The sequence below is a fragment of the Wolbachia endosymbiont (group B) of Hofmannophila pseudospretella genome (genome assembly GCF_964028515.1).
Taxonomy (GTDB): Bacteria; Pseudomonadota; Alphaproteobacteria; order Rickettsiales; family Anaplasmataceae; genus Wolbachia.
The window spans coordinates 1,557,132-1,614,802 of record NZ_OZ034788.1; the positions used below are offsets into that span (position 1 = coordinate 1,557,132).

The 57,671-nt window shown below is 34.2% G+C and carries 43 protein-coding genes and 7 pseudogenes (1 of these 50 only partly in view); 33 read left to right on the forward strand and 17 right to left on the reverse strand.

All coding sequences use genetic code 11. The annotated features are described in order from the left end of the window. The 4 genes and pseudogenes from ABWU24_RS07545 to ABWU24_RS07560 form a co-directional block, all read right to left on the reverse strand. A protein-coding gene (locus tag ABWU24_RS07545; protein ID WP_353274223.1) for a latrotoxin-related protein crosses the window boundary here: on the reverse strand, window positions 1-5,097 show its 5' portion. The gene continues 1,749 nt to the left of window position 1, outside the view; 5,097 of the gene's 6,846 nt are visible here — the first part of the coding sequence; the start codon lies at window positions 5,095-5,097; the stop codon falls past the left edge of the window. An 8-nt stretch (window positions 5,098-5,105) separates the two neighbouring features. Further along, on the reverse strand, window positions 5,106-6,626 hold the full coding sequence (locus tag ABWU24_RS07550; protein WP_149168922.1) for a hypothetical protein: 1,521 nt from the start codon (window positions 6,624-6,626) through the stop codon (window positions 5,106-5,108). 214 nt (window positions 6,627-6,840) lie between these two features. Continuing rightward, a pseudogene (locus ABWU24_RS07555) lies at window positions 6,841-7,388 on the reverse strand (IS630 family transposase); the annotation flags it as partial. Window positions 7,389-7,543: 155 nt separating this feature from the next. Beyond that, window positions 7,544-7,645: pseudogene (locus tag ABWU24_RS07560) on the reverse strand (hypothetical protein); the annotation flags it as partial. Between the two features lie 213 nt (window positions 7,646-7,858). On the opposite strand from ABWU24_RS07560, the gene ABWU24_RS07565 reads away from it, so the two are divergent. Then, a complete protein-coding gene (locus ABWU24_RS07565; protein ID WP_341810987.1) occupies window positions 7,859-9,247 on the forward strand; it encodes a hypothetical protein in 1,389 nt (462 codons plus the stop codon). 443 nt (window positions 9,248-9,690) lie between these two features. Then, window positions 9,691-10,314: an IS5 family transposase gene (locus tag ABWU24_RS07570; protein WP_264330994.1), complete on the forward strand. Its 624-nt coding sequence runs from the start codon at window positions 9,691-9,693 to the stop codon at window positions 10,312-10,314. Here the strand turns inward: ABWU24_RS07570 and ABWU24_RS07575 are convergent. From ABWU24_RS07575 to ABWU24_RS07585, 3 genes and pseudogenes are all read right to left on the reverse strand, one after another. Beyond that, the gene (locus ABWU24_RS07575) at window positions 10,280-10,507 is read right to left on the reverse strand and encodes an ankyrin repeat domain-containing protein (RefSeq protein ID WP_353274768.1); all 228 of its coding nucleotides are present in this window, start codon (window positions 10,505-10,507) and stop codon (window positions 10,280-10,282) included. The two genes, ABWU24_RS07570 and ABWU24_RS07575, sit on opposite strands and share 35 nt — an antisense overlap. Next, entirely contained in the window at window positions 10,504-10,629 is a 126-nt protein-coding gene (locus ABWU24_RS07580) for a hypothetical protein (protein ID WP_353274225.1), read from the reverse strand. The genes ABWU24_RS07575 and ABWU24_RS07580 overlap by 4 nt, the downstream gene beginning before the upstream one ends. Window positions 10,630-10,768: 139 nt before the next feature. Further along, a pseudogene (locus tag ABWU24_RS07585) lies at window positions 10,769-11,594 on the reverse strand (transposase family protein). Window positions 11,595-12,188: 594 nt separating this feature from the next. On the opposite strand from ABWU24_RS07585, the pseudogene ABWU24_RS07590 reads away from it, so the two are divergent. Then, window positions 12,189-12,467, forward strand: a pseudogene (locus ABWU24_RS07590) (DnaJ domain-containing protein); the annotation flags it as partial. A gap of 114 nt (window positions 12,468-12,581) precedes the next feature. Beyond that, the gene (locus ABWU24_RS07595; RefSeq protein WP_353274770.1) at window positions 12,582-14,306 is read left to right on the forward strand and encodes an ankyrin repeat domain-containing protein; all 1,725 of its coding nucleotides are present in this window, start codon (window positions 12,582-12,584) and stop codon (window positions 14,304-14,306) included. Between the two features lie 209 nt (window positions 14,307-14,515). On the opposite strand, the pseudogene ABWU24_RS07600 reads toward ABWU24_RS07595, so the two are convergent. The 3 genes and pseudogenes from ABWU24_RS07600 to ABWU24_RS07610 form a co-directional block, all read right to left on the reverse strand. After that, window positions 14,516-14,626: pseudogene (locus ABWU24_RS07600) on the reverse strand (recombinase); the annotation flags it as partial. A 14-nt stretch (window positions 14,627-14,640) separates the two neighbouring features. After that, window positions 14,641-15,646, reverse strand: a protein-coding gene (locus ABWU24_RS07605) for an IS630 family transposase (protein ID WP_353274215.1) whose coding sequence is annotated in 2 segments (ribosomal slippage) — window positions 14,641-15,135 and window positions 15,137-15,646 — 1,005 coding nt in all. Because the reading frame shifts where the segments join, the coding sequence is not laid out codon by codon here. 845 nt (window positions 15,647-16,491) lie between these two features. Beyond that, entirely contained in the window at window positions 16,492-18,606 is a 2,115-nt protein-coding gene (locus tag ABWU24_RS07610; protein ID WP_353274766.1) for an AAA family ATPase, read from the reverse strand. Window positions 18,607-19,256: 650 nt separating this feature from the next. Here ABWU24_RS07610 and ABWU24_RS07615 point away from each other — a divergent pair. The 6 genes from ABWU24_RS07615 (at window position 19,257) to ABWU24_RS07640 (ending at window position 24,914) form a co-directional block, all read left to right on the forward strand. Continuing rightward, window positions 19,257-19,457, forward strand: coding sequence for a hypothetical protein (locus tag ABWU24_RS07615; protein WP_012481961.1), 201 nt, complete (start codon window positions 19,257-19,259; stop codon window positions 19,455-19,457). Window positions 19,458-19,893: 436 nt separating this feature from the next. Further along, a complete protein-coding gene (gene ltrA, locus ABWU24_RS07620; protein ID WP_264330863.1) occupies window positions 19,894-21,441 on the forward strand; it encodes a group II intron reverse transcriptase/maturase in 1,548 nt (515 codons plus the stop codon). Beyond that, window positions 21,438-21,575, forward strand: a complete 138-nt coding sequence (locus ABWU24_RS07625) for a hypothetical protein (RefSeq protein ID WP_341816093.1) — start codon at window positions 21,438-21,440, stop codon at window positions 21,573-21,575. Before ltrA ends, ABWU24_RS07625 begins: the two co-directional genes overlap by 4 nt. Window positions 21,576-22,574: 999 nt before the next feature. Continuing rightward, window positions 22,575-23,993 (forward strand): AAA family ATPase, encoded by a 1,419-nt coding sequence (locus ABWU24_RS07630; RefSeq protein WP_341816037.1) that lies wholly within the window; start codon window positions 22,575-22,577, stop codon window positions 23,991-23,993. A gap of 69 nt (window positions 23,994-24,062) precedes the next feature. After that, entirely contained in the window at window positions 24,063-24,422 is a 360-nt protein-coding gene (locus tag ABWU24_RS07635; RefSeq protein ID WP_353274211.1) for a Bro-N domain-containing protein, read from the forward strand. A gap of 189 nt (window positions 24,423-24,611) precedes the next feature. After that, window positions 24,612-24,914 carry a hypothetical protein gene (locus tag ABWU24_RS07640; protein ID WP_353274213.1) on the forward strand — a complete coding sequence of 101 codons (303 nt, stop codon included), beginning with the start codon at window positions 24,612-24,614 and terminating at the stop codon, window positions 24,912-24,914. Window positions 24,915-24,934: 20 nt separating this feature from the next. Here ABWU24_RS07640 and ABWU24_RS07645 read toward each other — a convergent pair. Then, window positions 24,935-25,940 (reverse strand): IS630 family transposase gene (locus tag ABWU24_RS07645; RefSeq protein ID WP_353274215.1). Its coding sequence is split into 2 segments (ribosomal slippage): window positions 24,935-25,429 and window positions 25,431-25,940, totalling 1,005 coding nucleotides; the frame shifts between segments, so codons are not numbered across the junction. Here ABWU24_RS07645 and ABWU24_RS07650 point away from each other — a divergent pair. The 17 genes and pseudogenes from ABWU24_RS07650 to ABWU24_RS07730 form a co-directional block, all read left to right on the forward strand. Continuing rightward, window positions 25,934-26,056: a hypothetical protein gene (locus tag ABWU24_RS07650; RefSeq protein ID WP_353274258.1), complete on the forward strand. Its 123-nt coding sequence runs from the start codon at window positions 25,934-25,936 to the stop codon at window positions 26,054-26,056. The genes ABWU24_RS07645 and ABWU24_RS07650 overlap by 7 nt on opposite strands. Window positions 26,057-26,133: 77 nt before the next feature. Continuing rightward, on the forward strand, window positions 26,134-26,613 hold the full coding sequence (locus tag ABWU24_RS07655; protein ID WP_114517343.1) for a hypothetical protein: 480 nt from the start codon (window positions 26,134-26,136) through the stop codon (window positions 26,611-26,613). Between the two features lie 3 nt (window positions 26,614-26,616). Next, on the forward strand, window positions 26,617-28,098 hold the full coding sequence (locus ABWU24_RS07660) for an ankyrin repeat domain-containing protein (protein WP_353274256.1): 1,482 nt from the start codon (window positions 26,617-26,619) through the stop codon (window positions 28,096-28,098). Continuing rightward, the gene (locus tag ABWU24_RS07665) at window positions 28,095-29,921 is read left to right on the forward strand and encodes a phage terminase large subunit family protein (protein WP_353274254.1); all 1,827 of its coding nucleotides are present in this window, start codon (window positions 28,095-28,097) and stop codon (window positions 29,919-29,921) included. Before ABWU24_RS07660 ends, ABWU24_RS07665 begins: the two co-directional genes overlap by 4 nt. A gap of 1 nt (window position 29,922) precedes the next feature. After that, complete coding sequence (locus ABWU24_RS07670) at window positions 29,923-30,147, forward strand: gpW family head-tail joining protein (protein WP_353274252.1); 225 nt, start codon at window positions 29,923-29,925, stop codon at window positions 30,145-30,147. Further along, window positions 30,144-30,848, forward strand: a complete 705-nt coding sequence (locus ABWU24_RS07675) for a glycoside hydrolase family 25 protein (RefSeq protein ID WP_236514948.1) — start codon at window positions 30,144-30,146, stop codon at window positions 30,846-30,848. Before ABWU24_RS07670 ends, ABWU24_RS07675 begins: the two co-directional genes overlap by 4 nt. Further along, window positions 30,845-32,251 (forward strand): phage portal protein, encoded by a 1,407-nt coding sequence (locus ABWU24_RS07680; RefSeq protein WP_353274250.1) that lies wholly within the window; start codon window positions 30,845-30,847, stop codon window positions 32,249-32,251. The genes ABWU24_RS07675 and ABWU24_RS07680 overlap by 4 nt, the downstream gene beginning before the upstream one ends. Window positions 32,252-32,274: 23 nt before the next feature. Continuing rightward, window positions 32,275-33,309: a S49 family peptidase gene (locus ABWU24_RS07685; RefSeq protein WP_353274772.1), complete on the forward strand. Its 1,035-nt coding sequence runs from the start codon at window positions 32,275-32,277 to the stop codon at window positions 33,307-33,309. 77 nt (window positions 33,310-33,386) lie between these two features. Continuing rightward, window positions 33,387-33,755 (forward strand): head decoration protein, encoded by a 369-nt coding sequence (locus tag ABWU24_RS07690; protein WP_353274248.1) that lies wholly within the window; start codon window positions 33,387-33,389, stop codon window positions 33,753-33,755. Window positions 33,756-33,792: 37 nt separating this feature from the next. Continuing rightward, complete coding sequence (locus ABWU24_RS07695; protein ID WP_353274246.1) at window positions 33,793-34,797, forward strand: major capsid protein; 1,005 nt, start codon at window positions 33,793-33,795, stop codon at window positions 34,795-34,797. Between the two features lie 82 nt (window positions 34,798-34,879). Further along, entirely contained in the window at window positions 34,880-35,185 is a 306-nt protein-coding gene (locus ABWU24_RS07700; RefSeq protein WP_341810090.1) for a hypothetical protein, read from the forward strand. Between the two features lies 1 nt (window position 35,186). Beyond that, window positions 35,187-35,684, forward strand: coding sequence for a phage tail protein (locus ABWU24_RS07705; RefSeq protein WP_353274244.1), 498 nt, complete (start codon window positions 35,187-35,189; stop codon window positions 35,682-35,684). Beyond that, on the forward strand, window positions 35,681-36,163 hold the full coding sequence (locus ABWU24_RS07710) for a hypothetical protein (protein WP_353274269.1): 483 nt from the start codon (window positions 35,681-35,683) through the stop codon (window positions 36,161-36,163). Before ABWU24_RS07705 ends, ABWU24_RS07710 begins: the two co-directional genes overlap by 4 nt. Next, on the forward strand, window positions 36,150-36,614 hold the full coding sequence (locus ABWU24_RS07715) for a phage baseplate assembly protein V (RefSeq protein WP_353274267.1): 465 nt from the start codon (window positions 36,150-36,152) through the stop codon (window positions 36,612-36,614). The genes ABWU24_RS07710 and ABWU24_RS07715 overlap by 14 nt, the downstream gene beginning before the upstream one ends. Continuing rightward, window positions 36,611-36,871, forward strand: coding sequence for a PAAR domain-containing protein (locus ABWU24_RS07720; protein ID WP_265014515.1), 261 nt, complete (start codon window positions 36,611-36,613; stop codon window positions 36,869-36,871). The genes ABWU24_RS07715 and ABWU24_RS07720 overlap by 4 nt, the downstream gene beginning before the upstream one ends. Then, a complete protein-coding gene (locus ABWU24_RS07725) occupies window positions 36,868-37,203 on the forward strand; it encodes a GPW/gp25 family protein (RefSeq protein ID WP_265014514.1) in 336 nt (111 codons plus the stop codon). The genes ABWU24_RS07720 and ABWU24_RS07725 overlap by 4 nt, the downstream gene beginning before the upstream one ends. A 2-nt stretch (window positions 37,204-37,205) precedes the next feature. Continuing rightward, window positions 37,206-37,680, forward strand: a pseudogene (locus ABWU24_RS07730) (baseplate J/gp47 family protein); the annotation flags it as partial. A 12-nt stretch (window positions 37,681-37,692) separates the two neighbouring features. On the opposite strand, the gene ABWU24_RS07735 reads toward ABWU24_RS07730, so the two are convergent. After that, window positions 37,693-38,698, reverse strand: a protein-coding gene (locus tag ABWU24_RS07735; RefSeq protein WP_353274215.1) for an IS630 family transposase whose coding sequence is annotated in 2 segments (ribosomal slippage) — window positions 37,693-38,187 and window positions 38,189-38,698 — 1,005 coding nt in all. Because the reading frame shifts where the segments join, the coding sequence is not laid out codon by codon here. A gap of 135 nt (window positions 38,699-38,833) precedes the next feature. On the opposite strand from ABWU24_RS07735, the gene ABWU24_RS07740 reads away from it, so the two are divergent. The 5 genes and pseudogenes from ABWU24_RS07740 (at window position 38,834) to ABWU24_RS07760 (ending at window position 42,149) form a co-directional block, all read left to right on the forward strand. Beyond that, window positions 38,834-39,538 (forward strand): ankyrin repeat domain-containing protein, encoded by a 705-nt coding sequence (locus ABWU24_RS07740; protein WP_341810128.1) that lies wholly within the window; start codon window positions 38,834-38,836, stop codon window positions 39,536-39,538. Between the two features lie 38 nt (window positions 39,539-39,576). Further along, window positions 39,577-40,050 (forward strand): ankyrin repeat domain-containing protein, encoded by a 474-nt coding sequence (locus tag ABWU24_RS07745; RefSeq protein ID WP_138265078.1) that lies wholly within the window; start codon window positions 39,577-39,579, stop codon window positions 40,048-40,050. Between the two features lie 4 nt (window positions 40,051-40,054). After that, window positions 40,055-40,489: a DUF2924 domain-containing protein gene (locus ABWU24_RS07750; RefSeq protein WP_138265077.1), complete on the forward strand. Its 435-nt coding sequence runs from the start codon at window positions 40,055-40,057 to the stop codon at window positions 40,487-40,489. Beyond that, window positions 40,483-41,959: pseudogene (locus ABWU24_RS07755) on the forward strand (recombinase family protein). Before ABWU24_RS07750 ends, ABWU24_RS07755 begins: the two are co-directional and overlap by 7 nt. Before the next feature lie 58 nt (window positions 41,960-42,017). Then, complete coding sequence (locus ABWU24_RS07760; protein ID WP_264686477.1) at window positions 42,018-42,149, forward strand: hypothetical protein; 132 nt, start codon at window positions 42,018-42,020, stop codon at window positions 42,147-42,149. Window positions 42,150-42,167: 18 nt separating this feature from the next. Here ABWU24_RS07760 and ABWU24_RS07765 read toward each other — a convergent pair whose 3' ends face one another. The 5 genes from ABWU24_RS07765 to cifA all read right to left on the reverse strand — a co-directional run bounded on the left by ABWU24_RS07765 (window position 42,168) and on the right by cifA (window position 54,332). Beyond that, a complete protein-coding gene (locus ABWU24_RS07765; protein WP_264686476.1) occupies window positions 42,168-44,138 on the reverse strand; it encodes an ankyrin repeat domain-containing protein in 1,971 nt (656 codons plus the stop codon). A 656-nt stretch (window positions 44,139-44,794) separates the two neighbouring features. Next, on the reverse strand, window positions 44,795-47,005 hold the full coding sequence (locus tag ABWU24_RS07770; RefSeq protein WP_353274265.1) for a hypothetical protein: 2,211 nt from the start codon (window positions 47,003-47,005) through the stop codon (window positions 44,795-44,797). An 8-nt stretch (window positions 47,006-47,013) separates the two neighbouring features. Continuing rightward, the gene (locus ABWU24_RS07775) at window positions 47,014-48,378 is read right to left on the reverse strand and encodes a hypothetical protein (protein WP_341810134.1); all 1,365 of its coding nucleotides are present in this window, start codon (window positions 48,376-48,378) and stop codon (window positions 47,014-47,016) included. 953 nt (window positions 48,379-49,331) lie between these two features. Beyond that, entirely contained in the window at window positions 49,332-52,832 is a 3,501-nt protein-coding gene (gene cifB, locus ABWU24_RS07780; RefSeq protein ID WP_353274776.1) for a cytoplasmic incompatibility factor CifB, read from the reverse strand. Between the two features lie 75 nt (window positions 52,833-52,907). Further along, entirely contained in the window at window positions 52,908-54,332 is a 1,425-nt protein-coding gene (gene cifA, locus ABWU24_RS07785; RefSeq protein ID WP_155968735.1) for a cytoplasmic incompatibility factor CifA, read from the reverse strand. 290 nt (window positions 54,333-54,622) lie between these two features. Between cifA and ABWU24_RS07790 the strand changes: the two genes are divergently transcribed. Continuing rightward, window positions 54,623-57,004 (forward strand): hypothetical protein, encoded by a 2,382-nt coding sequence (locus ABWU24_RS07790; protein ID WP_353274276.1) that lies wholly within the window; start codon window positions 54,623-54,625, stop codon window positions 57,002-57,004. The last annotated feature ends 667 nt before the right edge of the window (window positions 57,005-57,671 follow it).

A 57,671-nucleotide genomic window follows, 5' to 3' on the forward strand; every position in this document is an offset into this window, starting at 1 on the left:
ATTATGATAAATCTGTAACCCTTGTTCATCTGGTTTATAATACCTGAAAGAACTAAAATCATCAGCTCTTTCTCCAAATTCTTCTGGTTCTATAATTCTATTGTTTAGTTCTATAGATAAATCCCAGTTTCTATGAACAAAAGAATAGTAATCTGATATTGATAATGCTCCTTTATCTGATAACAATAGCAAATCATTATTGAGTTTTAAAAAAAGCACCTTATCTGAATCAAATGTGAAACAATTATAATGATTTAACAGATCAGTACCATTAACGCTAAATCTTCCATCTATTTTTAAGCTATGAGAACAATAATCACGCTCTAGTTCACCATTCTGAAGTTTATAATATTTTTCCCTATCAAATGTTACCGTAACATCTTTATAATCTGGTAGCAGGGTTACATTTAGTCTACTTTTGTTAATCTTTATTTCTCCTTCATTATTCTCTGCAAATTGTATATCATTTAATGTGCTATTTAATTGACTAAAGTCTAATATACCATTTGCTTGAGCAATCGTAATATTAGCACTTTTTTCATCGAAAAGATAAAGATGGTTTATATTACTTGGAGCTTCCCAGTAAAAATTATGGTGCTCTTTATCAGGATAAAAAATATGATTACTAAAACTACCTATAGTACTACGATAATTAGTACTTGATAATTGCTTTGTAATATTAAAGTTCCGATTATCTATTGTTTGCAACTTATCTAACTCATCATCTAATATAACATCACTACCAACGCTTTTTGTTATTTGTAGACTTGCTACTGTTCCAGTATTACTCTCTACTTTCGTTGGAGTTACAAACAAACCATCTGCTGTTTTTATTAATGTCTGTTTATCTACACTTATAGAATCTCCACTTTTATTATAAATATTTGTTCTGTCGTTAACATGAGTTATTTTATCTATATCACTAAAATTTATCGGCAATAATACTAAGCCACTTCCGTGAATAGAATCACCAAAATAACCTTTTATTGTAGCAAAGTTTTTTGCTGTTATTATATCATTTCCACCCTTACCATCTACATAATCTGCATTAGAGAACTTTATATAATTAGTTCTATTACTGCCGATAATAGAATGTATGTTTATTGAATCTGTAGTAAGATTACCTTGTGTTATAACTATATTCTTTTGTCTATCTGCTCCTAAATCACAAGAGAACTTCCCTGCTATGTAAAAGAAATTTCTACCTGAGTTATACACCTTGCAACTATCTAATGACTTTTCAAAATAGTACCTATTTTCTACCTTACCTCTTCTACCTCGATCACCATTTAAAATATCCTTTTCTTGAAAAACAACATTAATATTAGCATTTTGAGCTGTTATATAGTATACGCTTCCATACCCACGGAAATTCTTATTTCTGTATATAACCGCATTATAACAGTCGCTAGGGTATTCTTGTAAAAACCACTTTTCAAATGTTCTATTTAGTAATACATTACTATGATCATATAAGTTATCACATCCTGAGCCAATTCCATTTACAACACAGTCAGTACAGGGAGGATTATCAATTTGTACTTTAATATCGCTATCGTGTGGTCCGCAAACGACACTATAACTTTCAATGTTCGTAGGAATCACTCTAGAATTAATATCACTGATATGAAATGGATATGTAACATTCGTATTGAATCCAAAATCAAACTTAGTATCAACTATTTTTGTGTTAGTACGACAATAAACTCTGAGGAGTTGTATTTCCCCATAAACACGCTTTTCCTTTGTAACCAATATATAAGGCAGCGACATAACTATTTTATCATAATTACCTTTATATTGGCTTATAAGCTTTAATACATATTGTTTATATATACTTTCTGCCTCTATATCATTTTCTATATAATCTGGTACTTTTTTACCAAGAAAGAAATCCCAATACAAATCATGCTTCTCCTGATCTGTAAGATTTATGTGCTCTTCCAATTTCTCTACCTCAAGCTCTGCTTCTACAAATTGCGATATAATAATAACAGCAACTGAAATAGCAGTACCAACTGGACCAGCAAATTCTCCCATTACTCCAGCTTCTATTCCTACGGCTGACATTGTCTCAGTAACAATCGCAGGTACATCTGCAGCTATAAAAATGGAGTTAGTTGCGATGTTTAGGTCAGCAATCTTTATATCTACAGGATTCGTTGCACTTTCCCGAGCTTTTATCGACTCTGCTAACCCTAAAAATGCTGCAAAGTTACCTATAGCAGGTCCCATAACTGGGGCAAACCCCTTTAGCATTTGAGAATCAAGTTTTTCTCCTAATCCTAATATTTTTCCAGAGATTTTCTCACCAATCTTTGGCATTACCCAGAGATTTAATGCATCATAACCTAGGCCTTCTACATCTCCATTTGCTATATGTTTACCAACTAAAAATACTGTAAAGGCAAAACCTGCACTTTCTGCTACTTTCCCTATTTTTTCTGCTACCCCATATCCTCTGAGAATATTTTTGATTTCTTCTTTATTTTCTTTCATCTCCTTTACAATATCCTTGATCTCTGGGTCTATTGAATTTAGATCTACATTTTTAACCTTTGCAATAAATGCTTCTTCAACATTTTGGTCTGTAGCTTCACCTCTAGAGATTCGTTCAGAAACTTTGAAAAGCTGATCATAAAACTCAATATTCTTTACTCTTTCCGCTACCTTGTTAGCATTAAACAACTCTTTAATACGTTGCTCTTTTTCTTCCTCTGTAATATTTTCTTCATCACGTGAGTCTATGCAGTACATGCCTATATTTCTTATTTTTCTTCTTTTAGCTTCTAAACATTCCATTTGAGGCCCAGTTTCAAGCCTTAGCCTTTTTCTTGCACCACCTCTTTCGGGAGAGCTAATCTCACCTTGAGATGTGGTATGATAGACTTCAATACTTTTTATGCTTGCTGTAATTAAATCTTTATCGGACCTACTAGATTGATTAAAAACCATGGCTAAAAACTTGGCTGTTCTCTTATCAGTAAAAGATCTAAGAATTTTATATTTGTCACTCATCTGTTTTTCTGCATGTCCTAATTTTTTCTTTACACTACTATTAGCACATTTTAATTCTATGATAATTGGTTCATCTTCCTCAATAGTAGATTCATCTCCTTGCAAATATGTAAAAGATAGCGCCAGGTCCATTTTCCCTAATGAAGATATATTAGATTCCACATACACTTTAATCTCTTTACCATCTTGCGTTTTTCCATTTATCAATAACCCTTGCATTATTGCTTGAAAGTCCACTTCTCTTTTTATTAATTCCTTAAAAGGCAATAAAGCTTCTACTAAAGGAGATAGTGGCTCTTTTAACTTATTTCCCATCATCTCTTCATCTTTACTTTCCTTAAGCAAGTCTACAACATCAATTCCACGTAATTGTTCAATTAAGCTATTTACGTCAACATTCCCTATTCTTTCAAATTTACCCTTGTATCTATTTTTAGAGTTATGAGAGACTTCTTTTATATTTATATCCTGAAAATAAGACTTATCTTTTCTTTCTCCTACTTCAAACCCACCTAGGTTATTCTTTACTCCTGTGTTTATTATCAGGTCGATTTTAACTGCAGAATCAATATCCAGTTCATCAATTGGAGGAATTTTATTACTGTCAAATCTCTTTTGCCTTCTAAGTTCTCTTAATTCACCACTACGTTCTATAATATTTAATATTACTGCTCTATCTTCCCCTTGATTGAATAGTAGAAATGTAGTAGCCTCTCTTCCTATACTTCTATCTTCATTCTGATAAGTGAAAATATTTTTATCTATACTATCCATAGCTAAAATCTGTCCGAACACTAGTTTGCTTAAATAGTTTTTATCCTTACTTGGTATCAAGTGATATAAGTTCTTTAGTTCTGCCTTTAAATTTTCCTTTGCTTCATTGCCATCAAAATCTTTAGCACCTTCTAATAATTGATGCACAAAACCTTGGGATTGAAAAATCTTAGCTTGTTCTGTCTTTACTTCAGCATAACTAATTCCCACTATAACCGCCTCTTCTGCTTTAGTTCTAATGCTGAGGTTATACAAATAACCTTTGTTCTTGATCTGTGTTATAGCTTCATCAGCAGTATGACCTTCTCCTTTAAACTCAACAACTACTGGAACAGGTTTAGGATTTATCCTACCATTTGCATCTTTTGTACGTGACATAAGTATTAAATCTGCACGTCCGTTACCTGCAGCACGTTCAACATAACAATTAAGACCATAACGATATTTAAAATTTAATGCTAAAGCTCCATAAACAAACCCATGATATGCTGCTTCTGAGTTGCCCAGTGAAAACTTTCCCTGATTACTTTTGTATATTTCGGCCAGTTCAAGAAAAATTTCTCTAATACCAACTATTACTTGATCTATACTCTTATCAGAAAGCTGTTTAAATGCACCTTCAAGACTTGTAGACCGACCTATATTGATCTCCTCAAATTCACTAGTTTGAGATGGAGAAGACACCAAATCCTTAAATTTTTCTTTTACTCTATCTCTTTGTTCTCTATATAGTTCGAATGACAGGTTGCCTAAATCTTCTTCAGTACGCATATGAAACGAATACTCATTTATATCTGTGTTATCTATGTCAGAGATCTCTAGTGTTTTTGCTATCTCTTTAAGTTCATCATCATTATAACAATATTTCCGTTTTAAATCCCCATAACCTGTAATTTGATCATTTGTAAAAGCTCTAAGAACCACTTGTTTTCTTCCACTTTTTTCAAGAAAAAAGCATAGTTTTACAATGCTAATCTCATTTTTCAATCCCTCTACTTTCAAATTAGTACGCTTAATATACACCTTATTGATGCCAAGCTTTTCTACTAGACCACTATTAGGAAGGGTTAAAATCGATCCTAATATGCTATGAATAAAAAACTCAGGACTAGATGTTGAACCAATATTTGGAGTTTCACGAAGAAATAAACTAAACTTTTCAGCAAATCCCTTAGGTGCATCGAAATTTACTGAGAGAACAGGGTTACCCTTACCGTTACCTGGATTAATTGGTTCAGTGAGTAATAATTCTATTAACTCAAGCTTGTGTTCAATATGTTTCGCTTCAGCTGTTGCTCTTGGCATTTTCTTATCTATTTCTTCATACTGTGTGTCACTTCCTCAAGTTCTATACTACGAAGTTTCTTTGCTGGACTACTTTCTTCTCCTTCTATTCCTCTCTTTTTATCATTTTCTTGAATAAGATTATCCAGTAATTGAAAAAACTTATCCCATTTATCTTTCCTCTTTGTAAATTCCTCTCTTGAACAACACCATGTTATACGTTCTTTAAATTCCTCCCTAAATTTTACCATTTCATTTTTTGATGATATACATTCTCGAATGAAGAACTCAATAAATCCCCCCCTATCACCATAAATCAAATCTTGGCAAATATCTTGCCCCCTACTACAAAAAATAAGCCTTTCTTTCTCTTTGGGAGTTGCATCTTGAAAGATCAGTTTGATATTTTCCACATCTTCAACCTTAAATAAGTCTAGTAATAATAACCCACCTGATCCGCATTTATCTATTACATGTTTTGTGTGAGTACTAGGACCTTGCTGCCAAAATATTCCAAAGAGCTTTTGATAATTGTAATCTTTATTACCATCTATCATCTTATTAACGATTACTCTCAATAAACAATCATAACCTTCTTCAGAAAGGAAAGCCCACATATGCTGCGCTGTTTCCATAAAAAAACTCTGCCATGGCCAATCCAAAAAGCACTTTAGCACTTCATAAGAGCAGCTCTTGAACACTTCCATTTGTTGTTCTCTATCCATTTCTGAAAGTAAAAAGCACAAAACATCAATATAATTCTCCCTGGAAAAATCTGTAAACTCACTAACACAGTCACAACGTCTTTTTGCCACATATTCTGCAGTTCTTACTAAGACCTTATCTTTTTCTTCAGGAGTTAACTTTTGTAGGAAATATCTGGTTGCTGCTTCATTGCCACTAACTGCTGAACGTCGAAATGCATACTCATAATGAGTAACACTATCATCTTGACAATATCTTCTTATTATATCGCCTAACTGAGCTGTTTCTTCTTCTATATGATGGGACCAGAACGATACTAGAGGTGATTCATTTATTCTTATTTTCCTAAGATCTTTTCCATAGAGTTTCCTACCACTGATTTGTTTCCATAGGGTGAGAATGTTATCTTCTAAACAATAAGTGCATGCTAATCTATAGCGCTTAGCAATATCTAAATTTTCATCTTGCACTAATATCTTTGCTGTTTTCTCTTTATCAATAGTGCCTTGTGGTGTCCAACAAAGCTTGCTTAAGCTTGCTCTAGCATCTTTGCCACCTAAAAGATTTTTATGATATTGTTTCCATATGAGTATCTGCCAACCTATTGCTTCAACAAAACTTGATAGTTCCTTTTTTAACAATTCTGGCAGCGGAAGTTTTAGTACCTTTTTTATCACTTCATCCTCTACCTTTTGCCATTCTCTTTTTCTTTCACTGACATTTAGGATTGGTGATGAGAAGTAAAACTTTGACGCTAAATCCCAGGCATCATCTTGATTCCATAACGTAATAGCTATTTCCACAAGAGCTTTATGCTTAAGTGATGGCATTAGAGTGTAATTCATTACCTAACCCGATTAAAATACTCAATATACTATGATTTTCTATCGGTTCAAGATAAAACACAGCTAAAAAATTGTGTAAAGTTTAACGGCACAAAAAAAATTCTATTAACCCCAACTATGGGTTAGAAAGAAGTGAAAAAAGGCTGGAAAGTGGGTAAACTCCAAGTAATTCTTTCAATTTAGGAGATTACCTATGAAGAAAGATATTACAGAGCCCAACTTTCGAATGTGTGCCAAACCTTGATTCATCAAAGAAAAATAGCTCTTTTTCTGGATACTTGCCAATAACTTCATTGAGATTTTTTTTTGAATTCCTCTTGTTTACTTTTATCTTGTACGTTGTGTACTGGTCTTGGTGTAATATATGAAAATTTCATCTTTTGTATATGGCGGTGTACTGTAGATTTGCTGATATTTAATCCGAACTTTTCCTGGATTCTTATTCTCATTTCTTTAATGGTAATATTAGGATTTTCTTCTATCCATGCTTCAACTTGCTGTAGTTGAGCCTGATTTAATTTAGTTTTTTTACGGCGTTGTGGAGGAGCAAACAGTTTTTCTTCTCTGCCAAATTTTAAGAATTTTATCCACGAAGTTAGTGCGCTTCTTGAAATGCAATATATTTTTGCTACAGCCGTTATACTATGCTTTTTTGCCGCAATTACAGCATTTAGTTTTTTTGAAACATATGCATTGTTCCTTACTTTCTTCAGCATTTCTTTTGCTCACTTTTTCATCCAATAATTTTGATCTTAATGCCATTTAAACCTCGCTACTTCACTTACTTTAGTATGGCTTTTTTTCCATTATTGTCTATCCGTTCTTTGTATAGTGGGAATGGGAATTGGTATTACTTAATAAATTTACTGATATCGGTATGCCTCTTTTCGAATTTGCCTTGTAAATTCCTTCCATCTCTACATCTTATTGACAGCTATGCAACAAAGCCATTCAGGATCTGCATTATTGTTTAACAGAATTTCGACAATTTCTCTGTAACCTTTTTGAGCTGCAAGGTGTAATGGTACACAATCCTGATTTTCAAGTTAGCATTTTCTCCATTATCTAGCAGCATTTTAGCTATCTGATTCACAATACAAGAGTTCTATTTAGAGCTATTTTCAAAAATCTTTGTGCTTTGTATATGTAGCTTATATTTGTTTGGAATGCTTGACTCCTGATTTATAAAATGCTATCATTAATGATACTACAATGTGTAAAGTGAGGAGGTTATGAATCTTAGACTAATTCAGGAAGAAACAAAAGAAATTCCATTTTGCACAACTCCTTATTCATTGCATTATGAAATTCGAAGGCCACTAATGGAAATGTTTGGGCTAGGGTCTAAAAAAGGCTGTTGTTCTAATCCGTACACTGGGAAGTGCATGATAACTGATAATAAATTAGCCCCTATTGTGCAGCTTACACAAGGAGTGGATGCGGATATAGTAATAGATAACACAACTAAAACAGTATATGCAAAAGAGATTAAAAATAAACAACAAAAAATAGATTTAATATATGATAAGGATCGTATTGGCGCAAAAGAAGTGCATGATATTCAGCTTCTTAAGGCTGGTAAAAGAGTAACAATACCATCTAAATATAAAAGTTTTGAAGATTATAGGAGAGAGCTACAGAAAAAATCTTCTTATATAGTTATAAGGGCTGAAGTAACACAACATTTAGATCATTCAGGAAAGCTGCTGAATGATCCTATAGAAAGCGTTGTTCATTATACTACTTTTCCTAAGTTAAAAGGAAATACCTTAGACTACAAGTATTTTGCTAGAAGTCGAGAGTTAATAGGTAGCAGAAAATCTGAGCTACAAGATAAGTTTAAAAACGTAGTAAAACTGAATGCCTTAATGGCTGCCAAACATAAAGAAGGATTAAGCATTGTGGTACCTAATGCTTTTTTGAGTGGTTTGAGTAATGATGAGCAAAAAGAAGCAAAAATAGCTTTTGTCAATGCAGCAATAGAAGCTGCTAAGGAAATAGAGCAAGATAGTGGAAAATACTCAGGATTTTGTGGGATATTTGTCAATACTGGAAATACTCAAGATTTAAATAAGCTGATAAGCGACAGTGGCATCAAAAGCATTGCTATTAATTATGGTGATCTTAGCGCGCCAAGTAGGGTATCAAAAGAAGGAAAGTTTGCAGAATCTATAATGGGTGAGGGAGTTGGATACGTTGGTAATGGTGCATTATCCGCACGAGGTAATATTGCAGTGGAGGAAAATCTTACTAGAAGAACGTTAGGAGAAACTGTGTTAATGTTTAGTGGAGCATTTAATGAAAAGGTGCTAGATAAAAATTGTTACAGGGGAGAAAATGTGAAATCTGACAGAGTACAAAATAAGACACAAAACATTCAACGTCACAGGTCAACTGTGTATTTCACTTTATCAGCATCTCTTTCAGCTTTGATTATAGCATTAGCATTTGTGACACAAACATATATATTTTTAGCAGCACTTATTGTACCTGCAGTAATTGGACTATGTGGGTGGTCATTATATGAGAAAGAAAAAGGAGATAAACCTAGCTCTAATATTCAAAATAATGTAAAAGCAGAGAGAGCCCTTGATAGTTATAGGGATACACAAACGAACTAGAGCACTTTGCTTATGTACTTATTTAATTTCAGTGTTTGCTATTTGTTTTTTATCCCATTGCTAATACCAATACTCATTGTTGGTAGGTCAAATAGGAGAGATTGCAGATGTAATAGTTTAAACTTAATCTGACAGGGTAATAAAGTAAGATAAAAATATAAACAAATTTTAAAGGAGTGTCAGATATGAGTACAACACAAGAAAAAATACTAAAATCAAAGTTGGGGTTGTTAGAGCCCGTCTTGAAACTGAGTAGAAAGAAGTTAAGAAGTATGGTATAAGATATATTTTAAGATGTACCAAGCGACATAAGTGACAAAGAATGGAAGATAATAGAGCCATATTTTGAACCTTAAAAGACCGGCAGAGCAAGAAAACATAGTATTAGAACAATTGTTAACGCAATCCGCTATATGATGAGAACAGGATGTCAATGAAGACAACTGCCTAAAGATTTTCCACCATGGAAAACCGTGTATAGTTGTGATTCGCGCTTAAAAAAAAGTGGAATATGGCAAGAAATTCATGATTTTCTAGTTAAAAAAGTAAGAGAGATAATCGGTAAGAATGAAACTCCATCAGTGGGAATAATAGACAGCCAGTCAGTAAAAACGACTCAAAAAGGGGATCGAGAGGGATACGATGCTGGAAAGAAAATAAAGGGCAGAAAACGCCATATCATTGTAGATACTGTGGGTCTTGTAATTGCTGCTGAAGTACACAGTGCAAGTATTCAAGATCGCGATAGTGCTCTAGATCTTTTTGCTCAGGCTAAATGCAAAGCCCCAACCTTACGAAAGTTTTTTGCCGATCAAGGGTACACAGGTAAATTACAAAATCGATGTTTATTGGAAACTGGATGTTTGCTAACAATTGCCAAGAAATTGGTTGATACAGGATTTCAGATTATTCCTAAACGTTGGATCGTAGAACGGACATTTGCCTGGCTTTCCAATTTTAGACGTATGAACAAGGATTATGAGCATTCTCCCCTCACTTCAAAAACTAATATCTTCTTTAATATGATCACTATTATACTTCACAAATTAGCTCATTTTTTGGTTTGAAGACATGCTCTAAGTGATTATTTTTAGCAGCAAGAGATATAGGTGTTTGTCCGTATTGATTTTTTGCATAAATATCAGCTCTTTCTTCACCCACAAGATAGGTTACTATACTCAAATTACCAACTTTAGCAGCTAAGTGTAAAGGAGTATTGCCATCACTACCTTTAGTGTTAATGCTGGCTCCTCTTTCTATAAGCTCCTTAACTCTATCAAGGTTAACTTTTTTACAGCATCAAATAATTCGCTGTTTGGGTTCTCAATAGAAACCTCTGTTATAGTTGTTGAAGTTTCTGTAGTAAGCTCAGATATTTGCATAAACCCCCCAATGATATTAACCTTTCTTTACACTATAAAGCTGTTACTAAATTATATAAATTTGAGTATCTATAGCATAAGACCTGCTGCGAATCAAGCGATAAAAAAAGGGAAGGAGGGTGACTAAAATCAAGGTTAACTAAAAGGAGTGCTTAAGATTCACAATACCAGCAATAATATTGAACCTCAGGTTATATTTTTTCTGAAAATTGCGGTAAACATGGGACATAATCTTAAATATCTTTACCTCACGGATCTTATTTTCTACTCTCATTCTAAATGATGCTAATCGTCTATTATGCTCTTTCTGCTCTGAAGTTAATGGCTTTTTACGGTACTTTTTATATGACATTACTTTGCAATTTTTGCCAACCTTGATATCCAGAATCGGCATATTTTATGCTATCGAGTGGTAGATATTTTCCTTGTTTCCTTATGCGAAAATCACTAATTCTACCACGATATGACTTTGACACTGATAAAATTCTTCCATCTTCTTCGATAACAATCTCAGTTTTCATAGTGTTGGTTCTTTTTTTTCCTGAATATGACTTCTTCCGTTTTTTACTATCTTCTGGCCTCTGTATTTGCTGTTCTGTAACATCAGCCAGAATCTTTAGTATTTTTTCTGATGTCATACTTCTATCTTTTGTTATAGTAACTTTCTTGGCAAGTAATGGCTCTATTTTCTTCAGTAACCTACATACATTTGCGTTGTGCATATTGAACAGGCACCCTAAAAATCTATGTGTTATGTAAGTGCGATAGTACAAAATTACGCAAAATAACTTATCTTCCAGAGTTGGTAGTTGTGATCTTCTACCATGGCACTTTTTCTGTTTTTCAAGTTTTTTCCACTCAGACCTCACTTTTTCCACCACCTTTTCAAACTCCTCTATAGTTAAACCTGTTATATTACGAAAGTTTCTTGGGTGCTTCTTCATTTTATAGTAACTAAAGCTCATTTTTTACCTTACTCGATCTGCTTATTCTTCTTCTACCTCTCTCGCATCACTTTTTCAATTACCTTTTGCAGCAGGTCTTTTGCTATTCTCAAATGGATTACTGTTAATTTAATATTAAGTATTATTAAGAACCTAAACAATATGACCATTTCCAGTGTTCAAAACTAATGGTGGTGAGAAGTGTTTTTCTTGGAATCAATTGGTCTACCAAACGATACATACGAACTTTTTTATATTCTGACTTTGCTATACGCTAAAACTAGCCATATTAGCACATTTCATCAATATCTACATACGAACTGTTTTGCCTAAGCTTATTGAAATAATTTAAATCTTCTATTTTTATAACCTTATTTTTATGCAACGTGTTCTCACAAAGGTAGGCAGTTTTTTTGCGATTTCCGAAGGAGTAAATAAACAAATTCATTATAGCGCTACAGAGTCTAGTATTTTCTATAAATTTTTATTTAATCTACTAATAAATTGACAAATATTACAATATTTGCTAAAATGTTCATATAATAGTACCTTGCTTTCATAAAGATGTAGTATTGGTAATGTCATGAAAAATGTATCAAAGTAGTGGAGAAATAGATGCCTGATTATTATGAAGTACTAGGAATAGATGAAGAAGCTTCTGAATATGAAATAACCCAAGCATATCGTAATTTAGCAAAGCAGTATCATCCAGATAAATTTCCTGAAAAAAAAGATCTCAATATGTTAAAAGTAAAGACGAACCTTTCACAAGCAGAAGAAAATCGACTAATTCAACTTGAAAAAAAAGTTCAAGAGAATGAGGAAAAGTTCAAAAAAATACAAGAGGCACATACAGTATTATCGGATATAGAAAAAAGGGAAAAGTATGATGAAGAAAAGAATGGTAATCAATGTTCAGGAACATCTAAATCTTCAAGTTTCCAAGAGAAGCTTGATGAGATGGTTGGAAAAATGGATGAGATTAGTAGTGCACAATACAAACGTACTATGAGAAATCTCAGAGGATTGACTTCTATTACGAAGGAGTTGAATCTGCAAGAAAAATCAAGACGTACACTGAAACAAGAATCATTAAAACGTGTACTTGATGAATTAGAAGATGCGCAGAAAAAAACTTTTTTCAGTTTAAGTGTTAGTCTGATTTTAGATAGACTTAAGGATTTTGCCGTTCAGATAGAAGATATAAATTTTTCTAATTACTCGAAATATCGAGAAGAGCTTATTATTCTGTATGATAAAAAGGAATTCTTAAATCTTTTAATGGAAAAAGGAGTAAAGTTATCAAATACTGTTTTGCATGCAGCTATTGAATATAATTCTATAAACGTTGCTTATTACCTTGTAAATGAACACATAGATAAGATAGATATCAATCATCAAGATGAAAATGGAAATACAGTTTTACATCTCGCTTTAGAACTTTTGTGTTTGGATAAACCAGAAGTCAAAGGTATTATTAAATTACTTCTAAGCAAAGGTATAAAATTTGATATTCAAAATAAAAAAAGTGAAACCCCATTTGATCTCTTAGTTAAATATGTTAGCTATCCAATTAATCAACAAAAGAAATTAAATAATATTCAGGAGCTTCTTAGCAATTGTACAGTTAAAGACATATTGAAAGGTCTAAATGGTACTTCTTCATTAAATACACTAGCAGAACTTGCTGTTTATCATTGTAGTGAAGAAGTTTTAAAAACTTTAATTGAAGGTGGTATGAATGTCAATTGTCAAGACGAAAATGGAGATACAGTTTTACATCACGCTTTTAAATGTTTTGGCTCAGAAGATGATGAATGGAAGGAGCAAAATATTACAAAATTACTTCTAAATGAAGGTGCGAAACTTGATATTCAAAATAAAGAAAGTAAAACTCCATTTGATCTCTTGGTTGGATATGTTACAAAGGCGCATTATACTAAAAAGGAAAGATTACATCATGTTTCAAGGATCCTTAGCAATTGTACAATTAAAGGTACACTAAAAAGTCTAAATGGTACTTCTTCATTAAATGAGCTAGCAAGACTTGCTGTTAAACTTAATAATAAAAAAATCTTAAATTTCTTGATTAAAAACGACATAAAGATTCTAAGTACTATTTTAGAAGATATTGTTAAATATGATTTCAATAAAAAGATTTTTAGTTACTTTTTGCATAAAAATAGGATTGATTACCAAGATGAAGGTGAAAATACAATTTTGCATCATACCTTAAAATTGTTGATTAGTAATAAATCAAACTATCAAGGTTATGTTGAATTACTAATGAGTGAAGGCGCAAAGCTTAACGTTAAAAATGACAAAGGTGAAACTCCTTTTGATCTCCTGATTGAATATGTTGAGAAGGGGTTTTATGGTCAAGCACGAAGATTAAGTTATGTTTGGAATTTGCTTAACAAATGTGAAAATAAAGATATACTAAGAGAGCTAAAATACAAGGATGGTGCTTCTGCATTAGATAAACTAAATGAGCTTCATGCTAAGTGTCGTAATACTTCTATCATAGTTGCTTCTACACTAGCAGTGGCTGGAGTTGCTTTAGGTGTGGCTATTGCAGCTTACTCAGGAATGTTAGCGGTAGGAATAGCAGTTGGAGCCTGTTGCTTAGTTGTTGCTGCAATCATATACTATTGTAATAAGCCTTCAAAGTCACTTGAGAATAGCAATGCTGAAGCTGTAGTGAATCAAATAACAGTGGCAGATATCTCTTAAGGTAAGTAGAAATAGCAGGAGGGTTGGTTTTATTACATAGCTAACTAAAAGGCCAACTCTACAAGCAATTTATTAAAAACCTTATTTTTGCAATCAATTTATCCAATTTAGTGGGAGTGTTAAATTTACTAATCTTTCCGTAAGTGAGATTAAAGAATTGCAAAAGATTTAATAATTTATAGATTCTTCTAAAGAAATTATCTTATTTTTTATTGGCAGACAGCTTGCTTAAACCTGTAAAACTTCTCCATCTGGTCACTCCATAGCATCGGTATTTCTTTCAAATCAACCAATTTCAAATCTCTTGGCTGTCTTCCACTTATACCAAAATCCATTACTGACCGAACAAATAAGAAACATTACAAACTCGTTTAATAGTAGTACTGGAAATATTGACAATAAAATTACACAAAACATCTTCAAGTAAACCTATGGTATCGTAGATACTATTGCGTAAAGTATTGTATTTGATATATTGCCACAACCTTTCAACAGGATTCAGTTCCGGTGAATAAGGAGGCAAGTATATGATGGTAATGTTTTCCTGAATTTTCAAACTTTTTGATCTATGCCAACTTGCACAATCCATTACAAGAAAGGCTTCTTTCGTGCCTAAATCTTTCGACATCTGCTCCAGAAATATATTCATACAATCAGTGTTTACATATGGAGCAAGTAGGCTAATTTTCTTACCACTTCTTGGATTTACCGCACTGTAGATATAGAAATTTTGTCTACCAATTTTCATTTTAACCTGTGTTCTGACCCCTTTTTTAAACCATCCGTGTCCGATTTTTGAATGAGTTCCAAATCGTGATTCATCAAAAAAATACCTCCTTTTCAGGGTGGGAATTGACTATTTTATTGAAGTATTTTTTAAACTCTTCTTGCTTGTTTTTATCTTGTTTATGGTGAATTGGCCTCGGTGTTATGTAAGAAAACTTCATCCTTTGTATCTCACGGTGCACTGTTGATTTGCTAATGTTTAGGCCAAATTCCTCTGAGATTTTTATTTGCACTTCCTTAATAGTAATATTTGGATTTCTTTCTACCCATATTTCAATTTGCTCACGTTGATTTTTGTTTAATTTGCTTTTTCTTCGCCGCTGAGACGGGGAAAATAATCTTTCTACTCTACCAAATTTTAGATGCTTTATCCATTCAGTCAAAGCAGTCCTTGAAATTTTACATATTCTTGCCACAGCGCTTATACTACTTTCTTTTCCTGCTATCACCGCTTGTAACTTTTTTGAAACATATGCGTTATTTCTGACCTTTTTTAACATTTCTTTCGCCAAATTTACAACTTTTTCGTCTAATAGTTTTGACCTTAATGCCATTTATACCTCTCTATTTTATCTACTTTAGTATCACTTCTTTCCCATTATTGTCTATCTGTTCTTTATATAGTGGGAATTGGTATCACCACAAGTTGTTCAATCTTTTTTGAAAAATTTTCTTTGCAACCAACAAAAAAACATGATAGACTAGCTTTAGGGTTTTTTGTAATAAATAAAAATTTGAGATAAAAAATAATTTAGAAATGCCTCATAATCGATTTTTAAGCTACCTTACATGAGCAACTTAGGTCTTGGTGGTATAATTGTACCCTGAAGTCGTAGAATCGTTTTAAAACCGCATTAGCAGACCAACGTTTATTTGAGTTTTATCAGCATAAAAAAAAGATGAGAGTAAGAGCCTTTTAAAAACGCACTAATTGTATTTTTCATTAAATGTAAATATCTTAATAATATTTTGTGGCAGCCTTTCTGGACTTCTTTCTTTTTGCTGTTTAAGTTATTGTACTTTATTTGTATTTTACTATTATTTTATATTATCTATTATTATTTATTACTATTATATATATATAATATATAAGGGTTTTAGGAACGCAGAATCCGCTATACTGGCTGACTTCAGACACATAATAACTAGGAACACTTTTAGGAATAGAGGGCAAAAGGTTAGGATTCAAGCGATCTTTAGCTTCCTAGTTTCTCATTACTTATTTAGTAACCAAGGAATCAGGAATATAATTCAACCATTTGATGTCTTATCCCTTTTTAATTGAAATCATAACTTATAATAGGGTTGTGGCTCCGAAGTTAGATTGAGTAGATGGTAGATTGAATAGAGAAAATAGGGCAACTCTAAAATATTTAAAGAGCCACCCATAAAGAAAGACTTATCCTAACATTAAATTTTGCCTATAGCTAAAATCTTCAGCTCCAAGAGTGAACTTTCCTATACCACAAGCAAATGGTCCAGTTGGAATGTCAAGCCACTTATCCTCTTTTGCACCTGTAGACATTCCTTTAACTAACTGCTTTGCTTGTAAAAGTTCCTGAACTATACGCTCTAGTCGATCTCTTCCCATACTGTGGAAAATCTCAGGTAGCCTATGCCGTTGTTTATATACTCCTGTGCTTCCTGTGTGAGTAAATGGGTGTCCTGCAACAGCAGATCGTGTAATTGCATCAGTAAGACATATTTTAAGGTCTTTTTCACTAGCATTTTTAACTGTTAGTTGTATTGTTATATCTTCTAGTAGCCCTGTTTCCTGATTTCTTAGGTAAGTTCTTACAGTGCGATCAGCTAAACCATTGGCCTTCACAACTGCCCCATGAAACAAAGCATTCTGTCTTGGTGTTTCTCCTACTGCCTTAAAGATTTCTAGCCTAGCTGTATTTTCTATTGGCCAAAAAGCGTATGAGCATCTAACACCATTAACAAGAGCAGAGGTACCTCTAATTGCATCGCGTGCTTGTTCAGCAGTTAATATTGGTTTTTCTCCTTTTGGCTTTCTCATGTGATGAGCAGTAATTATCGAAGCTCCAGTACTACATGCTAAATCAGATAATAAGCACATTAGATAATCCCCTACAGCAGGATCAGCATTTATATCTGCATGGATAAATGAAGCAAGTGGATCAAATACTATCAATTTCAGATCTTTAATTTCCTCGAGCTGTTTCATTACGGATTCGAATTCAGGAGAAACTTCGACGATTTTACCACGAACATTTCTGAGTATTGTAAGTGATCCTCTGACGTTTGGCAGTGGTACAATAAATAATTTATCTTTATGTTTCAACCTTTCACACTTAGGGTCGAGTCGTTCTAAGCGGCGGTGTATCTCACTTGCATCATCTTCTGCTGAAAAAATCACTACTGATCCATGTTCAGTAACAAGTGAACCAAAGCCACACATCTGATCCTTATCACTTGCAACCTTAAGCGCTAGGTCAAGAAGAAGCATACCTTTGCCTGTATCTCCCATTGCTGCTATTATTGAAGTAACACCTAAAGGAAATAGACCTTCAACAAGAAACTTTTGCTCTGGTACCGGACCTACAAAGCGCTCTGCACTCCAATCTAAAATGTTAAGTGGCTGTTTTGTGGATCTTTCTAAACTTTTCATATTTGAAGTATCAGTAGCTGGAGTATCAATAGTAAGCAACGGAGTTGAAGCTAAAAACTCTTTGACATCTATACCTTCCTCTACACAATCAGCAGCATCCCATTTCTCAGGCTTACCTCGAGGAATTTCAAGCACAGCAAGTGATGCAACACCAAGTTCTAAAAGTTTCTTTTCAGCGTTTTTGGCATATTTATTGCCTGCTTCATCATTGTCTGGCCAAATGATAATATGTTTACCTTTTAGTAAAGTCCAATCTGTTTTCTCAATAGGTGCATTTGCCCCAAACATCGTTGTTGTTGCCGTTATGCCTTTATTTATTAAACTTTCAGCACATTTTTCACCTTCAACGAAAACAATTTTGTCAGATTTAATTATACCTGGAATATTATATAAAGGTCTTGGGTTTGGTGCAGTACTACTTGAGTTTTTTACATCAAAACAGCTATATCGTTTTCTTCCTGCAGCATCATAATAACGATAAATTTTAGCTATTACTTGGTTGTTTTCATCGTGGTAATCCCAATGTATTTCTGATTGATTTAAGTATTCCAACTGATTTGGTTGAAATGTTGAACGGCCAAGCCATTTTTCTATATCTTCTATGGTATCAAGAAACTTCGTCTTGCCAGTAACATCCCGCCAGAGATCAAAGATGTCACCACCATCACTCGTAGCAAAATCAACCCATAATCCGGCTCTTTCTCCTCTTGTTTCTACTACTAAACTTTTCCCTTTATCTCCCCTAATATTACCAACATAGAACTTACCTCCGTGGAAAGTACCATTTGGTAATAAGTAGGATAAAGATGATTCTATTCTTGAGAGTAGTTCTGCTTTTACTTCTGCTGCTCTTTCAAATAAAGCTTGCTTGTCATGCATATTGTTTTCTCCTGTTAAAATAAGCTATGTTTGTTGACAAAATGTCTTTTTTTCTGTTACATAGCTCATGATGATGTTCTTAAAGGTTTGGTAATTTAAAATACAGTCATAAGTGGGTAGAGAGATGTCTCTGTACCTTTTACTATAGTAATACCGGATTTCTCACATGTTTTTCCGGAAGAGAGGAGAAATTTTTTTTCAAGCGTAAGTTGACACTGTCCATATTTACCCCAAATATTTACAATTCAGAAGACCAGGCTGCTAGGTCTTACTATAGTAAGTTCAACAAAATTACAAAAACTGGTCACTTTTTAGAAAATTTTGCACAACTCCGTTCTCTTATCTTTCATATGCCCCTGTAGTATATATATACGTTCAATTTCAAATTCGTCCGAAAAACTACAAAAATATATAGGCAACACTAAAAAAGTTCTCTTCTGTAGAGGTAAATGGTGATATTGAAAATTTAACTCTGCTCTCAACTTACACTCCTCAAAAAAATTACAAAATTTAATTTCATTTTAACTTTAAACAAAAAAGCCGCCTATAAGTTGCATCTGCATTATGTTGCAAAATATACTACACTTTGCTTATGAGAATAACCAAATAAGCCATCCTTTTTTCTCCTCCATAACAGATATATACTAGAAATGGTGCGACCTGAAAGTCTTCGGTCATATTGTTTAAAAGGAGAGGAATTCATTCAGAAAGAAACTGAAAGGATTCTAAAACTTATTAAACCAGATGTTTTGCCGTCTGAGTCTACGCATCAGTGCGAATCGGGCAACCGGTTGGTGCCAAGCGATGCGGACAATGAACCTCCTCTTGAAAAAGAAGATGCTCAATCGTGAGAGGGGCATAAACTGCAAGCATCATGTGGTTGGAGGGCTAGGCTAGTGGTATGGTGAACGTAAGTGAAGCTTTATAAGTACCGATACGATGAAAGAGCTAAAGATGCTGATAAGCTCTGACCAAAAGGTAATGTGGATAAGTTACATTTTTTCATTTCTAGATGTACGCAAATAATAACTCCACCGGTATAGAGAAGCCACCTAACCCACTATTGTATGACTGGAGAAACAGGGTAAGCCTGTATTTTCGCCTACATGGCAAGCAAACCGCAAGGAATGCTGATGGAAGTGCAGGTAAAGGAGAATGGAGAAAGCGAATGCCATTTTGTAACGAAATGGATAGAATTTGTAACATTAATTCGCGTGAAAACGAGCAGACTTCCGTTTGGTCCCTCGTGACAAGAAACTTTGTTAACCACTTAAGGTAGGAAAGCAGATGATTACAAGTAAACCTGTAAGTGCATCTACCAAAAGCTTTGAAGCATGGAAGCAGTTGCCATGGAAGAAATGCCAGAAAGTTATTGTGAGGCTACAAAGACGTATTGTTAAGGCTGTCCAAGAAGGAAGATGGGGTAAGGTAAAAACTTTACAACATCTTCTCACACGCTCTTTTAGCGGAAAAGCTTTGGCTGTTAAGAGAGTAACTGAAAACCAAGGAAAAAACACAGCGGGTGTAGATCGTCAACTATGGTCAACTTGCAATGCTAAATTTCAAGGAATAAAGCAGTTAAAGCAAAGAGGATATAAACCTTCTCCGCTAAAACGGATTTATATCAGTAAATCTAATGGCAAAAGAAGACCTCTTGGAATACCCACGATAAAAGATAGAGCCATGCAAGCATTATATCTGTTTGCTCTGGAACCGATAGCTGAAACGATCAGTGATCGTCACTCCTATGGCTTTAGACCTAAAAGATCCTGTGCAGATGCTACAGTAGCTTGTCATTTGTTACTGGCAAGTCGTAATCAACTACAATGGATACTTGAAGGTGATATCAAAGGATGCTTTGACAACATTAATCATGAATGGCTTATGAAGCATATTCCTATGGAGAAAAAAATTCTGCATAGTTGGTTAAAAGCTGGCTTCCTAGAATCAAAAACTCTGTATCCCACAACTGCAGGTACCCCGCAAGGTGGTATAATTTCTCCAATACTAGCCAATTTAGCCTTAAACGGACTTGAAAAGTTATTGGAAAGTCGATTTGGTAAACTCGGCAGTAGAAAAAGAAACAAAATCAGAAGTGGAGTGAATGTAATCAGATACGCAGACGACTTTATTATTTCAGGTTTCACACATGAAGTACTGGAAAAGGAAGTTAAGCCTTTAGTATCATCTTTTCTTCATGAGCGAGGTTTAATTCTGTCAGAAGAGAAGACAAAGATTACATCTATCACAACAGGGTTTGACTTTCTTGGTTGTAATGTACGTAGATATAATAAGAAGTTAATTATTAAACCTTCGAAAGAAAGTATTAAAAGACTTCTTAATAAAGCACGTACATTGATAAAAGCAAATATAGCGAACACTCAGGCTATAGTAATTAAGTCACTCAACTCTCTACTGAGAGGATGGGGAAATTACTATCACCATGTGTGTGCTAAAAAAGCGTTTAGAAAGATCGACAATGAAATTTGGCATAGTTTATGGAAATGGGCAAAGAAAAGACATCCTCGTAAAGGATTACGTTGGATAAAGAATCGTTACTTCAAAGTAATGGGTCAACGCCAATGGGTTTTTGCTGCACCCCTATGCAAGAACAAACCAAAAGAGATACGGTATTTAAGACTGCTTAAGCTGATTGATATACCTATCAGACGACATGTTAAAATCAGAGCGGATGCAAATCCCCTTGACTTAAAATGGAAAAAGTATTTTGATGAGAGAGTGAAACGAACAAGAATGTTAGCAAGCTCTTTCTCAAGAGAAGGTTCTCTACTGTTGGTGTCACCATTAAGAATGATGTTTCCTGAGGAATCATGAAGGACAAGCCGGTTCTAGAAAAGAAGAACTTAGATAAGGGGCTCAAGCGTAGTGTTGGGAAACCTGCATGCTGCGTTTCTAAGGGAGGGGGTAGTAGTAATACTGCTTCCTTACCTGACCAGTCCGAAATATGATTTGCTCTAAAATTTTTTTCATTACGATTTTTCTATTAAACTTTAATAGAGCTTAACGTGTTTACAATATACCCAGGTGAGAGATTTTCCATCTATAAGAAGTAGCCACAAAATGCTGCATTAGTAAAACTATTAATAATAATTGTTTGTGAATTAAGTGCTTTAGATTCGGGATTACATAGATTTTTGGCAGTTTAAGCCATTTTAGATTGGAAAATGAAATCTCATTAAGCTGAGAAGTGGGCTACTGTAGAGGAGTTTAACATAATTTAAGGTTACAAGTCAAGCAAACTACTATAATATCATAAAAGGCTGCTCCTTGGCTGATTTTGAGTGTTTCTTAGTTTAGAGGAAAAACCTATTATTATAAATAATAAAAATAAGGTATATAATAATACCCTATTTATATTTTTCATTCTTATTTATTCTTTAACCCTTGTAGATAGCTCTCTAAAAAAAGATCTGAGACAGGAAACGTTAAATTCTTTTTAAAAAATTTTCTTTACAAGGCATGAAAATCGTGTTAAACTTACATGTAAGTTTCTTTCGTGATAGTAAGACTACTGAAAATACCTTTTAGTTGAGTTTAGAGTTGTTTTATAAGCGATCTTTAATCAGGTGGCTACTGCTTTACTTAAAAATTGTAGCTAGCTTTAAAACGTAGGTTTTCTCCTTATAGTTATTAAATTTCTGTTTTGCTTATAATATAAATGTCCTAACAATTAAATTACAATATGTATTCCGTTCAAGATTTCAGCCAATTTGGGAGTATTCCAGAAAAAGAGGATATGATTTGTTTGATAGGGGTTCTTTGGATATAGGTGAAAGAATGTACCTAAAATTACAGAAATGGATCATTTTTTTCTATTGAGCTTTTTCTGCATCTAAAACCTATGTACCGCTTAATAGTTCAGAATGGAGACAAAGATCTAAATTTATTTATTTACGTCTCCAATTTTATCTAGTATAACGGAGACAAAGATTTATATTTTGTGTTTTATGTCTCCATTATTTATTGGTAGAAAAACTGAGTTAAAACAACTACTGGAGCTTACAGAAAAAAATACTGCATCTTTTGTAGTAGTCAAAGGAAGGCGTCGTATAGGAAAAAGTCGTTTAATTCAAGAGTTTGGTAAGTATTTTGAACAATATTACTCCTTTATAGGTTTGCCACCAGAAAAGCATACTACAATGTCCTACCAACTTAATGAATTTTCTAGACAAGTTGCTAGACAATTTAATACATCTTTTGCTAGGTATGATGACTGGAGCGATTTACTATGGGCAGTTGGTGAACGTCTACTATCAGGAAAAACATTATTGCTGTTTGATGAAATTTCTTGGATGGGCTCAAAAGATCCAACCTTTTTAGGCAAAATAAAAAATTTTTGGGATACGCAGCTAAAAAATAATAACAAGCTAATTTTCGTTGTTTGTGGATCAGCTTCATCATGGATCGAGAAAAATATACTTAGTAGTACTGGTTTCGTAGGGAGAATATCGTTAACTTTAACACTCGGAGAATTATCACTTTCTGATTGCAATGAATTTTGGCCAAAAAATATTTCAGCATATGAAAAGTTCAAGGTGCTTGCAGTAACTGGCGGAATTCCAAAGTATTTAGAAGAGGTAAATTTTAAGCATAGCGCTGAAGAAAATATTAAAAGGCTTTGTTTTAGAAAAGGTGGGTTTTTAGTTGAAGAATTTAATCAAATATTCTCAGATTTATTCATGCGAAAAACGGCTTTTTATAAGCAAATAGTCAGAGCTCTTTCTACTGGAGCTAAAGAACAAGAAGAAATTTGTGCTACTTTAAATATCGTAAGACATGGACGCATTTCTGAGTATCTACATGAGCTTGAGCTTGCTGGTTTTATTGCAAAAGATCATACTTGGAGTATAAAAACTGGTACTGATTCACGACTCAGGAGATACAGACTTCAAGATAATTATTTAAGGTTTTATCTAAAATATATCGAAAAAGATCTAGGGAAAATTAGTCGTGACACCTATTCTATAGGGTTCTTACCAGAGTGGTATACAATTATTGGGCTTCAATTTGAAAATTTGGTGCTGAACAATAGAAAGAGCATACATAATATCTTAGGGATTGATGGAATAATAAGCGAGAATCCATTTTTTCAGAAAAGAACACGTAATAGTGCAGGTTGTCAAATTGATTATATGATTCAAACGAAGTTTAACACTCTCTACATTTGCGAAATCAAATTTTCAAAAGATAAAATTGGTCATTCAATAATACAAGAGGTACAAAAGAAAATAGATGCACTAAATCGTCCAAAAGGCTTTTCATGTCGTCCAGTCCTTATCCACGTTAATGATGTAAGTGATGATGTTATAGATAGTGATTACTTTTCACACATAATTGATTTTGGAAAATTATTAAATTGTAAGTAATGGTTTTTCTGACTTAAAAATAGTGTCTTTTTAGTTTTTATGTTTATTCTTAACTTATAGAGGTTGCTTATGACTGATACTTTAACTTTAAAAGAGGGAGATATTGAAACTACTGCTTTTGATAATAGCAATTTTACTAGAGTATTACACGATGGAGAATGGTGGTACGTAATAACAGAAGTAATAGCTTTTCTGACAGGTAGTAAGAACCCATCTGACTATCTAAAAAAGATAAAAAGCAGAGATATAGGGCTCTCTGAAGGATGGGGACAATTTGTCACCCCCCTTGAAATTAAAACAAAAGGTGGTAAACAGAATGTTAATTGTACAAATGTTGAGGGGTTATTTCGTATTTTGCAGTCTATTCCTTCCAAAAGAGTTGAACAATTTAAACGCTGGCTTGCAAAAGTTGGATATGAAAGGCTATAAGAATATGAAAACCCTGAACTTGCACTCAAACGAATCTATGCCGATTATGCTGCAAAAGGGTACCCTCAGGAATGGATACAAAAGAGAATAGAGTCGATAGCTGTCAGAAATCAACTAACAAAAGAATGGGGTAACAGAAATATATCTGACCACAATAATAAGCATATTGAAGGTAGAGAATACGCAATATTGACAGACGTAATTTCTGAGGGAACGTTTGGAGTAAAAACAAAGCACCATAAGGAAATAAAAGGCTTGAGGAAACAACCACTAAGAGACCATATGACACCAATTGAATTAATTTTTAACATGCTAGGAGAACAGGCTACCATTGATGAAATAAAAGATAAAGATGCACAGGGCTATAATAAAAATTTAGAGGCGGCAAAGGAAGGAGGTAAGAACGCAGGCACAGCAAGAGAGGCATTCGAAAAAGCTAGAGGTGTGAAAGTCGTTTCTTCAGATAACTTTTTAAAGAGGATTAAAGATTAAAGTTCTCATACCAAAATCCATTACTGACCGAACAAATAAGAAACATTACAAACTCGTTTAATAGTAGTACTGGAAATATTGACAATAAAATTACACAAAACATCTTCAAGTAAACCTATGGTATCGTAGATACTATTGCGTAAAGTATTGTATTTGATATATTGCCACAACCTTTCAACAGGATTCAGTTCCGGTGAATAAGGAGGCAAGTATATGATGGTAATGTTTTCCTGAATTTTCAAACTTTTTGATCTATGCCAACTTGCACAATCCATTACAAGAAAGGCTTCTTTCGTGCCTAAATCTTTCGACATCTGCTCCAGAAATATATTCATACAATCAGTGTTTACATATGGAGCAAGTAGGCTAATTTTCTTACCACTTCTTGGATTTACCGCACTGTAGATATAGAAATTTTGTCTACCAATTTTCATTTTAACCTGTGTTCTGACCCCTTTTTTAAACCATCCGTGTCCGATTTTTGAATGAGTTCCAAATCGTGATTCATCAAAAAAATACCTCCTTTTCAGGGTGGGAATTGACTATTTTATTGAAGTATTTTTTAAACTCTTCTTGCTTGTTTTTATCTTGTTTATGGTGAATTGGCCTCGGTGTTATGTAAGAAAACTTCATCCTTTGTATCTCACGGTGCACTGTTGATTTGCTAATGTTTAGGCCAAATTCCTCTGAGATTTTTATTTGCACTTCCTTAATAGTAATATTTGGATTTCTTTCTACCCATATTTCAATTTGCTCACGTTGATTTTTGTTTAATTTGCTTTTTCTTCGCCGCTGAGACGGGGAAAATAATCTTTCTACTCTACCAAATTTTAGATGCTTTATCCATTCAGTCAAAGCAGTCCTTGAAATTTTACATATTCTTGCCACAGCGCTTATACTACTTTCTTTTCCTGCTATCACCGCTTGTAACTTTTTTGAAACATATGCGTTATTTCTGACCTTTTTTAACATTTCTTTCGCCAAATTTACAACTTTTTCGTCTAATAGTTTTGACCTTAATGCCATTTATACCTCTCTATTTTATCTACTTTAGTATCACTTCTTTCCCATTATTGTCTATCTGTTCTTTATATAGTGGGAATTGGTATAACCATAAAACGTTGGCAAATATACACAGGTAGGAAGGCAATTCTTTCTGGTACTGACAAAACTTTTGCACAAATTCAAGAAGAAAAACAGCAATAAAGGGGCAAAAAAAGTGGAAAAGATCACACAAACGGAATGGGCAAAAGAACTAGGAGTTTCAAAGCAATATGTCTGTTATTTAGTAAAAAAAGGAATAGTTGAGTTGGAGGATGGTTTGATCAATAGAGAGCAAGCAAATGAAGCGGTAGCAGCAATAAGAGATCCAAGTCAGCCACTGAGGAGGAAAAATCCAGAAAACGAAAATACAAGTAACCTTTCCACAATGTTGCTTAAAACTCGAATAAAAAATGAAATGGAACGAGGTAAACTACTTGAGGCGAAAGCTAAGGCTGAGATAGGAGAACTTGTAGCAGTAGAGGAAGTAAAGCGCGATGCATTTAACGTAGCAAGAGTTGTCCGTAATAATTTGCTTAATATTCCAAATAGAGTTTCAGCACTACTTGCATCACTGAGTGACACTGAAAAGATTCATATGGCGCTAACTGAAGAGATTACAAACTCATTACAAGAATTATCTAATATTAAGTTTTAAATAATGTCTGCTAACTTAAGTTTAGAATTAATAAAGTGTCTCATTAATCAGCAAGGAGTGGATGTAAATGTTAGAGGATTAAATGGAAAGACACCGCTACATTATGCAGTAGAAATTAACGAGCTTAGTATGGTTGCACTCTTACTGAACAGAAAAAATATTAATCCACTAATCACTGATGATGATGGTAAAAGTGCGCTCTCTTGTGCAAGAGAAGAAATATTACAAGCGCTAATTAATAATAAATACGGATCAGAGGAAGATAGTTTGCTTTACTTAGCTGCGATGTTGAATGAAGCAAATGCTGTAAGGTTTTTACTCAACAAAGGGGTTAATGTTAATGAGCAGAATGCTTTACTACATACACCGTTACACTTAGCGGCAGGAGCTGGGCATGAACAAATAGTAGAAATTTTAATTAGAGAAGGAAATGCGGACAAAGATGTTCTTGATGCGAGAAATCATGCAGCAATTCATTATGCAGTAAACAACAAGAAGCTAGGAGTAGTAAAATTACTTTCAAATCTTGGTGCGAATGTTAATGTAGTTGGCAGCGGCAGAAATGCAATGAAATTATCTTCTTTGCACGTAGCTATAAGTAGTAGTAATTACGACGAAAGGGACTTATGTTTAGATATTGTAAGATGCTTAATAAATGTTCCTAATGCTGGGGTTAACTTACAAGATTATGAAAATAAAACGCCACTACATTATGCTGAAAGGCTGAAAACAATAGAAGTTTTACTAACGCGAGAAGATATAGATCCTTTAATTAAGGATGATAATGGCAAGACACCATTTTGTTATGCAAAAGAAGCAAATAGATTAGATATAGTAAAGATTTTAGCAAGTAATAGATACGGAGCTGATAAAAACAGTTTGCTTCATTTAGCTGCCAGAAAAGGATATGAAGACCTAATAGACGGTATTCTTGGTGAAGGAGTTGAAATAGATGCTGTAGATGAGAGTGGAAAAACGGGAATTTATGTTGCTGTAAAGCATGGTCACTTTAACGTAGTAAAGTTGTTGCTAAAGAGAGGAGCAGATGCCACGGATGTTTTTCAGTATGCAATAATAACGAACAACGCAAAATTAATAAAATTACTGAGCAAAGAGAAGGAAATAGTGTTATTTGGAAGACAGAAGAACTTTCCAACATTTCATTTATTGAGCAATAAATATTTTGAAGAAAGGAAAATAGCAGACAAAAAAATAAAGAAATATATCAATATCGTCTGTGTTTCTATAACAGTATGTGCAATAGTGATAGTGGGAATTTACCCTAACATTATAGCTGCGGTAATGGTGGGAATAGTTGCGCTCATAGCTGCAATAGCAATGAGTAATTTAACTCAGAAGTACATAGAAGAAGCACTTGAAAAGAAAATGTTTATTGAACTCGAAAGTGAGAAAACAAGTGAGTGCAGTTCTATTTTAAGTGATGTTGAGGTATCATCTAATGATGGTGAAGAGCTAGCGATATGATATATGCTACATCTTTTTCTGAAGGTTTAAAGCCAGATCCACTACTTAAAGTGTCAGAGTGGGCGAATGAGTATCGAGTTTTAGCGCCAACTGCAGCATCAGAGCCAGGTAAATGGAGAACAGAAAGAACTCCTTATTTAAAAGAAATCATGGATTCACTTTCTCCGTCCTCACCAGCAGAAAAAGTAGTATTCATGAAAGGAGCGCAGATTGGAGGAACAGAAGCTGGTAACAATTGGATAGGCTATATTATAGATCAGACTCCTGGTCCAATGTTAGTTGTGCAGCCAACAGTTGAAATGGGAAAGCGTTGGTCAAAAGGAAGATTTGCGCCGTTAATAGAGAGTATGCCATGTTTAAAGAGTAAAGTAAAAGACCCAAGGTCAAGAGACTCAGGCAATACTGTACAAAGTAAGGAATTTCCAGGTGGAATAGTAGTAATAACCGGAGCAAATAGCAGTGTAGGACTTCGTTCTATGCCAGTAAAATATCTCTTTCTTGATGAGATAGATGCATATCCAGGAGATTCAGGAGGAGAAGGAGATCCAGTTTTACTCAGCATAGCTCGTACCAATACATTTGCACGGCGAAAGATTTTTTTAGTATCAACACCAACGATTCATGGAATAAGCAGAATTGAGAAGGAATTTGAAGCAACAGATAAGAGATATTTTTTTGTACCATGTCCGCATTGTAATTACTATCAAGTTCTAAAATGGTCACAAATAAAATGGGAAAACAACGACTCAAGAACAGCACATTATGTCTGCACTGAATGTAGCGGCAAAATAGAAAATCATCAAAAGACAGAGATGCTTGAGCGTGGAGAATGGAGAGCTACAGAGGCAAAAGAAGGGGAGAAAAAAGGATTTCATCTTTCAAGTCTTTATAGCCCAGTTGGTTGGTATAGTTGGCAACAAGCAGTAGAAGATTTTCTTCATGCAAAAGAAAGTGAACAATTACTAAAAGTATGGATAAATACTACGCTTGGAGAAACTTGGGTAGATAAAGGAGAAGTACCTGATTGGAAGCAATTATTTAACAGGAGAGAATTTTTTCAGATTGGCACAGTACCAAGGAGAGAAGTGGTACTTACTGCAGGAGTAGATGTCCAAAAAGATCGTCTAGAGGTGGAAGTTGTAGCATGGGGAAAAAGCCGTGAAAGTTGGTCAATAGACTACCGAGTATTTGAAGGAGATACAGGAGGTGGAGAAGTATGGGGAAAACTTTCGGAGCTTCTGAGTCATCATTTTATCGGTGAAAATGGGCTTGAATATATGATAAGCATGATGGCAGTAGATGCTGGATATGCAACGCAAGAAGTATACAACTGGGTAAGAGGTCATCAAGGATCTGGAAGAGTAATGGCAGTTAAAGGTGTAAATAAAGCCCTAGTGCCACTTAGCAGCCCAAGTAGAGTTGATATAACAGTTGGTGGTCAAAAGCTAAAAAGAGGAATAAAGCTCTGGCCAGTAGGAGTATCGATATTAAAGTCAGAGCTTTTTCAGCTACTTAATATTTTAAAAGAAGAAGAGAAAGTGCCAGCAGGATATTGTCATTTTCCTGAGTATGCACCCGAATATTTTAAGCAGTTAACGGCAGAGCAATTAGTCAGTAAGGTAGTAAAAGGATACACCAAACAGGAGTGGCAAAAGGTAAGAGAAAGAAATGAAGTGCTAGACTGCCGAATTTACGCAAGAGCAGCATCTATTGCGCTTGGAATCGATCGTTGGCCAGAGAGTAAATGGAATAGTTTAAGTGAAAAGCCAGAAAGCAAAAAACCTAAAAAAGTGAGACAAAGCAAATGGTTGAATGAGAAGTAAGATGTACAGCGAAGAGTATTTAATTCAAGTCGAAGAAGCGATAAAGAAACTACAAAACGGAGAGCGAGTAGTATCAATTGCATATGGTGACCATGTGGTGAGATATGCTGAAGTTCAGACAAATGACTTGCTGAATTTACGGCAACGTATTAAGGCTGAACTGAAAGTTGCAGGTATGAAGCCTAAACGAAAGATTATTTTTGCAACAAATAAAGGAGTTATATGAGGGAAAATTTTCTGAGAAAAGTTGTAAAAGAGGAATATTCTGAATTTTTAGAGCAATTAAAAACTTTCATAAAACTATGGGACAATAGAGAGAGTTCAGTAAATGGAATAATAGATTTGTCACATTGGCAAGAAAATGTGGATTTTGAGTTAGCTAAAGAGAGTGGTATAGTTGGAGTAATTCATAAGGCAACGCAAGGAACAGAGTACATAGATTCAAAATACAAAGAAAGAAGAAAAGAAGCTGAAGACTTGGGTCTATTATGGGGTTCATATCATTTCGGTGTAGGGGAAGATGGAAAGGATCAGGCAAATCACTTTTTGAATACAGTGGGTAAAGCTAAAAATACAATTGTTGCTCTTGATATTGAAGAGAACGAAAGTGGAAAAAATATAGAACCAAGACAAGCAGAAGATTTTATTAAAAAAGTTCAAGAAGAAACAGGGCGTTCACCTTTAGTGTATGGAGGTGCTAAATTTTTGAAAGATTTTGCCACACCAATTTTGACTAAATGTCCATTATGGATAGCAAGATATGGAGATCAACCTGTTTTACCGCAAGGCTGGAATAAGTGGATTTTATGGCAATACACCGACGGTAAAAATGGTCCAGAGCCACATGAAGTAAGTGGAATCGGAAAATGTGACAGAAATAAATTTAACGGCACATTAAAAGAATTAAGAGAATTTTGGTTAGTATGATGCTGAAAAATTTCAAACAACTATTTAGCAAGCCAAAAATCAAAAGTTCAGCATGGGATGCAGCAGGGTCAGGAAGAAGATTTTTTCACTTTCAACCAGAGTTAGGAAGTATAAACAATTTGCTGTCTCAAAGCCTTGAAACTTTACGTAGTAGATCACGTGATATGGTGAGAAAAAATCCATATGCAGCAAATATTATTGATACAATAGTAAGTAACTCTATTGGAACAGGAATAAAGCCGCAATCAAAAGCAAAGAATGCAGAATTTAGAAAGAAAGTGCAAGAATTATGGCTAAAATGGACAGATGAAGCAGATAGTAACGGAGTAAGTGATTTTTATGGTCTGCAGGCTCTAGTATGCAGAAGTATGATAGAGGGAGGAGAATGTTTTGTACGTTTAAGAACGAGAAAGCTGGAAGATAGATTTTCTGTACCATTACAACTGCAAGTACTTGAGTCTGAACATTTAGATAATAAAACAAATCAAACTTTAGGAAATGGTAATGTAATAAGAAACGGGATTGAGTTTAACAAGCTTGGGCAAAGAGAAGCATATTACCTATTTAAAGAACACCCTGGTGAAGGTTCGTTTGGTGAATCAGTGAGAGTGCCAGCAAATGATGTTTTACATATTTATAGACCATTAAGACCTGGGCAAATCAGAGGGGAGCCTTGGCTTTCTAATATACTGCTGAAGCTTTATGAGCTTGATCAATATGATGATGCAGAGCTGGTGAGAAAGAAAACTGCAGCAATGTTTGCTGGATTTATTACGAGACTCGATCCAGAAGCAAATATCATGGGAGAAGGTGAAGCAAGTGAGCAAGGAGTAGCACTATCTGGCCTGGAACCTGGAACAATGCAGCTTTTAGACCCAGGAGAAGATATAAAATTTTCAGAGCCGTCAGATGTTGGAGGAAGTTATGAAGCGTTTATGAGACAGCAGCTAAGGGCAATAGCAATAGGTACAGGGATAACATATGAACAGCTAACAGGAGATTTAACCGGTGTTAATTATTCATCCATTCGAGCAGGGCTGATAGAGTTTCGTCGTCGATGCGCTATGCTGCAACATAACATTATAGTATTCCAATTTTGCAGACCAGTATGGAGTAGATGGCTAGAATTAGCAGTGCTTTGTGGAGAACTGAGTATAGATGAAAAAGTAGTAAAAGCAGCGAAAGAAGAAGTAAAATGGATACCACAGGGATTTGATTGGGTAGATCCACTGAAAGACCAGCAAGCACAGCAAATGGCAGTAAGGAATGGATTTAAGAGTCGATCGGAAGTAGTATCAGAAATGGGTTATGATGTAGAAGAAATTGACCAAGAAATAGCAGAAGATCAAAAGCGTGCTAATTCTTTTGGACTTTGTTTCGATTGTGACGTTAATGTGCCATAAAATACAATAAGGGGAAGAAGGTGATGTGGATAAATAAACCAATAATGGTAGAGAGAAGAAGCTTTGAACTACTATCATTATATAACAGCAAACAACCTATCTTTAAGAACTTAAAGCATTTTCATATAAACCCAAAAGGAATAGCAATAATACGTATTTATGGAGTTTTGACAAAAAAAACAGAAGCTTTTGATCATATTTTAGACATGACTTCATATGAAAATATTCATGAAGAGATAGAGAGCGCTTTAGAAGATAAAAGCATAGAGACGATTCTACTTGACATAGACAGTCCAGGAGGGGAAGTAAACGGTGTCTTTGACCTAGCTGATTTTATTTATGAATCAAGAGCAAAAAAGAGGATAATAGCGATAGCAAATGATGATGCATACTCTGCTGCATATGCTATAGCTTCAAGCGCTGAAAAGATTTTTCTCACCCGCACTTCAGGGGTTGGGAGTATAGGAGTAATAGCAAGTCATATAGATCAAAGTAGATTTGATGAAAAGCAAGGTATTAAGTACACCACAATCTTTGCTGGTAGTCGAAAGAATGATTTAAACCCACATGAGCCAATGACGTCTGAAAGTCTGGAAAGCTTACAAAAAGAAGTAGACCGACTATATGAAATGTTTGTGCAGCTAATAGCACGTAATCGAAACCTTTCTATAGAAGCAATCAAATCAACGGAAGCAGGGCTATATTTTGGGGAGAAAGCAGTAGAAATAGATCTTGCAGATGGAGTTACAACATTTTTTGAATTTATCAATAATCATAGGAGTGTTAGTATGACAACTAATGAGTTAACTGAGGAAGGCTACGAGAACTGTCGTAGAGAAATTTTAGAGATAATAAGATTATGTAATGTATCAAAGATGCCAGAAAAGATAGGAGAATTTATAGAGCAAGGCGTAAGTATTGAGCAAGCCAGGGAGGTTTTAATGGAATTACTTGCAGAGAGAACGAAAAAGACAGAGATACTGAGTGCAATACCGCAGAATTCAGGAGAAGAGTTGATGACGGAGGTAGCAAGGACTAGAGCGCAATCAAGTATTTAAGTTTTTTTATAACCGCCGCGTACAACAATTACAAACATGGCGGTAAAACTAAAGGGGAAAATAAATGAGGAAATTTTATGAGTTGTATAATCGAACAAAATAATCTAGGTGACTTATTAAAGTATGAGGCATCAAGTCTATATTCAAGAGACCAAATAACGGTAGCCAAGGGACAAAATCTTAAACTTGGTACAGTTGTTGGTAGTGATAAGGATAACATGATTAAGATAATAAATCCAACTGCAACAGATGGTACACAAACAGCAATAGGTGCGATAGTAAGTGATGTAAATGCGACAGAAAATGCCAAAGCAGTAATCATTACACGTATAGCAATGCTAGCAGATCATGCAATTGTGTGGCCAGCAAATATCACTGAAGAGCAGAAAAATGCAGCAATAAAGCAACTTGAAGCACGAGGGATCATTATCCGCAAGGGAGCTTAAAAAAACTATTAAAAATACAAAAGGGGGAAAAGAAAAAATGCAAAATCCATTTACAAATACAGCATTTAGCATGACGGCACTAACAAATGCGATGAATATATTGCCGATAAATTATGGACGTGTTGAAAATTTAAATTTGTTTCCAAGTAGGTCAGTAAGATTTAGACATATTACGATAGAAGAACACAACGGAGTGTTAAGTTTACTACCAACGCAAGTACCCGGAGCACCAGCAACAGTAGGAAAAAGAGGAAAAAGAAAGGTAAGAACATTTACGATTCCGCACATTCCGCATGATGATGTAGTGCTGCCAGAAGAAGTACAAGGAATAAGGGCATTTGGATCAGAGAGTGAACTTAAAGCGCTGGCAGATGTAATAACCGATCATTTGCAATTGATGAGGAACAAACATGCAATAACATTAGAGCATTTGCGAATGGGAGCGCTCAAAGGAATAATTTTAGATGCTGATGGGTCAGAATTATTAAATCTGTACAACGAATTTGAAATCACACCGAAAGTAGTAAATTTTGCCCTTGGAACAGCAACAACTGACGTAAAACGTAAGTGTCTGGAAGTACTCCGGCACATAGAAGATAATCTAAGTGGTGAATATATGACTGGAATTCATGCCTTGGTAAGCCCTGAGTTTTTTGATGCATTAACTTCTCATGCTAAAGTAAAAGAAGCATATGAAAGATGGCAAGAAGGAGCAGCACTTCGAAATGATATGAGGTCAGGATTTACGTTCTGTGGCATAACATTTGAGGAATATAGAGGGCAAGCAACTGACCCTGAAGGAACAGTAAGAAGATTTATTGAGAAAGATACAGGGCACTGTTTTCCAGTAGGAACAGCGAGCACATTTACAACATATTTTGCACCAGCAGATTTTAATGAAACAGTAAATACACTAGGACAGCCACTATATGCAAAACAAGAGCCAAGGAGATTTGATAGAGGAACTGATTTACATACGCAGTCGAATCCATTGCCAATGTGCCACAGACCAGGAACATTAGTAAAAGTCGTTGCAGCATAACAATACTGGTAGAGTAACTACAAGTTGGTGAGGTACAAGAGGACTCTACTAGTATATAACTTATTAGCATACTTATGAAAGAATGCAAGAGAATATTAAGAGATTACTAAAAGATTGTTTTGCCCATTTAGGAGAAGTAGCTTTGTATAAGTCGAAAAATAAGGCGTACATGGTACAAGTACTAAAGCAACAGCCAGATAAATTATACGAGATTGGTGAAGGACAATTTGTGGGAGAGATGCTTTTTCTTGAGGTAAGCATTTTTGATATACTGAGGCCAATTGTAGGAGATATTTTTGTTATAGGTGATTGCAAATACAAAATACACACACCACCACTTAGAGATAAATCTGGAATGGTCTGGCGAATCGAAGCGTATGGGGTGTAAAATGTCTGTGCATATAGAAGTTGAGGTAATAGAAAGTGTAAATGCTAAAAGAAAAAAAATAGAATTAGCAATAGTAAGAGCGTTAAACAGAACAGCACTATGGCTAAAATTGAAGACAGCAAAAGAAATTAGTGAGGAAAAGAAAAGTTTGATAAGAAAGAGATTAAGAATTTTTAAGGCGAAAACTAGCAGATTAGAAGTGTTAATTAGAGCAAATCTCTATGACATTAGAGCATCGACAATTGGTAAAATACAAAAAACAAGAAGAGGATCGAAAGTAGGAAAGCATGAGTTTATAGGAGGATTTGCAGCAGTTATGCCAAAAGGAAATAGCGGTATGTTTAAACGTGAAGGAAGAGCAGCATTGCCAATAAAGGAAATTAAGTTGCCACTAGAACCAGAGGCTTCAAGGATAATAGGGAATTTTGTTAATTATGAGAGTGAGAGAGAGTTTGAGAAATACTTTAAGCATGAGCTAAACTATATTTTAAAGGTATGACAAAGTTCTGGAAAGATTTACATCAAGCAATTTGCAGCACACTGAAGGAAGAAATACCGTCTATACAGACATGTGAAATTTATCCATCGATAAGAAAAGAATTATTAGCGCCAGCGGTGTTTGTAGAATTAGCAAGTTTAGAACCAGGTAAAGATGCAGGTACTGAGGAATTAGCCATGAAAGCAAGATTTGAAGCACGAATTGTGATTGATAGCACAATAGAAAATGCAGCTATTATTGTTAGATCATTAGCTAGCGAAGTTGCGAAAGTAGTAAATAAAAATACTTGGAATGTGAAAAATGTTTCACCAGGAGAATTTATATCTGCGGAAATTGACGGATTTAGACCAGAATTAGATGCATATTTAGTGTGGATGGTTGATTGGAGTCATCAGCTTCATTTAGGTAAATCAGTATGGGAAGAGGGGAAAATTAAGCCACATAAAATAGAAGTGGGAGAAATGCATGTTGGAAAATAATTTTGCCATTGCAGAGTTACAGAGAAAAGTAGCGAATATGATTCGTATAGGAGTTGTAAAAGAAATAGATTATGAAAAAGCAAAAGTAAGAGTGAAAATAGGAGAATTTTTAACAGATTGGTTGCCATGGATAACAAGCAAAGCAGGAGAAGATAGAGATTGGTCTCCGCCAGATATCGATGAACAAGTTGTGGTATTTTCTCCTCTTGGTGAACTATCATTAGGGGTGGTGTTAGCAGGAATATATCAGGAAAAATACCATGCACCAGAGAATAAAAAAGAAATAAATAGTGTAAAATTTCAAGATGGGACGAAGTTTACATATGATAAGGAAAAACATCATTTAGAGATTGAAGTAGTGGACAAAATAACACTGAAGGCTGGGGGATCAAGTATAGAAATGACAAAAAGTGGAATAAAACTGAAAGCAGAAAGGATCGACTTAAATTGAACAAAGGAATAGTGAGGTTAGGAGACTACTGTGGAGAAGCTATACCACATTTCTGCATTAGCGGAAGTAATAATGTTTTTGTAAACGGTAAGTCAATATGTAGACAAGGAGACAGTTTTAGTGAAGGAAAAGTAATGATTCAAGGATCAAAAACAGTGTTTGCAAATGGTCTTGGTATAGGAAGAGTAGAAGATATAGTTTCATGTGGGTTTAAAGTAATTAGAGGGAGTTCTGATGTTTTTACAGAGCCAGTATGAAGGGAATGAGCAAAGAAACAGGTAAAGAACTAGAGGGTTTAGAACACTTAAAGCAATCAATAATTGATATACTGACCACTCCTGTTAACAGTAGGATCATGAGAAGGGATTATGGGTCGAGATTATTTGAGTTAGTGGATAAGCCAATAAATAGAGATTTAACTTTGGAAATCTATGCAGCAACAGCAGAAGCACTGGAAAAATGGGAAAAGAGATTTAAGTTAGAAAAAGTAAAGATTGCTGAAGCTAAAGAAGGAAAAATGACTCTTGTGCTTGAAGGTATGTATCTTTCAGAAGGCAAATTCATAGGTATTAGTGGAATAGTTGTTTAGAAATGCAGACATCTAATATTATTGAAAAACTAAGCTATGAGGAAATCTTTTCCAGAATGAAGGAGGAGTTAGTGTGTAGAGATGAAACCTTTTCAGCGTTAGTAGAATCCGATCCAGCGATAAAGATTCTGGAGGTAGCAGCCTGGCGAGAACTTTTGCTCAGACAAAGGATGAACGAAGCAGTAAAGAGTAATTTACTGAAATTTGCAAGGGGAGAAGATCTTGATAATTTGGCTGAATTTTATGGAGTAGAGAGAGAAAAAGAAGAAGAGGATGAAAGATTTAGAAAGAGGGTAAAAGCAAAAATAGCAGGTTGGTCAACAGGAGGAAGTAAGGAATATTATAAATATCATGCACTGTCAGCAGATAGTAGAGTAAAAGATGCACTAGTAGAATCACCTATACCAGGGAAAGTACAGATCTCGATTTTATCAACACAATTATCCACACTGCCAGAAGAGCTACTTGAAGTTGTAATACCAAAATCCATTACTGACCGAACAAATAAGAAACATTACAAACTCGTTTAATAGTAGTACTGGAAATATTGACAATAAAATTACACAAAACATCTTCAAGTAAACCTATGGTATCGTAGATACTATTGCGTAAAGTATTGTATTTGATATATTGCCACAACCTTTCAACAGGATTCAGTTCCGGTGAATAAGGAGGCAAGTATATGATGGTAATGTTTTCCTGAATTTTCAAACTTTTTGATCTATGCCAACTTGCACAATCCATTACAAGAAAGGCTTCTTTCGTGCCTAAATCTTTCGACATCTGCTCCAGAAATATATTCATACAATCAGTGTTTACATATGGAGCAAGTAGGCTAATTTTCTTACCACTTCTTGGATTTACCGCACTGTAGATATAGAAATTTTGTCTACCAATTTTCATTTTAACCTGTGTTCTGACCCCTTTTTTAAACCATCCGTGTCCGATTTTTGAATGAGTTCCAAATCGTGATTCATCAAAAAAATACCTCCTTTTCAGGGTGGGAATTGACTATTTTATTGAAGTATTTTTTAAACTCTTCTTGCTTGTTTTTATCTTGTTTATGGTGAATTGGCCTCGGTGTTATGTAAGAAAACTTCATCCTTTGTATCTCACGGTGCACTGTTGATTTGCTAATGTTTAGGCCAAATTCCTCTGAGATTTTTATTTGCACTTCCTTAATAGTAATATTTGGATTTCTTTCTACCCATATTTCAATTTGCTCACGTTGATTTTTGTTTAATTTGCTTTTTCTTCGCCGCTGAGACGGGGAAAATAATCTTTCTACTCTACCAAATTTTAGATGCTTTATCCATTCAGTCAAAGCAGTCCTTGAAATTTTACATATTCTTGCCACAGCGCTTATACTACTTTCTTTTCCTGCTATCACCGCTTGTAACTTTTTTGAAACATATGCGTTATTTCTGACCTTTTTTAACATTTCTTTCGCCAAATTTACAACTTTTTCGTCTAATAGTTTTGACCTTAATGCCATTTATACCTCTCTATTTTATCTACTTTAGTATCACTTCTTTCCCATTATTGTCTATCTGTTCTTTATATAGTGGGAATTGGTATAAATATAAGAAATTTATCTGACGCTAGAAAAGCTAATTTTGTGAGGTATGAAATGAGTTTTAGCAAGAGTAAGTTTTTTAAAGAAGTATCAAGTAACGGGTTTAAAAACATTAATAAAAGAAATGAAGAAGGAGAGACGATCTTGCATCAAGCAGTAGAAATCTCTGATTACAAAACAGTGAGATTATTAATAAAAAAAGGGGCAGAGGTTAATGCAAGAGATAAAAATGGTTATACGCCACTACACTGTGCAGTATTTGCGAAAAGCTTAGAAAATGTAAAAGTGCTGCTAAGGTCGGGAGCAGAAGTAAATGCCACTCAATATGTCACTGGATGTACGCCACTCCACTCTGCATGCAAAATAGGAGGAGTTGAAATAATAAAAGAGCTAGTAAAAGCAGGAGCTGAGGTTAATCAACTGAATAAATATGGTGCAACGCCAATGTATTACATCTGGGAAAGTGAAAAGTATCGTCTATGTGATAGCAAAGAGAGTGAAAAGGCAAGTAAATTTTTAAGAGAAAAAGGTGGAGTAACAAAAAGTAGAGAACTGACCTGCTATGGAATAGAGAGGCTAGTGGGAGAAATAGCAGACATGTTGAATGGGAGTTATTTACCAGAGTTAAAAATAATAGAGATAGAAGAAATAAGGAAGAGAGACAAATCGCTAATAAAGAAAGAATGTCAAAATTTAGCAAGCAAAATAATGAACCAAGTGAACGAAATGATAGATGAGGTAGCGAAAAGGAATGCTTAAAAGAGGGATTTAAATTTAAAGAAAAGGTGAGGTGGATTATGTTAAAGCTTGGCAAATTTAATAAGTCAGCAAAAGAATTATTAGAGAACTCATTTAAAAGTATTTATGCAAGAGACGAAAAGGAAAGAACAGCTCTGCATTATGCAGTAGAAGCAAAAACAGTGAAGTTATTAGTCGAAAAAGGAGCGAATGTGAATGCAGCAGATGCAAGAGGATATACAGCACTGCACCTAGCGGTAACGGAGAAACGTCTAGAAATCGTGAGGGAATTGATAAAATCAGGAGCAGATGTAAATGCTGAGGAATATGGAAATAAATGCATACCTCTACACCTTGCGTGCATGGTAGGTGAAAAAGAAATAGTGGAGGAGCTAGTGAAAGCTGGAGGAGAAATAGAGCAAGCGGATAAATTTGGAATGACAGCGATGGATTATGCGAAAAATAGCAAAAAGATAACCGAGGTATTAAAGAAAGAAACAGACAGAATTGAAAAGTTATTTATGAAAGGCTAAAAATATGGAGGAAGAAATAGAAAAGAAAGTAATGAATTTAGAGAAAAAACCTTTGGGTGAACTGAGAAAAATATGGAAGAAGGTATATGGGGAAGAGGCGCCTAGATACTCAAAGAAATATCTGATACCGAGATTAGCTTATAGAATGCAGGAGGAAGCGTATGGAAAAATGTCAAGAAAAGGAGCAAAAAGACTAGAGTATCTAGCAGATCGACTAGAGAAGGGAAAAAGAATAAGTAGTGACAAACTTCCAGTAGCAGGAACAGAGCTAATATTAGAGAGAGGAGAAGAGATGCATGCGGTAATGGTAACAGATAAGGGTTTAATCTACAGAGAAGAATTTTTTACGTCATTGTCAGCAGTAGCCGGAAAAATAATGGGAATGAGTTACAATGGGCCGCTTCTATTTGGAATGAGAGATAAGGAGAAAGAATGCTGAAAGAGGTAAGATGTGCGATATATACTAGGAAGTCAAATGAAGATGGTCTAGAACAAAAATTTAATAGTCTTGATGCGCAACGTGTAGCATGTGAAAAATACATAAAGAGCAGAGAGAGTTGGGTAGCATTGGCAAAAAGGTACGATGATGGAGGTTTCTCAGGAAAGAATTTAGAAAGACCAGCGATAAAGGAGTTGTTTGAAGATGTAAAAAAAGGAGAAGTAGATTGTGTAGTAGTATATACGCTAGACAGGTTATCAAGGGAAACAAAAGATAGTATAGAAGTGACATCATTTTTTAGAAGGCATAGAGTAAATTTTATAGCAGTAACGCAGATATTTGATAATAATACGCCAATGGGAAAGTTTGTACAAACGGTATTGTCAGGAGCAGCACAGCTAGAAAGAGAAATGATCGTAGAAAGGGTAAAAAATAAAATAGCAACATCAAAGGAGCAGGGATTGTGGATGGGGGGAACTTTGCCGCTTGGATATGATGTAAAAGATAAAGAATTAATAATAAATGAAAAAGAAGCAAGGACAGTGAAGCATATATTTGAAAGATATTTGGAGCTAAAATCAATGGCAGAATTGGCAAGGGAGTTAAATAGAGAAGGTTATAGAACAAAATCAGATATCTTTAAAAAAGCAACGGTGAGAAGAATAATAACAAATCCGATATATATGGGAAAGATAAGACATTATGAGAAAGAGTATGAGGGAAAGCATGAAGCAATAATAAAAGAGGAAAAATGGCAAAAAGCGCAGGAATTGATAAAGAATCAACCATATAGAAAGGCGAAATACGAGGAAGCATTGCTAAAGGGAATAATTAAGGTGCAAGAGCTGTAATGCAAATATGACGCTGACGTACGCAAAAAAAGAGAATAAAAGGTATAGATATTACGTATGCAATAATCATTTAAGGGGAAAAAGTTGTGAATCAGAAAACCGAAATGTAATTGCTGGAGAAGTGGAAAAAGAAGTGATGAAGAAAGCTGAACAGATATATGAAAAATGGGGAGAAGAGTGGAAAAATTTAAGTTTCAGAAAACAGAAAGAAGCAGTGAAAAAGTTAATAAAAGCAGTATTGGTGAGAGAGGATGGAATAGAGGTGTATTCTGAATCGGAGGAAAAATTTATATCAATAAAGAAGAAAGGAAATAAATGCACAGTAGTAGAGCCAGAGGGGAAAACAAACAATGCATTACTGAAAGCAGTGGTAAGAGCCCATCTGTGGAAACGGCAACTAGAAGAGAGAAAATACGAAAGTGTGAAAGAGCTGAGTGCCAAAATTAATATAGGTACAAGACGTATACAGCAAATTTTGAGATTGAACTATTTAGCACCAAAGATTAAAGAAGACATAGTAAATGGGAGGCAGCCAAGGAGTTTGAAGTTAGCTAACTTGAGGGAAATACCGATGCTGTGGAGTGAGCAATTGGAGAAATTCTACGGTCTTGATTTATAAAAGCAACAGAAAAGGGCCATGCCAAAAGATGTTGAGATTGATATAGAAAAGTAAATCAATGTTACAGAATCAATTATATGAAAATATCAATATAAACAATGAAGATTCTAGCATACTGGATGCAACAGTGGTAGAAAATGATCCAAAATCTATAAATTATAGAAGTTTATATTTAAATAATAATCTTTAACTTTTTTGGCAAATTAATCTACCTAGAAACTTCTCTCCTAGGATCAGAAGTCCTTCTTAACTCTTCACGTTCTGTCCATTTGTTGTTAGACTCGCTTATTACTTCAGGACGAATTAATCCACCAGATCTAGCAAAAACACCTCGGTCTATGGCTTCAATAACTGATAAACCTCCCAATAAGCAATTTTGCCCTATTTTTTCATAATTTTCTATTCCTTCATTGCAATCTTCTATTTCATCGAGTAGAAGTAGGCCTTCTTCACTCACCTCTACTTTTATCCAATTTTCATTTTTCTCATCAGGATATAACCTAACTTCTAATTCTCCTAAACTAGTATAGAAAGTTAATACTATACTGCTACCTTCTGTAAGATCTGTGTAATTCCTTATGCCATCTTCAATTTTAATTTCTACTTCACTTTTACCGATTTTTACTATATTTCTTCCACACTTTACATCTCCATCGGTTAGACCTAAATCCCTTACCCCATCTGTTATCTTTATAATGTCTATTTTACTATCTTTAGAATATTCTAAGTAAAAAACGGAGTTGTCTACTCTTGCATCTTTTAGCTCGCTATTGGTTGCACTTTTTGCGATTTCAATAAATTTATGAGAATTGCTAATATAATCTCTATAAGCTTTTTTTAGGTTAGTTTTATGCTCTTTAAATTCTGATGTCAGTGTGTTAGCATCAACTGTATTACCAAACACTGCCCCTTTTGATACTAATTGACATATTATACTACTAGCAACTTTAGGATTTTTTTCCAACTCACTGATTTTTTTCATCACATAATCGGTAAAAGTGTACTCATTACCTGAAAAGAAATCTTGTGAAAGAGAATAGTTTAATCGTACACCAGACTTTATAGCATCGTTTACAATCTTTTCAAGTTCAACCATGTTTTGAGCATAAAATACCTTATCAAAAAAAGACTTATGCAGCTCTTCCTTCTGCTGTAAAGTTAATTTAACAAGTAGAGTGCTGATCTGTTCTTTCTTTTTGCTAGGATAATCAATATTTACACGATAATCTAATGCTCCCATCTTTAGCAAGATCTTTTTTGCTTCTTTCATACCATCTTCATTGTCCCAACAACCATCAAGATGTGAAAACAATTCTGATTCACCTCTTGCGTTACGAATGTTCAGTACCACTTTTAAATCTAAGTCTCCTTCATGCTTACTTAAAAACTTCTTTAAATTTTTAGTGTAGTCTAAATCAAATCTATCTAAGTTATACAATTCTCTCATCAACTCTTTCTGTTTATCAGTTAAAAAGAACACTTCAATGTCGTAGCGATGATTATTAACTGCTATTTGTTGCGGAGTTCTTCCTTTTCTATCTACTATACTAGGGTTAGCACCTTTAGAGAGAAGAGAGTCTATGCTATATCCATACCCTATAGCAACAGCAAGGTGTAATGGTGTCTTTCCTGCATTATTCTTTATATTAGGATCTGAACCTGCATCTAAAAGTAGATCTATAGCACGATTTCCTAGGGGACAGACCTCATCAATCTTTGCTCCTGCAATCGCATGTAGTACTGTTGACTCAGATGTTCCTCTTTTGAGATTAAGAATTACTTTTAAATCTTTATTATTTTTATTATCATGTAAAAACTTCTTAAGAGATTCAGTATTATCAAATGAGCTATAGTAAGAAGTTAAACATTCTAGGGTTTTGAATAACTCTTCATTTAATTTCTTTTGATTTGGAGTGAGATCATACTCAAGAGCAGACCAAATACAAACCTGTTCTCTTAGTGCAAGTTTGCTATCTATTAAAGATGATGGTTCATTATAGTTTCTAACTGATGGTAAATCTCCTGAGTACCACATATCATTCATCAGTTCATTTAATAAATGCTCTTTAGATGATAAATGTTCTATAATGGATTCATATTCAAAATCAGATGGTTCTGGTTTGGATTTTGGTTTTAGTAGATTGATGATAGATTTTACTATTCCGTTAGATTCACCCATACTTACCCCTTAAGCTAAGATACATAATATATTGTATGCAATATGTAACATTAAATCAACAACCATAATCTTTTTACTACTTATGTTGTTAAGCTTTTGTTAAGTTTTTATGGTGAGTAACAATGGAGTATGTAGATAGGTTAAAAGTTGCTTATGACTCCAAATTTGAGCTAATTTTACTATAAATTAACATGGTTAAGACCTATATTTGATATCACTACTATAAGAGCATGATGGATTATGCTTTAAAGGAGTGCAAAAACTGCTGAAGCTTATACAGTAACCTGCGGAGCCACTTCAGCAGAATAAACAAACACATGCCAGTATTAGTAGAGAATTATTTATAAGTCAACTAACTTTTTCAAAAATATTTTAGCAAGAACATCAGTGTTGTGAAAAAAAGTTCAAAACCTTCCAGCCTTGGTAACTATTTACACAATACATACTTTTAGCTCTTAGCTATCTAAGGAATTCACTGGAGATTGATTACTATAAATGTAATTCATATTATGCTTAGTAATAAATGTATCGGAAAACGAACTTTTAACAGCACTCCATGTACTCGTATCAGGATCATTTTGTTTTCCTTCTATAACTTTGTCACAAAACTTCTCGACAGCATAACCTACTTAAGATGACTATTTCTTAAGACTAGATCACTGATTAACTGCTCGAGATAGACCTGCTTGTTGAACATAAGGTTGTTGGAGACTACCTGGCTGTTGACCAAAAGCAACCACAGAGCTATGTCTTACATCTACCTCTACAAACTCATTACCAATTTTTATAAGGGAACCTTCATCTGTTGCACCTTTATTAAAAACAGCATATATCAGTTTCACTTTGCCAGCATCAGTAATTACCTTATACGCTTCACCTTCTTTATATCTTTTCAACTGGTCCTTAGCATCTTTTTCTTTTTTATCCAATTCTCCTTTCTTAGCAAATTTTAGCTCTATTCCAACTGGGGGGTATTCTTTTTTTTGATCAGTAGCATTTATAACCAACATAACATCCAACTTCTCTCCACCACCTATTTGAAATTCAGTAATAACTTTTATATTATCTTCTCCGTAGCTACTAAATAAACCATGCAATACAGCTTGAAATGTAGCCTCATTGCTTATTAATGATTTGAAAGGATGTAGTATATGAGAAATTTCTTCAAATAGTTTTTTGTAATCATCATATTTACCAGATTCTATAGCTTTGCTCAAAGCTGCTTTAAATTTTTTATTTTCCACAATTCGAGTAAAATTACCTTGTAAAATTTCTTTACCTCTTTTGTATTTGTCCAATGAGTCATACGTATTTACTGTAATTCCCTTATTCTTATTACAGTACTGATCAAATGGATTCTTATTACTAGGTGTACTGTATAAGTTACAGGTTATTTCTTGTATCTTTATGTCATTGACGTTTTGAATTCCCCTAATATTTTCAATAGGAATTCCTTTATTATCTGGCACTCTCAATGCAAATTCATTTTTTTCATTTATGTTGAGTATAAGCACCTTCTTACCTAAAGTTAGCACTATAGTTGTAACACAATCCTCAATACTTTCTTTTGCTGCTTCTGGGCGTTTCTGTGATCCAGTAACCATTTTATCATTTTGATCATAAATAAAAATATGTTTACCTAACTTTTCACGCTTAATAATATTAGAAATAAGTACTAGCTGACCTAAGATCATTCTGCTGACATAATTAATATTATCACTTCCACCATTGCTCCAAACAATTCCATAGTAAAGATACTCTAGCTGTGTTCTTATCACCTCAGCATTCGCTGCTTCAGTGCCAAGTAACTTTTCTATTACAGAATTACCTTTTCTGTTCAAGAATTGCTGTGCAAAAAGTAAATATTTAGGATGGTGGTTCATTTCAAAATTTAACCCTACACAAACTGCTTTATTAGCTGTAGTAACCATTCTAATGGAGTTGAAAAAGTAGCCTTTAACATAATCTTGCGCTTGCTCTATTGCTTTTTGTGCTGTACTCTTTTCATCTGTTTTTGCTTTAAGCTCAATAATCATGGGAATAGAGCTTAGCGACTTATCAGAACCACGTACAAGTAAAATAATGTCTGCATAACCTTTTCCAGCAAATAATTCGAGATAAAGTTTTAGGTGAAAACGATATTTAAAATTCATTAAGAATCCCGCTAAAAAGCCATGGTAACTTGATTCTTTACCTTCAAATTGTTTTTTAACTCCTTTATCACCTTTATATTCATTGTAGACATCAGTAATATATTTCAGCACTTTTTCAGTTGTATTCATTACCTGCTCATGGCTTTTATTTGCTAACCCTCCAATTAAATCTTTTAAGTTTTCTTTTTTGCTTTTTATTAAAGTAAATTTTTTTGCCTGTTCTGAATCATAAGGACCTACTTTAGGATTTTCCGTCACGTCACAAGCAACCTTTCTTTCCTTTTCAATTGTTATACTATATATAGTTTCTCTGAGATTTTCATATCTTGAATGTATATTTGCCAATTCTTCTGGATCAAATTTTGGTTTATGATTCTTTTTATCGGATACTGCAATATAGATTAATTTTTCACTTATTGCCTTAGAATCTTCAGTTAATACAGCTAGCTTTAAAGTACCATGATCATCAAAACGAAAGTGAATTTCCTTAACCTTAACATCTTCAAAGTCAGCAAGATCTGAATCCAACAAAGTGGCAAAAGCGCCAAAGAAGAAACTAGGGAAAAAGCCTTCCTTTCCAACTGAGTGTAAGAAAGAAGGAGACTGATCAATAAATGACTGAAACCTTTTTTGAAAATCTAAAAACTCTTCCCTTGATGTATTTTCTATCAATAGAAGCTGCACCAATTCAAGTGGCTTTGTAATATTTGGCATATAATCTCCTATTTGCTATGGCTTGAAGATTTTACGTTATACGGGGTATCAGTCAGGCTAAAACTTGATTGTGGTAAACCAGATGGTTCACCAGCCCCATCATTACCTTGAACAACTGGATCCTCTTTTTTGTGCTTAAAGGACTTATCTAGTTCAGAAAAGAGCTGTTCTATCAGCTGTTGATCTTGAGTAAATTGCTCTTCACCAATTCCATGCACTGCACTCATTCTATTTATTAAAGAATCCTGCATTTCTTTAACTTGTGTATGTTCAACACACTCCAATATTCCTGATATTTCCTTCTTTCTATTTTCATTACTTGGACTTTCCTTTCTTAATTCTGCTATTAAATTCGTTACCATTACAATAAAAGAGTAGTCCTTAAATACAGACTTTCTACACTCTTCAAAATTTTTATGTTTCCAAGCATACATAATAGTTTCTCTAGTTTGCTCAGCTAAATCTGAATTTAGAAGCATCTTTTTTGATAATGATGATAGGATAACCCCATACTGCTCGAACGAAAGACCATTAGATTCAAGTAAGTTAAATAAATTCTTAAAAGAGTCAAAGCAGTATTCATCGATCAGTTCACTTAATACTGCACAATAAGTATTTTCCTTATAATCTCTATTTAGTAATTTTTTCTTTTGTTCATCATCCATTTTAGACAGGCAAAACTCTATGGTTTCTACTTCTTTGTAACCCTTTACTGCAGATAAAGCTGCTTCAATTAACAAATTATTTTTATCTTGACTAGAAATACTGGAATCATTGTGCAATTTATTATAGAAGAACTCTATACCTTCTTCCCAGTTTTTATTAGAATTTATCTGTATGGATTTTTGCAAACCTTCAACTGATTTATATTCGTTTAGTTTTCCAATCTGCTTATCAATAAGAAAAGACCAGAAAGCTTCTATAGGGCTAGTTTCTTCGATATTTTCCAATAATTCTCTTCTCAGATCATCATCAGATCCATCCTCTTCAAAGGCACTTCTCTTAAATCTCATAAATACTTGTTCAAACAATCCAGGAATCTTATCTTCTAGACAATATTTACATGCCAAGTAATATCTATCTGCAAGATCAAGCGGATTTTCTTTTCCATTTTTATTTTTTTCTTCAGTTAGCCTTTCACCAACAGCTTTATTTTTTAATTTTATTCCATCCCAACAAGAATTATCAGAGAATATATCAGAGAAAAATTTTAATTTTCCCTCATCAAAATCTTCAATTAATTGAATATAAACCCTTAGCCATCTTTCTACTCTAAGGTGTTTTCTCGCTTTAACTTGATTATCGTCGCCTTTAATAGCACCTTTTAATATATCAAGTATTTTATTGTAATTGTGATCCAAACCAGATTCCATACCCGCAACTCCATTTTGTATTTTAATATAAACTTTAGTCTAGTAAATTATCGTTGCCAAGCCAATCTTTTTCTCCAAACCTTACCACTGCACAAGAGGAAATTTCTTGAGAGCCAAGTATGATATTTTCATTCTAATAATTAATTGTAAAACACTTTTACTTACGGAAAAATAGACCTTGCTGTAACTAAAGAAATTCCTATTTTAGTGCCACAAAAATTTGAATTATTGACTCTTCCTAAGATTGCAAAAAGGGTCGTATATTTGTGAGAACAAGCCGCGTAAAAATAAGGTTATAAAAATAGAAGATTTAAATTATTTTAATAAGCTTAGGTAAAACAGTTCGTATGTAGATATGGATCAAATGGGCTAATATGGCTAGTTTTAGCGTATAATGAAATCACTATATTAAAAAGTTCGTATGTATTGAGTGGTAGACCATGCCATCCCAAAACAAACTCTTCTCACGGGTAGCGGTTTTTGTTGCTGGAAATGGTTGGATTATTTAAGTTATTAGCAATATATAATACTAAATTAATAGTAATTCATTTGAGAACAAAAAGAAAAATTTATGATAATTTTACATTTCAAATGGATATTGTTCTTTTTATAAAAAATATTCCTATACTATGTAAGGTCAAGTTCTAATCACATCAATTTTTCTTCCAAATTAAATCTTATCTTTTACAGTGGATCTTACGTTTAAATTATTTTATATCCAAAATTAAGGAAGTTATTCTAAACGGTACACAACTTCAGCATCTAAAGCTAGCTGATTTTAAGAAAATATCGCTCTCATGAATGTGCTTTACGGACAAAAGCTTTATTAATATCTTCTATATTATTGTTAATAAACAACCCCCCAAAAAAAATATGCAGAAATAAATTAAAAGACCCATTACAACCAACGCGTAAATATGGAGTAAAGAAATACTTCATTCACCTATTAACCTCTACCTACTGCCTCTACCATTGCTATGATCATAAACTCTATTCACTCCATCAATTTCATCCAATACAGATTGCGGACCAAAATCAATTGATATCACTCTTTCTCCGCCTAATTGCAATGCTCCCCCACCTCCACGCTGTGGATATTGGAGTTCTAAAAATTGTAATAGTAATGGATCAATTTCATGTTGAATTCCTGGACGACCTTGAATCAATCTACCCCTAGGAGAAGATAGAGAATCATTTTGGAATAATTGTGAAATATTTCTTCTCCGATTTCTAAAGTATTGTTCATTTCTTTGAGGTTGTCTAGTGTCATTTCCAATTCCTGCACTAAGAAGACCACGTATATAACCTATAATACCTTCACCTTTCTCTCCAAAGTTACTATTTCCCTGTAAAGCTTGATCAATAGCTTGGTTAATATCCCTAGCATTTTCGTATGCCCATATGCCACAATTATGGCCATCTGTTTGCTGATGAACGGAAACATCATGGACATTATCATCGCTAATATCACATTCTCTTAAAGCTCCTCGAATATTATTGTCAATACGACTATCTGGACCAAGTGAATCAGCATAATACCCATAATAATTTCCATTTTGGTGGACAATAACTAATGTAACCCAATGACGATTACCTACATTAATAATAGCAGTTAATCTATCTTTTTCACCCGAATCTACTTTTTGTTTAAAGTTATCTATGTTACTACTTAATAAGTCCCTACCTGTTGGATCATTTTGATTTCCATCGACTCCTACTGAAGTTATTGCAAAATCATGACGATCATTAGTTGGATTAGATCGATCATCATGGAAAGTATATTGTCGTGCAGCGAAAAACATGTCATGAGTTTGTAGCCAATAACGGAAATTTTGATTTTCTGTTGCAAAGTCTAGTGCAAGTAGATTATGCACATCTTCTATTTCACGAGCGTTGTTTCTACGAAGGATAGTGTTTATTTGTTGTAATATTCCTTGTGCTGTAGAAGTACCACCTCCCCTTATTCTTGACCTTAATGTTTCTATTGCCTGTGCTCTAGTACCTTGCAAGTAACTAAATGGAACGTGCAGATTATCATCTATATCAAGCAAAAAAATCGAGTTCTGTCCTGGTCTTTTTTCCATGTAAAAGCGCCTGAAATTTTCACGAGTTTGATCTGACAATAGATTTTCTGGTGGATTTTCATCAATAACACTTTCAGGTCCCACTAATACTTCTGGTCTTGAGTCATGACCACGACGATCAAGTCTATGTACATACACTGCTTGTTGTGGAAGAGATATAAAGTCTTCTGCTCTCTGTGCACCTCTATTAAATACAGCATAAGACAAAACCACCTCATTTCCAGAAGTAATAGGCAAATATCCCCTTTGTTTGCTCATCAATTCTGTTATTTTGTACCTTGCCTCGTCTTGCTCCTGTTCTACTTCTTCTGCATTATCAGCAAATCCTAATACATATCCAATTGGGTGAGTATCTGCTGTAGGTTGTCTTAATAATAGAAGACCTAGTCTCTGTTCTGTAACTCTTGTAAGTATTACCCTTTCTCCTTCTTCTTCCTGCCACCTTTTTAAACTATATGTTTGACCAACTTTATACATAGCAAGCACTTTATAAGGATTATCACTAGCATAAAATGTACCATGTAGTATAGAGCGAAACTTATCTTTGCTATTTACATCTATTATCATATTGCCATGCGTATCTTCTGGCATTAATACTGCAGAAATGTTTCTAAATAATTCTTGATGCTGAAATCTATCTTGCCAGCCATCATTCATAACTTGATTTAAAGCATTATGCACATTTCCAGCATTAGGCACTTGCACAAGATTACCACCAAGAAAATTATTTGCATTATTATTTTGGTAATTGTGATATAAACCAAGGTTATCTGTATGAATATTAAGGCCAAGTTGATTATTAAGTGTGCATGAAACTTCCCGTACATGAACATTATTTCCGTCAACATTAAGATCTTGTAAATTGATGGCTCCTTGTTGTACAGCGTTGTTATCTCTAATATGAAGTATAACTATATCAGAACCTTGAGTATGGAAGACCATGGTTAAAGCATGATTCTCATCACCATATCTAAATATATACTTTCTTACACGTTGTTGAACTGCGTTTACTAATCTGAACTCTTCTAAAATACTATTCCCAAAAGCAAAACCAGTTATGCAATCAAATATTCTGTTATAATTCTCTGCATTTCTTGGTATTTCGTTAGGAAGATGTTGAAGCAAGAAATCTCTAATATTTTCTCTAATTCCTTCATCCTCCAAACACTCAAATAATCTTTGTACCAAAGGAAATCTATTCTCTAAAAACTCTACTGTATCAATACTAAAAGGATCTATATTCAGATTAAAATTTAATCCAATACAAACAGCATTTCTTGATTCAGTGTGAATAGATATAAATGAAGAAGCATGTAATCTTTTAGCATCAGCTCTAGCGCGGTTTAATGCAATATCAGACGATGTCCTCCATCTAGTAACATTAATAACGATAGGAATGTTTTCTCTCTCTGCCTGATGACATATAAGAAAAGCAACATATGAATTTCCAGGAGACAAGTCAAGGTCAATATCTATTGTGTAGAGATGAATAAAATTTGCCAACAAACCTAAGAAAAATCCGTGACTCTCAAACTTTTGACTGCGATTTTGAATGTCATTTTGTAGGTTGCCTAGGTAACTACGATAGATTCGAGTTATGTATGGCAAAATTCCTTCATTTATTCCACGTTCTATATTTATTCTTTGGTTACTTGCTAGCACTTCCATAAAACTGAAAATCCCTTGCTGACCCGGTGCAACTTGCACAAAATTGACCAAATGACCAAGCTGTACTCTCTGATCTTGATTGAGTCGTATACTTCCTATTTCCTTAACTGTCAACAAACTGCGTGGCGCAGGCGCATTAATCCCATTAAGCCTATTGCGTTCTATATGCCTAAGAAGGCTAATCTCAGACGCTGAATATTTAGCAAATCTATCTCTACCTTGAGAATCTTTTTCACGAATCACCTCGAATACTGTTGCAATCGCCTCTCCCTGAATCTTGCCCTTTCCATGCATGCATACTTTGTATTGCTCAAAATTTAGGTCTTCTTCCCTTAAATTTGGATTTTGCCCTCTAATCTCTCGCACTAGAGCATTTCTTTCCCTTGTACTGAACCTTAACCCATCACTATTAAGACGATCAGAAATACTGTAGCATCTGACAACTTGCTGTCCGTCACGATAAACAGCGACTTTTAGGTTCCCTGTATTTCTATTTCTACCACCTGTATCAATACCATGATTATCAAAACGAAAATACACTCTCTCATTTGCTTTTAAGATATTAGCATCATGAGCAGTAGCAAACATACTGAAAAAGAATACAGGAAGGAAACGTCCTGTACTTACATGATACAAGAAAAATGGACATTGATCTAAAAAGGATTCAAACTCTTGTCTAAAACCATCAAGATCTCCATCCACTAAACTTCTTATTAAAGACACAAAGCACCTCTCTATTTGCTAAGACCAGAAAAACCACTCACATTAATGAGTAGACTAGATTCTTCTTTTCTTATGAGAACCAGAAATACCACTCACACTAGGAGCTTCAAACTCAGACTGTGGGCCATCACCAGAACCATCAAGTGGCAAAGATACCTTAGATTGAGACCGCAAATTATTCCAAGGACCATCACCTACAGAAGGTAAAGTTACTTTCTCTAACTGAAGAAATAACTCTTCTGCAAACTTGCCGTAATCTACACCTTTCCTCTTTCCTTCCCTACCACATATTCTAAGATTTTCTATCATGACTTCTTTAAAAAGGTCAAACTTTTCAGGAAAGCAACCTTTGGCAAATGAAATCATATCTAATATTTCTTCTTTCTCTATTTCCCTATCGGGCTTACAAACATCTTCTCGTTTCCAATTAATGATTAATCCCCCAAGTACACTCTTTATAGGAACTGTATAATTAGAAGTATTAACAGAGGTCTCTCTGTATTCAGCAAAGCGTTCACATTTCCAAATCTCCATAATAAGGGATCTAGCTTGAACACTTAACTCAGGATTTTTCAACATCACATTTGAAAGTGAATAAAGAAAAAGTTCATAGTCTTGCTGTGAGAATATCTTGTCCGAACAGTCTCCTCCTGCTGAAACGCCTTTATAACACCAGCACTGTACCAAATCATGAACCGTATCAAAAAAACATGACTCTATTAATTCAGCAAGAAGGGAATATACTCCCTTATCTTTCTGCAATAATTTCTGTAAAAGAGTATCTTTATCGCCTATATTCCTTACACAAAAATCTAAAATAGGAGCGTCTTTCTCAACAGATTGAGGACGAGAAAGAGCAACAATAGCTTCTGTAAGCTTCTTCTCCTTATCTTTTTCCTCTAACTGATTATAAAAATACTCTACCCCTTCGCTCCACTTAAGTTTTACAGCACTGTCAAAACCTTCTACTGCATCATACTTCTTTAATTCCCCAGATTCTCTATCGATCCAGAAATCAAACACAGGACCATTTCTCTTCATGGATGATAGCAGAATGTTTCTTACATATTGATCACTGATCGGATTACCTTGACTATCTACCTCTTCTGAAGTAAATTGACCTCTAGAGAGTACAAACTGTTTGTTGAAAAAATCACCTATCTTGCCCGTTATACAGTACCTAGATGCCATACCATACCTTGGTAGTGGGTTATCGATTTCTCCTATTTTCTCTTCAGTCAATTTCTGACCTAAAACAGTATTATTTAACCTTGTACCTAACCAACAACCTTCATCTCGAAAAACATTATATAAGAATTCCAGCTTATCATCCTTAAAAAGTTTGATATACTCTATATAGGTCTCGACCCACCTTTTAATAGCTAACTTTCTTCCAGCCGCAATGTCACGATCTGTATGTTTTATCACATCTTGTAGCTTTTTAAGCACTTCAGCCTGACGTTTTGTTTCTATTGGCATTTAAACCTCCCTATATCATGAAAACAACGCTATGGTACTAAGTTTGTAACTAAGTTACAACACCTAATTACTCCAGAAAGACCTATTTGATACCCAAACGTTCTGGTCAGGCCTAGAGAAATCTGTCTGGAATTATTGAGTATTTTCTAGAAATCTTAATTTGACAGCTAACACCAGGTTTTCTGGAGACTATAGGTGATGCACTTTTTCTATTTATATTCCCAAGAATAAGGTCAGTAGATATGTTGTTTTCCAGAAGAATATTAGTAAGATTAATTGGAGAAGTGCTTATGACTTTAACTAAGTGTGTTTTAACTTCGCCCTTAAGTTCTGTTCAGCAGTATCTGTTAGTGTTAGGTAAGGTTATGGTTGTAAATACAAAATCCGATCAGCAGAGGGCTGAAGATGATCTATATACTGTTTTGAGATTCAAAGAAAAAGGAGATTTTGAAAGACGGATAAGAGAACTGCTTGTTAACGATTATAAGAAACTTAAAAAACCACTGAGCAAACTCCTTGGTAAGTTAGAAAGTAAAATAAGGACTGATAAAGAGAATAACCAAGCAGCCAGAAACGTTTATGATCAAATCAAAAAATCTAAAACTAATGAAGATAAATTAAGTAATTTATTGAACTTTAAAAAACAGCTAAAAGCTTTCCTAAAAAATCAAGATGATTGTAGTATTGTGTTAAATGCGATTGACTCTGCAAGTGTTATCCCTGTTATTGAAGTTAATGGTGTGCATCCAAAAGATAGTGAGATCAAAAAGTTAAAAAAAGCTCAACCTCTCACCTCTAACAGACAAGACTTTGAAGAAGCTCTAGGATACATAGAATCACAAGAAAAAGTTATGGGGATTACATTAGAGGAAATTATGGAATACAAGCAACACTCTGTTAAGATTTTTCTACTGAACCGTGTTCATTCATGCAAAAATGGGCATTCTCAATTGCATCCTGATGTAAAAGAAGCTATAGCAATATTATCAAATGATAAGCTGAGAGCTTTCTACGATGAAGAAGTAAAGAAGAAGACGCTACAACCAATATTGTCCTACAAAGAATGTGAACAATTATATGATAAAATTAACTATGAAAAAAATGAATCTCGTATTATAATCGAAAGAGAAGAACTTGGAGAGAATATTAGGAGGGTAATGGGAGTGAAGCGCTTTACGAATGAAAGCAGTAGAGAAGATCAGAAAAATGGTACTAGTCCAACAGGAACTTCTACAAATTATAGACAAGAGCAAGTTGCCTCTAGTGGTGATAGAACACTTTATAATAGTGATATACCTTCACTAGGTAGATCGATTAAGAGCAGCCGAAGTGCACTGTTTATGCCATTTGGAGCTTCTGTTGATACGAGTACCCCGATTAAACCTGCCAATCCATCTAACCTAGTTACCACTGGTGAGAATTATACTAGTAATGCAGATCTGAGTGATGAATTGAACGTAAGTGAAGTAACTAAAATTGTTGAACGAATGGAGCTATTATCCAATAGTTTAAAAAAAATCCAAGAAATTGTGGAAAAGCTGGGTAATACTACACTAAGTGAAGAAGTGATAGTTCATGAGAGACATTTCAAAAAGTTTATGGATTTTGTAGGAGAAATTCTCGTAGATATTGGTACAAGATTACCACAAAGTGATTCTAAAAGCATGTATCTTGAACAAAAATTGAAGGGATTGGAAAAGATGAATGAATCCTTAGATAACAGTGTTCAAGAGTTAGAGAAAAAAGTAGATAAACTTGAAAAAGAGAATAAAGATTTTCTAGCAGAAAATGATGAACTTAAGGAAAAACTTGCTACAGCGAAAGAAGAAAAGGAATTGCTATTTAATAAAAAAGAAAAGATGCAGGAAGTTATAAATGGGCTGAATGAGAACAATCAACGATTAATGCAAAAAATAAATGGGTTAGAAGATGATTATGAGTATTTGTTAAGAGCGGAAAAGACAAAAAGAGAAACCGAAGATTCGTGTATACAAGTGGAGGATGCAGATATACCGGAAGGAAAAGCTGAGTTATGTAAAGACTATGAAATTAAACTAGTAAAGCTGGAACAAGAGATAGATGCAAAAGGGAAACAATGTGAGGAATTGCTATTAGAAAATAGTATATTACGAGGAAATATAGAACGATTAAAGGAAGAGAATAAACGATTAGAAGGCATTGAAGAAAGCTTTAGTATCGATCCCTCACATTTTTGCTCTGTAAAAAATTTGCATGATGAGCTTATTCTAGCTAATGAACAGCCGGAAAATATTGATATATCAATCCAGGATGAGATGGATTCAAAAGTTGCCACTGAGTCTGTGGGTGTTAATGTAAAACAAGGTTATAGTAAAAGGACTAGCAACCTATCTCGAGTCTCTGAACAAAGTTCAGCAGTAAAATCTCAATTCTCAGAAGCAAGAGCTCAGAGTAGAAAGCAAATAATTTATGCCTCTGCTTCTCTTATATTATCTGGAGTATTTGCTGTTGGCACAAGTTTAACAATGTCTCATTTAGGAATATCTATTTCACTTGCTTTGACTGCATTAACTTTCCTTACATTGGGATGTTATTGTTCATATAAGGCAAGTACAACGCTTAGGAATATTGAACTTGATCGAACTTTTAAAATGGCTGATCATGAAGCTGTTTTTATGGTTCCCAGCTTATAACTATGTGGAAAAATATATTGTTTTACTCACCCCAAGAAAAGAGATAATGGGAAAGATAAAAAGGTCTATCAGTTCTCGGTGCGGCAGATTAATTTCTGACGGTGATATAGAGCATTACTTATTTCTCTAGAGAATAGGGAATTGGCGAATAGAGTTCTAGGTGTAGAAGGAGATATAGATGAAGAAAAGACCAGATTTAGTAGAAAAATATAAGGGCTTCTTTGTAAATGATAGTAAGGGAACAGCAAAGTAGTTATATTAAGGGACTGGTTTTATGTTCTGAACTCAGATTTTCGTTAGGTTATAAAAGAAGTAATATCGAGACCTTACTTTGAAATTCCAGATTATCAGAGTACTTTGCTCTTCTGAAGTGAGTGATGTTGGAATACCTCTGGATCGCAGTACTAATAACCAAAATTAAAGAGTAAATAGTTTATAATTTAAGTATTTATAATAGAGAAATTAGCATGTATCTAAATTTGAGCAGCAAATACCTTGAAATTACCATCAATTCAGTAAAATTGAAGAGTTTTAATGGTTTAATCATGTAAAGTATTCAATAAACTGCCGTTTTTAAATTTTATCAGACTCAGTTAAAAGAGTGGAGATTTTAATGATTTACCTCAAATCTAATTAAGAGTTAAAGTGAGAAGATGTTTTAGTTTTT

Coding starts and splice junctions, on each gene's coding strand:
- ABWU24_RS07725 (WP_265014514.1), top strand. CDS start 36,868: ATGAAGGGAATGAGCAAAGAAACAGGTAAAGAACTAGAGGGTTTAGAA.
- ABWU24_RS07550 (WP_149168922.1), bottom strand. CDS start 6,626: ATGAATTACACTCTAATGCCATCACTTAAGCATAAAGCTCTTGTGGAA.
- ABWU24_RS07650 (WP_353274258.1), top strand. CDS start 25,934: ATGCCATTTATACCTCTCTATTTTATCTACTTTAGTATCACTTCTTTC.
- cifA (WP_155968735.1), bottom strand. CDS start 54,332: ATGCCAATAGAAACAAAACGTCAGGCTGAAGTGCTTAAAAAGCTACAA.
- ABWU24_RS07765 (WP_264686476.1), bottom strand. CDS start 44,138: ATGGGTGAATCTAACGGAATAGTAAAATCTATCATCAATCTACTAAAA.
- ABWU24_RS07775 (WP_341810134.1), bottom strand. CDS start 48,378: ATGGAATCTGGTTTGGATCACAATTACAATAAAATACTTGATATATTA.
- ABWU24_RS07635 (WP_353274211.1), top strand. CDS start 24,063: ATGACTGATACTTTAACTTTAAAAGAGGGAGATATTGAAACTACTGCT.
- ABWU24_RS07610 (WP_353274766.1), bottom strand. CDS start 18,606: ATGCATGACAAGCAAGCTTTATTTGAAAGAGCAGCAGAAGTAAAAGCA.
- ABWU24_RS07750 (WP_138265077.1), top strand. CDS start 40,055: ATGGAGGAAGAAATAGAAAAGAAAGTAATGAATTTAGAGAAAAAACCT.
- ABWU24_RS07690 (WP_353274248.1), top strand. CDS start 33,387: ATGAGTTGTATAATCGAACAAAATAATCTAGGTGACTTATTAAAGTAT.
- ABWU24_RS07695 (WP_353274246.1), top strand. CDS start 33,793: ATGCAAAATCCATTTACAAATACAGCATTTAGCATGACGGCACTAACA.
- ABWU24_RS07745 (WP_138265078.1), top strand. CDS start 39,577: ATGTTAAAGCTTGGCAAATTTAATAAGTCAGCAAAAGAATTATTAGAG.
- ltrA (WP_264330863.1), top strand. CDS start 19,894: ATGATTACAAGTAAACCTGTAAGTGCATCTACCAAAAGCTTTGAAGCA.
- ABWU24_RS07685 (WP_353274772.1), top strand. CDS start 32,275: ATGTGGATAAATAAACCAATAATGGTAGAGAGAAGAAGCTTTGAACTA.
- ABWU24_RS07615 (WP_012481961.1), top strand. CDS start 19,257: ATGGTGCGACCTGAAAGTCTTCGGTCATATTGTTTAAAAGGAGAGGAA.
- ABWU24_RS07700 (WP_341810090.1), top strand. CDS start 34,880: ATGCAAGAGAATATTAAGAGATTACTAAAAGATTGTTTTGCCCATTTA.
- ABWU24_RS07705 (WP_353274244.1), top strand. CDS start 35,187: ATGTCTGTGCATATAGAAGTTGAGGTAATAGAAAGTGTAAATGCTAAA.
- ABWU24_RS07625 (WP_341816093.1), top strand. CDS start 21,438: ATGAAGGACAAGCCGGTTCTAGAAAAGAAGAACTTAGATAAGGGGCTC.
- ABWU24_RS07670 (WP_353274252.1), top strand. CDS start 29,923: ATGTACAGCGAAGAGTATTTAATTCAAGTCGAAGAAGCGATAAAGAAA.
- ABWU24_RS07740 (WP_341810128.1), top strand. CDS start 38,834: ATGAGTTTTAGCAAGAGTAAGTTTTTTAAAGAAGTATCAAGTAACGGG.
- ABWU24_RS07710 (WP_353274269.1), top strand. CDS start 35,681: ATGACAAAGTTCTGGAAAGATTTACATCAAGCAATTTGCAGCACACTG.
- ABWU24_RS07630 (WP_341816037.1), top strand. CDS start 22,575: ATGTCTCCATTATTTATTGGTAGAAAAACTGAGTTAAAACAACTACTG.
- ABWU24_RS07680 (WP_353274250.1), top strand. CDS start 30,845: ATGATGCTGAAAAATTTCAAACAACTATTTAGCAAGCCAAAAATCAAA.
- ABWU24_RS07665 (WP_353274254.1), top strand. CDS start 28,095: ATGATATATGCTACATCTTTTTCTGAAGGTTTAAAGCCAGATCCACTA.
- ABWU24_RS07770 (WP_353274265.1), bottom strand. CDS start 47,005: ATGCCAAATATTACAAAGCCACTTGAATTGGTGCAGCTTCTATTGATA.
- ABWU24_RS07715 (WP_353274267.1), top strand. CDS start 36,150: ATGTTGGAAAATAATTTTGCCATTGCAGAGTTACAGAGAAAAGTAGCG.
- ABWU24_RS07790 (WP_353274276.1), top strand. CDS start 54,623: ATGACTTTAACTAAGTGTGTTTTAACTTCGCCCTTAAGTTCTGTTCAG.
- ABWU24_RS07675 (WP_236514948.1), top strand. CDS start 30,144: ATGAGGGAAAATTTTCTGAGAAAAGTTGTAAAAGAGGAATATTCTGAA.
- ABWU24_RS07760 (WP_264686477.1), top strand. CDS start 42,018: ATGTTACAGAATCAATTATATGAAAATATCAATATAAACAATGAAGAT.
- ABWU24_RS07580 (WP_353274225.1), bottom strand. CDS start 10,629: ATGCAAATATCTGAGCTTACTACAGAAACTTCAACAACTATAACAGAG.
- ABWU24_RS07660 (WP_353274256.1), top strand. CDS start 26,617: ATGTCTGCTAACTTAAGTTTAGAATTAATAAAGTGTCTCATTAATCAG.
- ABWU24_RS07565 (WP_341810987.1), top strand. CDS start 7,859: ATGAATCTTAGACTAATTCAGGAAGAAACAAAAGAAATTCCATTTTGC.
- ABWU24_RS07595 (WP_353274770.1), top strand. CDS start 12,582: ATGAGAAATCTCAGAGGATTGACTTCTATTACGAAGGAGTTGAATCTG.